This window comes from Tautonia rosea (genome assembly GCF_012958305.1).
GTDB classification, from domain to species: Bacteria; Planctomycetota; Planctomycetia; order Isosphaerales; family Isosphaeraceae; genus Tautonia; species Tautonia rosea.
The window spans coordinates 1-46,552 of sequence record NZ_JABBYO010000027.1; the positions used below are offsets into that span (position 1 = coordinate 1).

43 protein-coding genes are annotated in these 46,552 nt (G+C 62.4%); 8 read left to right on the forward strand and 35 right to left on the reverse strand.

The genetic code is table 11. From position 1 onward, the window contains the following. Positions 1-282 precede the first annotated feature (282 nt). The 8 genes from mobF to HG800_RS25850 form a co-directional block, all read right to left on the reverse strand. Entirely contained in the window at positions 283-2,904 is a 2,622-nt protein-coding gene (gene mobF / locus HG800_RS25815) for a MobF family relaxase (RefSeq protein ID WP_169981087.1), read from the reverse strand. Positions 2,905-2,971: 67 nt separating this feature from the next. Further along, positions 2,972-3,289 (reverse strand): plasmid mobilization protein, encoded by a 318-nt coding sequence (locus HG800_RS25820; RefSeq protein ID WP_169981089.1) that lies wholly within the window; start codon positions 3,287-3,289, stop codon positions 2,972-2,974. Beyond that, positions 3,286-5,310 (reverse strand): type IV secretory system conjugative DNA transfer family protein, encoded by a 2,025-nt coding sequence (locus HG800_RS25825; RefSeq protein WP_169981099.1) that lies wholly within the window; start codon positions 5,308-5,310, stop codon positions 3,286-3,288. The genes HG800_RS25820 and HG800_RS25825 overlap by 4 nt, the downstream gene beginning before the upstream one ends. A 102-nt stretch (positions 5,311-5,412) precedes the next feature. After that, positions 5,413-6,675, reverse strand: coding sequence for a hypothetical protein (locus HG800_RS25830; protein WP_169981101.1), 1,263 nt, complete (start codon positions 6,673-6,675; stop codon positions 5,413-5,415). Between the two features lie 184 nt (positions 6,676-6,859). Next, positions 6,860-7,627 carry a hypothetical protein gene (locus tag HG800_RS25835; RefSeq protein WP_169981103.1) on the reverse strand — a complete coding sequence of 256 codons (768 nt, stop codon included), beginning with the start codon at positions 7,625-7,627 and terminating at the stop codon, positions 6,860-6,862. 150 nt (positions 7,628-7,777) lie between these two features. Further along, positions 7,778-7,954, reverse strand: a complete 177-nt coding sequence (locus HG800_RS25840; RefSeq protein WP_169981105.1) for a hypothetical protein — start codon at positions 7,952-7,954, stop codon at positions 7,778-7,780. Between the two features lie 213 nt (positions 7,955-8,167). Then, complete coding sequence (locus tag HG800_RS25845) at positions 8,168-9,301, reverse strand: hypothetical protein (RefSeq protein WP_169981107.1); 1,134 nt, start codon at positions 9,299-9,301, stop codon at positions 8,168-8,170. A gap of 8 nt (positions 9,302-9,309) precedes the next feature. After that, entirely contained in the window at positions 9,310-10,113 is an 804-nt protein-coding gene (locus tag HG800_RS25850; protein WP_169981109.1) for a hypothetical protein, read from the reverse strand. A gap of 430 nt (positions 10,114-10,543) precedes the next feature. On the opposite strand from HG800_RS25850, the gene HG800_RS25855 reads away from it, so the two are divergent. Next, positions 10,544-11,593, forward strand: a complete 1,050-nt coding sequence (locus tag HG800_RS25855; protein ID WP_169981111.1) for a DUF932 domain-containing protein — start codon at positions 10,544-10,546, stop codon at positions 11,591-11,593. A gap of 259 nt (positions 11,594-11,852) precedes the next feature. On the opposite strand, the gene HG800_RS25860 is transcribed toward HG800_RS25855, so the two are convergent. The 3 genes from HG800_RS25860 to HG800_RS25870 form a co-directional block, all read right to left on the reverse strand. Continuing rightward, the gene (locus HG800_RS25860; RefSeq protein ID WP_169981113.1) at positions 11,853-12,137 is read right to left on the reverse strand and encodes a hypothetical protein; all 285 of its coding nucleotides are present in this window, start codon (positions 12,135-12,137) and stop codon (positions 11,853-11,855) included. Between the two features lie 326 nt (positions 12,138-12,463). Beyond that, positions 12,464-13,021 (reverse strand): hypothetical protein, encoded by a 558-nt coding sequence (locus HG800_RS25865; protein ID WP_169981115.1) that lies wholly within the window; start codon positions 13,019-13,021, stop codon positions 12,464-12,466. Further along, on the reverse strand, positions 13,014-13,946 hold the full coding sequence (locus HG800_RS25870) for a ParA family protein (protein ID WP_169981117.1): 933 nt from the start codon (positions 13,944-13,946) through the stop codon (positions 13,014-13,016). Before HG800_RS25870 ends, HG800_RS25865 begins: the two co-directional genes overlap by 8 nt. Positions 13,947-14,617: 671 nt before the next feature. Here HG800_RS25870 and HG800_RS25875 point away from each other — a divergent pair. After that, positions 14,618-16,090: a hypothetical protein gene (locus HG800_RS25875; RefSeq protein WP_169981119.1), complete on the forward strand. Its 1,473-nt coding sequence runs from the start codon at positions 14,618-14,620 to the stop codon at positions 16,088-16,090. A gap of 52 nt (positions 16,091-16,142) precedes the next feature. After that, positions 16,143-16,580 carry a hypothetical protein gene (locus HG800_RS25880; RefSeq protein ID WP_169981121.1) on the forward strand — a complete coding sequence of 146 codons (438 nt, stop codon included), beginning with the start codon at positions 16,143-16,145 and terminating at the stop codon, positions 16,578-16,580. Positions 16,581-16,668: 88 nt separating this feature from the next. Here HG800_RS25880 and HG800_RS25885 read toward each other — a convergent pair whose 3' ends face one another. The 4 genes from HG800_RS25885 to HG800_RS25900 form a co-directional block, all read right to left on the reverse strand. Next, positions 16,669-17,868: a hypothetical protein gene (locus HG800_RS25885; RefSeq protein ID WP_169981123.1), complete on the reverse strand. Its 1,200-nt coding sequence runs from the start codon at positions 17,866-17,868 to the stop codon at positions 16,669-16,671. An 18-nt stretch (positions 17,869-17,886) separates the two neighbouring features. Then, positions 17,887-21,624, reverse strand: coding sequence for a hypothetical protein (locus tag HG800_RS25890; RefSeq protein WP_169981125.1), 3,738 nt, complete (start codon positions 21,622-21,624; stop codon positions 17,887-17,889). A 330-nt stretch (positions 21,625-21,954) separates the two neighbouring features. Further along, on the reverse strand, positions 21,955-22,914 hold the full coding sequence (locus HG800_RS25895) for a tyrosine-type recombinase/integrase (RefSeq protein WP_169981127.1): 960 nt from the start codon (positions 22,912-22,914) through the stop codon (positions 21,955-21,957). Further along, positions 22,911-23,357, reverse strand: coding sequence for a hypothetical protein (locus HG800_RS25900; protein WP_169981129.1), 447 nt, complete (start codon positions 23,355-23,357; stop codon positions 22,911-22,913). The genes HG800_RS25895 and HG800_RS25900 overlap by 4 nt, the downstream gene beginning before the upstream one ends. 159 nt (positions 23,358-23,516) lie before the next feature. Between HG800_RS25900 and HG800_RS25905 the strand changes: the two genes are divergently transcribed. After that, entirely contained in the window at positions 23,517-24,005 is a 489-nt protein-coding gene (locus tag HG800_RS25905; RefSeq protein ID WP_169981131.1) for a hypothetical protein, read from the forward strand. Between the two features lie 23 nt (positions 24,006-24,028). Here the strand turns inward: HG800_RS25905 and HG800_RS25910 are convergent, their stop codons facing one another. The 6 genes from HG800_RS25910 to HG800_RS27795 form a co-directional block, all read right to left on the reverse strand. Continuing rightward, complete coding sequence (locus tag HG800_RS25910) at positions 24,029-24,634, reverse strand: IS630 family transposase (RefSeq protein ID WP_169981133.1); 606 nt, start codon at positions 24,632-24,634, stop codon at positions 24,029-24,031. Further along, positions 24,631-25,044: an IS630 transposase-related protein gene (locus tag HG800_RS25915; protein WP_169981135.1), complete on the reverse strand. Its 414-nt coding sequence runs from the start codon at positions 25,042-25,044 to the stop codon at positions 24,631-24,633. Before HG800_RS25915 ends, HG800_RS25910 begins: the two co-directional genes overlap by 4 nt. Positions 25,045-25,230: 186 nt before the next feature. Beyond that, positions 25,231-25,758 (reverse strand): hypothetical protein, encoded by a 528-nt coding sequence (locus tag HG800_RS25920; protein WP_169981137.1) that lies wholly within the window; start codon positions 25,756-25,758, stop codon positions 25,231-25,233. A gap of 162 nt (positions 25,759-25,920) precedes the next feature. After that, positions 25,921-26,901 (reverse strand): reprolysin-like metallopeptidase, encoded by a 981-nt coding sequence (locus tag HG800_RS28555; protein WP_169981139.1) that lies wholly within the window; start codon positions 26,899-26,901, stop codon positions 25,921-25,923. 111 nt (positions 26,902-27,012) lie between these two features. Next, positions 27,013-27,891: an SGNH/GDSL hydrolase family protein gene (locus HG800_RS25930; RefSeq protein ID WP_169981141.1), complete on the reverse strand. Its 879-nt coding sequence runs from the start codon at positions 27,889-27,891 to the stop codon at positions 27,013-27,015. A 387-nt stretch (positions 27,892-28,278) separates the two neighbouring features. Then, positions 28,279-28,506: a PDDEXK nuclease domain-containing protein gene (locus tag HG800_RS27795; protein WP_261345991.1), complete on the reverse strand. Its 228-nt coding sequence runs from the start codon at positions 28,504-28,506 to the stop codon at positions 28,279-28,281. A 355-nt stretch (positions 28,507-28,861) separates the two neighbouring features. Between HG800_RS27795 and HG800_RS25940 the strand changes: the two genes are divergently transcribed. Beyond that, positions 28,862-30,112, forward strand: a complete 1,251-nt coding sequence (locus HG800_RS25940; protein ID WP_169981143.1) for an IS256 family transposase — start codon at positions 28,862-28,864, stop codon at positions 30,110-30,112. On the opposite strand, the gene HG800_RS25945 is transcribed toward HG800_RS25940, so the two are convergent. The 7 genes from HG800_RS25945 to HG800_RS25975 all read right to left on the reverse strand — a co-directional run bounded on the left by HG800_RS25945 (position 30,057) and on the right by HG800_RS25975 (position 36,676). Next, complete coding sequence (locus HG800_RS25945) at positions 30,057-30,416, reverse strand: 4Fe-4S dicluster domain-containing protein (protein WP_169981145.1); 360 nt, start codon at positions 30,414-30,416, stop codon at positions 30,057-30,059. The two genes, HG800_RS25940 and HG800_RS25945, sit on opposite strands and share 56 nt — an antisense overlap. A 522-nt stretch (positions 30,417-30,938) precedes the next feature. Next, positions 30,939-32,123 (reverse strand): WD40 repeat domain-containing protein, encoded by a 1,185-nt coding sequence (locus tag HG800_RS25950; protein WP_169981147.1) that lies wholly within the window; start codon positions 32,121-32,123, stop codon positions 30,939-30,941. Positions 32,124-32,548: 425 nt separating this feature from the next. After that, positions 32,549-32,728 carry a hypothetical protein gene (locus tag HG800_RS25955; RefSeq protein WP_169981076.1) on the reverse strand — a complete coding sequence of 60 codons (180 nt, stop codon included), beginning with the start codon at positions 32,726-32,728 and terminating at the stop codon, positions 32,549-32,551. 113 nt (positions 32,729-32,841) lie between these two features. Next, positions 32,842-33,651: a hypothetical protein gene (locus HG800_RS25960; RefSeq protein WP_169981149.1), complete on the reverse strand. Its 810-nt coding sequence runs from the start codon at positions 33,649-33,651 to the stop codon at positions 32,842-32,844. Between the two features lie 110 nt (positions 33,652-33,761). Further along, complete coding sequence (locus HG800_RS25965; RefSeq protein ID WP_169981151.1) at positions 33,762-34,031, reverse strand: hypothetical protein; 270 nt, start codon at positions 34,029-34,031, stop codon at positions 33,762-33,764. A 173-nt stretch (positions 34,032-34,204) separates the two neighbouring features. After that, positions 34,205-34,750 carry a hypothetical protein gene (locus tag HG800_RS25970; protein WP_169981152.1) on the reverse strand — a complete coding sequence of 182 codons (546 nt, stop codon included), beginning with the start codon at positions 34,748-34,750 and terminating at the stop codon, positions 34,205-34,207. A gap of 606 nt (positions 34,751-35,356) precedes the next feature. Then, positions 35,357-36,676, reverse strand: a complete 1,320-nt coding sequence (locus HG800_RS25975; protein WP_169981153.1) for an IS256 family transposase — start codon at positions 36,674-36,676, stop codon at positions 35,357-35,359. A gap of 140 nt (positions 36,677-36,816) precedes the next feature. Here HG800_RS25975 and HG800_RS25980 point away from each other — a divergent pair, with 140 nt between their 5' ends. Continuing rightward, positions 36,817-36,996: a hypothetical protein gene (locus tag HG800_RS25980; RefSeq protein ID WP_169981154.1), complete on the forward strand. Its 180-nt coding sequence runs from the start codon at positions 36,817-36,819 to the stop codon at positions 36,994-36,996. Between the two features lie 131 nt (positions 36,997-37,127). Here HG800_RS25980 and HG800_RS25985 read toward each other — a convergent pair whose 3' ends face one another. The 7 genes from HG800_RS25985 to HG800_RS26010 form a co-directional block, all read right to left on the reverse strand. After that, positions 37,128-39,272 carry a hypothetical protein gene (locus HG800_RS25985; protein ID WP_169981155.1) on the reverse strand — a complete coding sequence of 715 codons (2,145 nt, stop codon included), beginning with the start codon at positions 39,270-39,272 and terminating at the stop codon, positions 37,128-37,130. Between the two features lie 465 nt (positions 39,273-39,737). Next, on the reverse strand, positions 39,738-41,501 hold the full coding sequence (locus tag HG800_RS25990; protein WP_169981156.1) for a hypothetical protein: 1,764 nt from the start codon (positions 41,499-41,501) through the stop codon (positions 39,738-39,740). A gap of 59 nt (positions 41,502-41,560) precedes the next feature. After that, on the reverse strand, positions 41,561-41,761 hold the full coding sequence (locus HG800_RS27800; RefSeq protein ID WP_206352469.1) for a transposase domain-containing protein: 201 nt from the start codon (positions 41,759-41,761) through the stop codon (positions 41,561-41,563). Beyond that, positions 41,758-43,092 carry an IS66 family transposase gene (tnpC, locus tag HG800_RS25995; RefSeq protein ID WP_206352470.1) on the reverse strand — a complete coding sequence of 445 codons (1,335 nt, stop codon included), beginning with the start codon at positions 43,090-43,092 and terminating at the stop codon, positions 41,758-41,760. The genes HG800_RS27800 and tnpC overlap by 4 nt, the downstream gene beginning before the upstream one ends. Before the next feature lie 70 nt (positions 43,093-43,162). After that, entirely contained in the window at positions 43,163-43,522 is a 360-nt protein-coding gene (gene tnpB / locus HG800_RS26000) for an IS66 family insertion sequence element accessory protein TnpB (RefSeq protein ID WP_169981157.1), read from the reverse strand. Next, positions 43,516-43,914 carry an IS66 family insertion sequence element accessory protein TnpA gene (tnpA, locus tag HG800_RS26005; RefSeq protein WP_169981158.1) on the reverse strand — a complete coding sequence of 133 codons (399 nt, stop codon included), beginning with the start codon at positions 43,912-43,914 and terminating at the stop codon, positions 43,516-43,518. The genes tnpB and tnpA overlap by 7 nt, the downstream gene beginning before the upstream one ends. Further along, on the reverse strand, positions 43,877-44,239 hold the full coding sequence (locus tag HG800_RS26010; protein ID WP_169981159.1) for a hypothetical protein: 363 nt from the start codon (positions 44,237-44,239) through the stop codon (positions 43,877-43,879). Before HG800_RS26010 ends, tnpA begins: the two co-directional genes overlap by 38 nt. A 54-nt stretch (positions 44,240-44,293) precedes the next feature. On the opposite strand from HG800_RS26010, the gene HG800_RS26015 reads away from it, so the two are divergent. Together HG800_RS26015 and HG800_RS26020 are read left to right on the forward strand one after the other, a co-directional pair. Continuing rightward, positions 44,294-44,614, forward strand: coding sequence for a hypothetical protein (locus HG800_RS26015; RefSeq protein ID WP_169981160.1), 321 nt, complete (start codon positions 44,294-44,296; stop codon positions 44,612-44,614). Between the two features lie 372 nt (positions 44,615-44,986). Beyond that, the gene (locus HG800_RS26020) at positions 44,987-46,381 is read left to right on the forward strand and encodes a radical SAM/SPASM domain-containing protein (protein WP_169981161.1); all 1,395 of its coding nucleotides are present in this window, start codon (positions 44,987-44,989) and stop codon (positions 46,379-46,381) included. Positions 46,382-46,552 lie beyond the last annotated feature (171 nt).

Genomic DNA, 46,552 nt, shown 5'->3' on the forward strand with positions numbered 1-46,552 from the left:
TGGTATTATGGGATCTTCCCGGGCTGACTCAAGGGTCACTTCCCAGCCGACATCCTCGCGTCTTGCCCTGTTCTCGGTTTGTAAGCGTCAAACCGATCATGTGGTTGGTTTGACGCTTACAACAGGTGAACTGTCAGCGGGGGCTCTTCCTCACCTACACCGCCCCCGGCGGCTCTACCTGCCGAAGGATTAGGTGGTCGACCCGACCGAGTCGATCCGGCAAAAACTTTTTTGCACATATAATAAGTTATTAAATTTTTTGCCATCAATTATCAGTATCAATCATACAACCAGCGTCAGCTCTGGCCCGACGGCCGCCTCCCTTCGGCCCCGTGTCCTGTGCTCCCCGGCGGTCCCGACGTCGCTGGCCAGGGTCTTGGGCCGGGACCGCTCGACCCTGCGTCCGAGGCGATCGAGGTTCTCCCCGGCGTCGAGCTTCGAGGCGAAGAACCGTACCTCGTAGCGGGCCCGGCTGGCCTGGACGTAGCTGAGTTCCCGGTCCTGCATCGGGCCCCCGGCCAGGACGAAGGCCCGGTCGACGGTGACGCCCTGGGCCCGGTGGGTGGTCATGGCGTAGCCGGGCAGCAGCGAGGGATACGTGTCGGCGTGGACGACGACCGTCTCGCCCCGGTCAAGCCGCACCGCGAGCGAACGGCCGCGGATCCGCTCGATCGTCCCGAGGTCCCCGTTGGAGACGCCGATCCGTTTGGAATTGGCGGAGAAGAGCACCCGGTCGCCCTGGTGGAGCGTCGTCCCCGGGTCGAGCGTGACGGTGCGGCTGCGGTGGATGAGCCCCCGCGCCATCCGCTCCTCGCGGCAGAGGTCGTTGAGCCGCGCGACGTCGGCGCGGGTCGCGGCGAAGATGAGCGCCCTCTCGGGCTCGCCGGCGTGCTCGCCCCAGCGGGCGACCAGCTCCCGCATGGCGGAGATGCGGTCCTCGGCGACGTGGACCCAGCCCTTCTCGTCGTACGCCTGGAGGGCTTTGCTCCCCTCGCCCCGGCCGATCTGCCGGATGGCCTCGACCTTCCAGGGGCTCACCGCCCCGGTGATCTCCTCGCGCTGGCGGATGATGCCCGTGAGCTCCGCGCCGCCGAAGCGGTCCAGCAGGCCCCGGAGCGGGCCGCCGGCGTCGACGGCCTGGAGCTGCTTGGCGTCGCCGACGAGGACCACGCGGCACTCGCGCTCCCGGGCGGCCTCCAGCAGCCGGGCCGCGTCTCTTGTCCCCAGCATCCCGGCCTCGTCGACGACCAGCACCGAGCGGCGGGGCAGCGCCGCGTCGGCCTTCTCCCGGTCGCCGCCTTCGAGGTCCCGGAGCAGCCCGTAGACCGTCCGGCTCCGGATGCCCGACTCCTCTTCGAGGCCCCGGGCCGCCTTGCCCGCGACGCACGCGCCGGAAACCTGAATCCCGTCGCGCTCGAAGGCCTCGCGCAGCGCCCCGAGGAAGAAGGTCTTGCCCGTCCCGGGGTCGCCCGAGACCAGTTGCAGGTCGGATGGCTCGCGCGTGGTCTTCAGGAGCGCGATCTTCTGCTCGGCCGTGAGCGTGGGGCGGCCGGCCAGGGTGGCCTCCAGGGACGCGTCCGAGGCCCTGACCTCGCATCGATCGCGGATGATGCCCGCGTCCTCCAGGAGCTTCGCCTCCAGCTCCAGCATCGTGACGGTCGTGTAGGCGGATTCGGACTCGGCGTCGGGGCCAGTACCGGTACCGGGCTCCCGCTCGGTGAGGCGGACGACCTCGGGGTGGTGCTCCAGGGCCCTGTCCACGGCCTCCAGCACCGCGTCCGCGCCCTGGCCCCGGCCCTGTACGGCCTCGGCGACGTGCTGCACGAGGTCCCGGCGGGTAAAGACGCTCTCGGAGGCGGTGACGGCGCGGAGCGCCTCGTCGATGGCGCCCGTCATGATCGCCTCGGGGTCGCGGCCGTGCTCGACGGGGTGGCCGGTCAGCGCCCGGGCGGCCTGCGGCGTGAAGCCGTGCGCGCGGGCGACCTCCTGCCACTCGGCGAGCAATTCCCCGCGGGGCCGGATCTCCTTGCGGCCCCGGGAGTTGATGACCGCCTCCTCGGCGTCGGCGGCGCCGGAGCCGCCGTAGCGGGCCATGTAGGCGAGCACGTCCTGGCGGCGCTTGGACCAGTGATCGCACAGCTCCCTCGGCACGCCCGGCAGCTCGAACCAGCTCTTCGGGATGGTGACCGGCTCGCCCAGGACCTCGGCCGTCTCGGTCGCCCGTTGGGAGCGGATCCCGAGCTCCTGCCCCAGCAGGTGCGAGAGCTCGGCGCGGTAGAGCGCCCCGGCGGTGCGCTGGTGCTGGTAGAAGGGGAGGCTCTCGACGGTGCCGGTCGTGCCGTCGGCCCGGACGCCGACGTTGGCGACCACGACGTGGGAATGGAGTTTCGGGTCATTCGCCCTGCTGGTGCCGTGCTCGAACACGGCGCAGGCCAGCGTCACCGCCTCCCGCTCGGTGCCCCCCTTGCCGCGGCGGCAGACGGCCGCCTCGGACTCCAGGTAATTCATCGCCCGCCGCACGGCGTCGAAGTGGCACCGCTGGATCTCCGCCCGCACGTCGGAAGGGGCCGCGGCCCAGAGGGCGTCGACGTCCTTGGGGGGCGAGAAGGTCAGGTCCCAGCCCATCTGGCGGTGGCGCACCCGGATCTCGCCGGAGGCGTCCCGGTAGTTGACCCCGCTTTTGCCCGCGTTCTGGACGAGCTTCACGTGCCGGGACCGCGGCGAGTGGCCGTCCAGCAGGTTCTCCAGCGCCTCGCCGGAGACCCGGCCCCGCAGGCCGAGCGCGGGGGCGCCGCCGCCGATCCAGGTCCCTTCGGGCTCGCCGCCCCGGACGTAGTAGTCCGCCGAGGCGATCTCCAGGTAGTAGCTGGCGTGGCCCGGCGTGACCGGCGCGATGCTCAGCATGGCTCGTCCCTCCCCTGCTCTGCCGGCCTTGCGGCCATCACTGTTGCCGTTGCTTCCGCCATCGCCCCTATCCCCCCAAGAGCAGCGCCTCCCGCACGAACCGCTCGGCCTCGGGCTCGGGCACGTCGAGCGCGACCAGGATGGCCCGGGTCACGGTCGCCAGGTCGTCCCGCAGCCGGGCCTGGTCGTCGCGGATGGCCGCGACCTCCTCCTCGATGAACTGCTGCTGGCGGTTCTGCACGCGCTGGACGGTCGCCAGGCGGGCGAACTCCCCGGGCGAGAGCCCGACGGCGTTCGCGTGCCGCGTGAGCTCCCGGTACTCGTCCTCGGTGACGCGGAAGCTGACCGATCGGGACCGCAGCGTGGCGGTGCGTCTGACGCTCATGCGGGCCCCTCCCGCTCCCGCTCGCCGGGGCCGGCCCGGAGGCTGACGCGGCCGAGGGCCGCGATCCGGTCCCTAGCCCCGCCCCCTCGGGGGCGCGTCGGTCCGGCGGCGTCCCGACGCTCGATCTGCCGGATGACCTCGTCGAGCTGACCCACGAGGTCCGGCTCGTGATCCTGGTCTCGATCCTGCTCCTGATCCTGTCCCGGGCCGGGTCCGGGTTCGAGTCCCGGTTCGATCCCGAGCCGCTCGAAGTCTTCGGTTTCGAGCGGGCGGAGCCGCTGGTCGGCCGGGTCGCGGCGGACGAGCCCCGGCACGCCCGGGTCGGGCCGGGCCAGGCCCCGGAACACCTCGGCGCCCCGCAGCGGGGCGAACCAGGCGTCCTCGTCACTCATGTAGTAGCCGTGCAGCCCGGCCTCGACGCCGGTCTTGGGCAGCTCGCGGAAGGTGTTGGGCAGGACCCGCGTGCGCTTCTGGATCGACCGGCTTTCGCCGTTGGGGCCGGTCGACTCCTCGTACCACTCGACGTCGCCGATCGACTCGCTGGCGAACCGGGCCGTCTCCTTGCCGTCGATCCGCAGGAACGCCTTGTGGGCGCAGAGGCCGACCAGTTCGTGGGCCTCGTTCTCCTCGTAGACGGCGCAGAGCCCGCGCCAGTCCTGGAAGCCGAGGACCACGCAGGCCCCGGCCGAGCGGCCCATCGTCATCAGGTCCTCGATGCCCCGGAGCCGCCCCAGGGCCTTGAACTCGTCGAGGATGAACCAGGTGCGGTCGGCCATGCTGTCGAGCTGGGCGCGGTTGCCCTTCTCCAGCACGAGCTGGATCAGCCGCTGGACGATCACCTGGTTGATGGCCTTCAGCGCCTTGCCCGCCACCTGACTGCGGCCGACGACGAGGATCCCCTCGGAGGCGGCGAACTCGCCGAGGCTCAGGGCCCGGCCCTCCCGCTCGGCGTGGTGCCAGAGCGAGGCGACGATGCGGTACTGGCCGACGCCGTTGGCCAGCGTGCTCATCACGTCGTTGGCGGTCTTCTCGTTGGCGAAGTAGCGGGCGAACGTCTCGCGCCCCTCCTCGGTGCGGCCGAGCACGGCGCGGATCCGCTCGGGGCTCAGCAGCGTGTGGCAGACGTCGCGCAGCGTCCAGGCCCCCGGCGTGTGCTCGATGAAGGAGACGATCACCGCCTCGCAGAGCACCTTCTTGGCCTCGTCGAAGTACGGCTGGCTGGCCTTGGGGTTGGCCGGGAAGAGGACCTCGACCAGCTCGGCGGCCAGGGCCCGGTCGGTGATGTCGTCGGCGAGCTTCCAGGCGTAGCCGCGGGCGTCCAGGGGGTTGAGGGTGCGGATCGGGCAGGAGAGCCCGAGGCCTTCGAGCTGCGGCAGCGCGTCGAGCTTCGAGTCGAAGACGACGGCGCGGTGGCCGAGCCCGGCGCCGATCGCCGGGAAGGCCCGCTGCATCAGGAGCTGGATCGAGACGCTCTTGCCGCTGCCGGGCGAGCCGATGAAGCAGAAGTGGGCGTTGGCCCGGTGGCTGGGGAGCATGACGCCCCCGAACGGCAGCCCGGCGTCGCCGCGCGGCAGCTTGCGGGCGGCGTCCCGCCGCATGCGGGCCAGCGACTTGACCTCCGCCCCGCGCACGTGGTCCGAGGGCGGGCCCTCGTAGTGGCGGCGGACGAGCCAGGCGACGCAGAGCATGGCGCCCGTCGCGAGGCCGAGCGCCGTGAGCGTGCCGCGGGAAAGGCCGGCCCCGTAGCCGCCCAGGGCCGCCAGGGGGATCAGGGCGTGCAGGCCGACCCAGGAGGCGACGAACGAGACCGCCTCGTCGAGCCGGACGTCCTCGTTCCGAGACGCCAGGAGGTTGCCCGCGTCGAAATTCGCCTTGGACGCGAGCCAGAGGGCGATGCCAACGCCGACGGCGGCCGCCAGGACCGGGTGCAGGGGGAGGCCGCGCGCGGAGTGATACGCCGCGGCGCCGGTGGCGATCGGGACGAGGCCCTCCAGGATGACCCGTGTGGCGAGCACGCTCATAGCGCTGGCGTTCCGTGGTGAAAATCGGTTAAACGTACACGCGATCTTTTACGGGTTTCCCTCAGGGAGCGCCAGACCTCTCGGCCCGATTTTTCCGCTTTTTTACCGTGGGGTTACGCCGCGATCGGCCAGCATCGGGGCGAACAGCGTTTCGGCCTCGCGGCGGCACCGCGCCAGGTCCCCGGCGATGCGATCCAGCCGCCCCGGGAGGGTCGAATGGCGGGCGACGAAGCCGGCGATGAGCCGGCGTGCCTCCCCCGTGGCGGCCTCGTCGGCGGCCGGGTGGCCGTCCGTGCGGGCGATCTGCGCGAGGCGCCCCATGAGCCGCTTCAGCTCGCCGGCGCTCCTCGGTTCGTACACCGCGTCCTCGTCGACGGCGAAGAGCGTGGCGAAGGTCGGCTCGAGGTCCTCCCCGACAACGCGCCCCTCCAGGAAGCGGGGCGGGATCTCCGGCAGCAGCGCGTCGAGTCGCTCGTGGTGCGTCCTGACGTGCTCGAAGGCCGCCTCCAGCGCGGCCTGGTCGTCGAGCGCCCGGCAGGCGTCGGCCAGGGTGAACGGGCCCTCGCGGCGCAGCACGCGGCCGGCCTGCCATTCGGCCTGCTGGGCGATCGGCGCGACTCCCTGGCCCCCGGTCGTGATGTCGTAGAAGGTCTGCTCCAGGTGCGGGGCGGTGAGCTGCGCGACCCGGCGGCGCAACGCGAAGGGCAGCCGGGCGTCGCCCTCAAGCTCCCCCAGCTCGACCGCGAAGTCGATCATCCGGGTTTGGAAGGGCCCCATCTCCTGCTCCAGCGCCCGCGCGACGCGGGCCTGGGCGGCGAAGGCGTCGACGATGCGCTCCTGCTGCTCGGCCGAGAGCGTGACCTCCTGGAGGCCCAGCTCCCCGTATTCGAGGGCCGTCTCGAGGTCGTCGACGATCTCCGCCAGCGGCTCCTCCCCACGGGCATCGGCTCCGATCCGCGCGGCATCGTTCGCCGTCGGCTGCGTCCGGGACCCGGCGCGGGGGAGCATCCAGGCCAGCGTCCCGACGGCGACGGCCGCCAGCAGGACGCGGGCCCCGGGGCCGAAGTGGAGCGGGCCGGGCGCGGGGACGGCCTCCGGATTGGGATTCGGGCTCGGGCCGTACCAGCGGCCCTCGGCGGGGTCCCAGGCGTAGGCGAGGGTCTCGCCCCGGTGGCGGAGGATGACCCGCCCGTCGGGCGTCCGGGAGAGGGTCGCCCGGTCGGCGCCGGTGCCGAGGTGGCAATCCTTGATCTCGATCCCGGCCGGCAGCCGGGTGCCGCCGACGTCGATCGCGCCGTGCTCGCCGAGCACGAGGTCGCCGAGCCGCACGGTGCGGCCCAGCGGCGTCATGGGATGATGGCTCATGGTGCGTGTCCCCGGTCGGTGGGTGTGGGTGTGGGTGTTGGTGGCGTCGTCGTGCTGGTGGTGGTGGTCGCGGAGAAGACCCAGCCCCCTGCCGCTCCCGGGTCGGCATCAATGTCGGCCGGCCGTGCCAGGACGGGCGGCTCGGGGGCGATGCGTCGGCGGGCGATGACGCCCAGCCCGAGGGTCAGGACGATGCGGGCCTCGGGCTCGGGGGGCCCGATGGCGACGATGCGGGGCCCGTCGTGCCGCCCTCCCGGCCCTCGGCCCCGGGGCGCGGGTGCTTGCGGGGCCGGCCTCGGGGCCGCTTCGGCGGCTGCGGCGGTTGCTGCTGGGCCGTCGGCGTGGCGGGATCGGCGGATCCCGGTGCGTCGTCGCCCGGGGCCGAGGCGTCTCGGGACTTTTTTGGGGGCCGCCCCCGCTTCCGCTTCGGCGGCATTGGCGGCGCCTCCGGCTCGGACTTGGGTTCGGGATCGTCTTCGAGCGTCAGCCCGAGGTCGTCGTCGGGATCGGCGTCCGGGTCGGAGGCCGGCCAGTCGATCTCGTCGAAGAGGGTCGCGATCTCGGGATCGGTATCGGGCTGCATGCGGCGCGGGGCGGCGAGCGCGGCCCGGCCGTTCCCCTTGCCATTTCCGTTGCCATTGCCGTTGACGGATCCGTTCAGCGCATGGCGCGGCCGGACTCGGCCCAGGGCCTCGGCCAGCAGGTCCGCCTCCCCGGCGGGCATGTCACCCTCCTCCCAGCGGAGCGAGGCCGACTCGGCGACGGCGGCCCTGAGCCGCGTGCCGAGGGCCACGTCGGCGGGCTCTCCGCTCTCGATCAGCTTCGAGGCGAGCTCCAGGGCGGCCCGGGCCTCGCCCGCCTCGGAGATCCGGATGGCCAGGTGGGCGCGGCGGCCGGCGCTCATGACGAGCCAGCCCATGACGGCGTTGATCACGCGGTTGAGGATCCCCATGGATCTCGCCTCCTGTCGGCCTCGGTGTTCGTCTCGATGGATTCCGGTCGTTGTCCTCCCCCGGTCCCGGCGAAGTGATGGGCGCGGCGGGGAGCCCCCGGGGCAAGCGGCCCCGGGGGCCTCGTCGGTCGGTTGTCATGGCGGCGGCGATCAGCCGAACCGCTTCGACCAGTCGGTCTGGGCGGCGCCGTAAGTCTGGTAGGGCCACGCGCCGATGGGCTGCGGTTGGCACGCCTGGCGTTGCTGCTCCTCGCGGCGTTGCTGATCCTCGCGCTCGCGTCGTTCGCGTTCTTCGCGATCGCGCCGCTCCTGCTCGTTGTCGTTCATCCGGCCTGCTCCTCGCGGGTCGTGTCGTGTTGGGTACGGGGAGACGCGGGTTGGCGGGTGACCGTCGAGCACGAGGGAGGTGGTGCTCCGGTCTCGCGGTCGTCGAGAGACGGGTATCTGACCAAATTGGTCAGCTCCAATTAAAAATACTGACCAAATTGGTCAAGATCAAGGTGCCCGGGATTTTCCCGCGGATTTCCTCGGGGCGGGGCGTCAGACGGACAGTTGCAAGGACGGGAATGTTTTCGAGGTCAGCAGCGTCCTCGGCTTGCCGCTGAGCGTCCGCACCCGGAAGGCGCCGTCCTTGTAGTCGGCCCGCTTCACGCAGCCGAGGGCGACGGCCTCGCCGTCGTAGATCAGGTCCGCGCCGCACGACTTGGCGATGCGGTAGACCTCGTCGGCCGCCCGGGCGTTCTCCTCGTAGGACCCGAGGCTCCCCGCCTCGTGCAGCCGGGAGAGCAGGCCACGCAGGGCCTCGACGACCGGGCGATGCAGCGCGTCGAGCTGGGCCGAGAGGGCGGCGACGGCCTCGCCGGCGGGCATCCCCTCGCGCAGCGCCCTGCCGAATTCCGCGGGCAGCGGGGCCGCGGCACGCTCGATGTCGCGGCCGATCGCCTCCAGCGATTCAGCCACGCCGGATCGGTCGGGGAGCGTCGCTCCGTCGAGGGTGTCACCGAGATGTGCTTTCTTGTCTGCGTACTCCACCAGGCGTGAGATCTCAGAATCGGAGATCCGAGTCAAATCTCCGCGCCGTTTTCCCGGCGGCTCCCACGCGGGAGGTCCATCCTGTCGGTCCCAGAGGGGCCCCAGCGGTCCGCCGGGACCGGGGTCGAGGGCGGTGATCTCCGGCCCGAGCTCGGACGCCGCGTCGAGGTCACGCCCCAGTCCACGCGCGACGCGATCCTCGTCCGAGGCCGCGGCTTGCCCTTCCCTGGCGGCCAGCTCCGCCGCGAATGAGGCGCTCCGCGCGGCGAATTCGGCCATGCCCCGCATCCGCTCGAGGTTCATGTCCTCGTGCGCCTGGACGACGTCGGAGAGGCGGGCGACGGCGGCGTTCTCGGCCTGGTAGGGCACCGTTTCCATCGGCGCGCCCGGCTCGATGGCGTCGAGGAGCGTCTTCAGGTAGCCGAGCGCGCGCGCCAGACGGGCCCGCGACGGGCGGTCGTCCCGGAGGCAATACTCCCGGCCGATGCGCAGCGCGAGCGTCATGCCCCGCGTGACGTCCGGGTGGTCCACGAGCCGACGCACGCGGAGGCCGGTGCGGACCGTCAAGGCGACGATCGCCAGGGGACAACGCTCGCCGATCCGGCGGATCAGCTCGGTTTGCTGCGATGCCAGCGTTCGCATTGGGGACATTACTCGGTGGTTTCTGCGCCGGGATTCGATCGGTCGAGGTGGTCCGTGTACGCCCGGATCATCTGCCGAGCAATGGAACGTGCCCTCTCGAGCTCGTCCTCCGAAGCCGGGCGGAGTTCGCAGTGGAGGCCGCGATGGCGACCTTCCCGGACCGGTTCGTCATTCGAGATTTTCCCCAGGTATGACCAATCAGCCCTGGTGATTCCGAGCCTCGGCCGGGCCTCCTGTTCCCCGTCGAAATGATCTTTGAGCGCGTCGCGGACTTCGTAGAGGTGGACGAGGGCGTTCGGCGGATCGTCGACCGATCGGGTGAGGCTCGCCAGGAGCTTCGAGAGGGTCGGGTCCCCAGCGTGTCTCACGCACTGTTCGCGAAACTGCCTCCGGGCGTCCAGCCGTTCCGCCCGCGAGTCGCAGGTGATCTGCCCCTCGGCGTTCGTGACCCGGAAGTCGATCGGATGGACCGAGGTAATCGCGATGATCGACTCGGCCAACACCCAAACATCCTTCCGTCCGTCCGGATGATGCCGCGTCATCCCGAGTCTGGTCCTCTCGTGCGGCCGGCACGTCATGACTTGCTGCGCGTCGAAGACGCGCCCGATCGCTTGCTCGATCTCGGGTCGCAACGCCTGGCCGACGTGGGGGTCGGGCAGGTCGATGGTGGCGACGATCGAGCCGTCGTCGATCGTCAGGGTGTAGCCCGCCCCTCGCAGCGAGACGGGTCCCTCAAAATAGTCGCCGGGCGTGTAGCTCCCCTCCAGGACCAGTCTTGTCTCGTTGTCCGACTCCCTCCCTGCCGCATTCATCGAAGTGGCCTCCCGCTCGACATCCCGACCCACTTGGTCCGGATGTTCAGTGATCCCAGAATGGGCAAGCGGGGTCAACTTTCGCCCCGCATCGTCCCCCCTGCCCCGATCGATTGTGCTCCGCCGCACGCTGCGCTAGAACTCCGCTCGAACAGACGATTGCGGTAGAGGGGATTGCCCCGGTTGCTGGCCGGCGTGGGCGACGATGACGTCCCCGCGATGGCGAGTGGCCGATGGGCGCACACGGTTTTCATTTTCGCAGATTTTTCAGGTTTTCTCGGCCTTTCGGGGCCCCGGGACTCTCCGCGCCGGGGATCGATCCCGCCCGCAGATTCGCGCGGGTGGTGCAATCGCTGCCCGGCTCGGGGAGACCCAAGCCGACGCGTTTCTTGATGTCAATTGCGTTGGACCCGAAGGGACCGCATCGACGATGGCCACGAACCTGACCCATGCCCACGGGCAGCTCTTCCGCCGCAACCCCGACGAGGTCTTCCCGTCACTCCAGGCGCTCTGGGCGCACTGCGACGGCGAGAAGGCGCGATCGCGGGACGTGTGGAGGCCGCCCTCGGCCCTGAATCCCGTCGCGAACGGGAGCCTCCGGCTCGACGTCGGCGAAAACGAAGGCGACGAGCACGGCCTGGCGCTCAACGACTGGAGCTTCTCGCAGCTCTGCGCCCTGGCGGGCGTCTCGAAGGACACGGTCAACCGGCTCTCGCCCGAGACGGCCGGCCGCGTGCTCCGGGAGACGCTCCCGGCGGGCAACAAGCCGCTCCAGCTCTACGCCGAGGGTGACCGGATCCGGTCGATCCACGGCACCGCGTACACCCGGCTCCACAACGCGGACCTCGTGACGATGCTCCGCGAATTCGCCGTCGACTTCGAGCCCCCGCCCCGCGGCATCACCGGCGGGACGGGGCTCTACTGCGGGGAGCAGGACCTCTTCTGTTTCCTGATCGACCCGACCGGCTGGGCGGAGATTGGGGGCGAGGCGTTCGCCCCCGGCTTCTTCGCCTGGAACAGCGAGGTCGGCAAGCGTTCGGTGGGGGTCGCGACGTTCTGGTTCCAGGCCGTGTGCCAAAACCACATCGTCTGGGACGCCACCGAGGTCGTCGAGTTCGCCCGCAAGCACACGGGCAAGGTGGGCGAGGCGCTCTCGGACATCCGCCGGATCATCGAGCGGTTGGTCGAGACGCGCGACGCGCGCCGGGACGGCTTCGTCTCGGTGATGCGCACCGCCATGGAGACCACGTTGGGGAATGACGCCGAGGAGGTGCTCAAGGCGCTGGCCCGAAACGGCATTCCCAAGGGGCTCGCCAAGGAGGCCATCGCCCGCGCCGAGTCCCGCGGCCGGTTCACGATCTTCGCCCTGGTCGACGCGCTGACCCGGATGAGCGGGGAGCTCGTCAACGCGGGGGAGCGGGCCGACGCGGACCAGCGGGCCTCGTCCCTGCTGGCGCTGGCGGCCGCATCGTCGTCGTAATTCGCCCGTGAGGCGCGATCGGCCCGACGGACAGGGTTACCCCCGTCCCGAAGGTCGATCGCGCCGCTGGGGGCCATCATGGCGACCAGGCGGGCTCTGCCGGCCGGGTCGCCGCCGCCGATGCGAGGGGTTTTTCCGAAGGAGCATGGCGCCCACCTCCCCTCGCATTTGCTGCACGCAATCAACCAAATTCAAAGCACCATTATCGCGATAACGCGATATTCCCAAGACGCGATAACGCGAGAACGGAAATCCCGCCTCAGGCCGCGTCGTCCGCGGCCCGGGGCTCTTCCGGATGCTCGCCCCCTGCCCCGTCGGCCAAGGGCCCGCGGAGCGAGACCACCACGCCGCGCAGCGCGTCGTCGAGGATGGCGTTGACCAGGCCCGAGCGGTCGGTGCCGCGCATCGCGGCCAGGACGGTCAGGCGCAGGTCGTTCTCCGGGGAGAGGAGCAGGGAGCACTTGACCTTCTCGGCCCCTTTGCCGCGCTGAGCCTTGGCGGCCCTGCCCTTCTTCGCCTTGGAGCTTCCCGGGTCATTCTGCATCGGCCACCTCGGTCGTCTGTCCGCCCTGTTCCGAATCCCACCGCTGCTCTTTTCGGCAGGGCGACGCGTCCGACTTTGCCCCCGGGAGCATTTGCTCCTGCGCGACCGCGGTCCGGGGCCCCTGCCCTGCCCCGGTCGGACGGGCCTGGAACACGCGGTCAGGGTGCGGTGACGCGGCAGTCTTACCTCCTGTTCCGCCGTTATCGCGAGAACGCGATCGCCATAAATCCCTGGAAATGCTCGACTTGCCGTCTTAGGATTCTCGCGTTATCGCGATAACGCGAGAATCCTAGAACGCGAGAACGCGATATCGCGATGTCGGCCAGTCAGTCCCGGTGCCGGGTGTTGCGGACGGCGGAGTCGAAGAGCCGGGCAAGGTTCTCCTCGAAGTTGGCGATCTCGGTCGGCTCGCTGTTGCGGGGCCGCTTGGAGAACTGGGCGCGGCGGCACTGCTTGGCCAGCTCCTCCCGGACGTTGAAGAGCAGGGTCACCGAGGCGCGCATGACGTTGCTGACCTTCACGCGCACGCCCAGCTCGTCGGAGATCTCCTCGATCAGCCGGTCCAGCTCGCGCTCCTCCTCGCGGGTGAGCAGCATGCGCTTCTCGCGCGTCAGGTCGCGCTTCTTGGCCGTCCGGGGCGCGGGCTGCGCCTCGGCGCCGGCGGGCGGCGGCGCGGGGAATGAGACCGGGGCAGGGGGGGCCTCGACGGCCTCGGCTCGGGGGCCGGGGACGGGCGCCTCCTCCTCCCGCTCCGCCGGGATCTCGACGACGGCGAGCCCCGGCGCGGCGTCGGGGCGGTCGCGGTGCCTGGTCAGGACGTCCCGCGCCAGGGCTTCCTGGACGGGGCTGTAGGGTCGTTCGTTGGGCGCGATTCGCTTAGGCATTGGCGGCCGCCTCCTCGTCGTCGAAGTCGGCCCCATCGTCCAACTCTTCGGGATCATTCAGGTTTGCCAGGGTGATCCCGTTGACGCGCGCCTCGACCTCGGCGGCCACCTTGCGATACTGGCCGGCGAGCTTGTGCGTCGGGCTGGTCTCGAAGAGGGTCTTGCCCACCTTCTGGGCCTCGTGCACGACGACCGAGCGGCTGATGTCGGTGGCGAACTTGGCGGGGGAGCCGTCGGAGAACCGGAACGTCTTGTCGACGTAGCTGATCAGCGCGGTGGCGAGCCGGGTCTTCCGCCCGTCGACGCCCGAGAGGATGACCCCGAGGATCTCCAGCTCGGCGTTGCCGTTCTGCTGCGCGTCGCGGATGTCGACCAGCGCGTCGTTGAGGCCGGTGATCGCCAGCGGGTCGGGCATCGCGGCCAGGATGAACCAGCGGGCGGCCTTGTAGGCGGCGATCGTGGGCGTGTTCGCGTTGGGGGCCGTGTCGAGGAAGATGTAGTCGTAGACCCCCTCCAGGCTCTTCAGGGGCTTGATCAGCACGTCCTGCTCGACGATGAACTTCGAGCGCTGCAGGAGCGCCTGGTCGGTGGTCTCCAGTTTCCGGCTGGCCGGGATGATGTCGACGTTCTTCGGCAGCTCCAGGTCCTCATCGCCGTCGGTGATGACGACGTCCAGCGGCTGCTCCTCGCCGATCAGCACCTCGAAGCTCCCGAGGAAGCTGTTGCTCGGCACCCCCAGGTGGCGGGTCGCCCCCTGGTTCATGTCCAGATCGATGATCAGGCATTTCTTGCCCAATTCGCCCAGCGCCGCGGCGATGTGCACGGCGTTGGTCGTCTTGGCGACCCCGCCCTTCTGGTTCCCGACGGCGATGATCTGCGTGTTCCTCCGCGCCTCCTGCGGCGATTTGCCCTCCTGCGACTCCATGCTGGCCTCCCTCTCGAAAAAAAATTGACGTCCCAAGTCCCGTCGTGTTCTCGCGATAACGCGAGAAGCCGTTATCGCGAGAACACCGGGATCGGCCGTAGAGTGCCAGCCCTAAGTCGTTGCCGCAAGGGCTCTTTTCGAGTTATTCGCGCGTTATCGCGATAACGCGTTATCGCGATATTCCGGGCCGCGTTATCGCGATAACGCCATAACATCAAGCCCTTAGATCGCTTGCGGCGCGATCTCGACCGTTGCGTCGGCGAAAACGACGCGCTTATACTCACCCTGCAAAACTTTAACCGGCTTGTAGCTAGGGCGATCCGCACCCGGGAATGGGGGCGGGGCCGTCCGGCATTTTGTTTGTATTCGGAGGGCAGGGGAGCCTATGTAGCGAGGAGAAAGAGCCAGACCCCCAGAAACCAAAACAGCGACCGCAAGGGTCGCTGCTATTGGGTCCGCCGATGGGCCGCCTGAGAACAGGGGAACATCGGGGCAGGAGTTGCGTGTGGTAACTCAACTCTAGCCCCACCCCGTCCCCCCTGTCAACGGCCCATCTCGCGCGGAGACGGGGATCGTGCGCCCTGAGATCCGGAGCACATGACGACGCCCACTGCCCTCTGCGGGGAACGCGGACGCCCGAGGTTCGTCCGCACGCAGGGGGACGCAGCGCAATGGGATCACACGATCGGAATGGGAATGAGGACGGGACGCGGGCCAGGCCCGCGGGGGGATATGTCCTAATCGCGGCCGGGGGGCTCTTCGCCCTCTGGTGGCTGAGGAAGTTCGGGGTCATCCGGGGGCTCGACTTCCGGGTGTTCTTCGCGCTGTTGGAGATGCGGGAACGGCGCTGCGGGCTGCCGAAGGGGCGGGACCCGGAGTTCGGGCTCGCGGAACTCGCGCGGCTCTGCGGCGGCGCGGCCGAGCCGGAGCTGCGGCGGTCCCTGCGGCGGCTCCGCCGCGCGGGGCTGGTGCGGCGCTTCACGCGCTCGGCGCTGGTGCTCGCCAAGCATCCCTCGGAGTTGACGCTCGACGAGGCGACGCGGGAACTGCTCGACGAGAAGCTGCTCCTGCTCCGCTCCCCGAGGCGGCTCGTGCCGCTGCCGCGCCGCATGACGCGGCTCCTGGCCTCCGGGGCCTGCTATACGTTCGCCGGGGTCATCCTCGGCACCGCCATCGCCACGCTCTTCTGCCGCAAGGGCCAGGTCAGCTCCCGAGGCGCGTACAAGGCGAGCTGGCTGGCCGAGGCGTTCGGGATCTCCGAGCGCACCGTCTACCGCCACCGCACCTACCTCGCCGAGCAGCTCGGCTGGATCCGGATCATCGACTCGCACCAGCTCCGGCAGAACGCCCGGGGGCTCCTGGTCGAGGTCGACCTCGACTGGGACGGCGCCGTCTCGACCGGTGCAAGCGTCGGGGCAGAGGAGCCGGAGAGCCCGATTTGTCAGGCCCCCCCGGCCGAAATCGGGGCCCGTTTGTCAGGCCCAAGGGATCTGGACAAGGAACCTTTCCAAGAGGAATTAAACACCAAACCCGCCCCGGGCGGCGGGCACGGATCCGGAGTTGGGGTTTATCAACCGAAAATTCAGGACGGGAACCCGGACACGGCCGGGGCGCGTCCCAGCCTGAAACGGGTGACGGCCGAGGACCTCAAGGACCCCGGACGGCTCGCCGCGCTGCGGGAGCAGGCCATCGGGGAGGGGCTCATCACCGGGTCCGAGCACGACCGGCTCCAGTTCTTCGCCGCGGCGGAGCGCGCCCGGTCGGTCGGCTCGAAGAACCCGCCGGGGCTCTTCGTCCGCATCGTCCGCTCGGGCCTCTGGCGGTTCCTGTCCCAGGACGACGAGGACGCCGCGAGGCGGAAGATCCGCAACCTGCTCTACCCGGAAGGTCGGCCCGATCGGATCGGGCCGCACGGGCCAACCTCGGGACTCGTCGCCGGTATCGGCCGGGAGGGCCGGATCGAGCCCAGACGCGAGGGTCCCTCGGAGGACGCGCTCGTCGTCCGGGCGGTGACCAACGCGCTGAGGCGGGCCGGGTTCAAGGGAGATCCGTTCTACGCGCTCAAGCGGCAGCAGCCGGAGTGGACGCGGGACCGGTGGGACCGGGCCGCGGCCGAGCTGGGGGCGGCGCCGATGGCGCGCTGAGCGTCCGGCCGGGTGGTGCGCCCGCAGCGGAAATGTGCCAGCCTCGGGCCCGATGGTCCGGCAGCTCTTCGACAATCTGGAGATCGACTGGGGGCGGCTTAAGGGGCCCGCGATCGCGCGGGACGCCGCGAAAGATGCGGAGAATTGCGACGAGGCAGGGGAGGAGTCTCTCCCCGAGCCGACGCTCCGCGACATCCGCATGGAGGATCTGAGGAATACGAAGCGGCTCTTGGTGCTCTACGACCAGGCGGTGAAGACGGGGCTCATCGACGACAGTGAGCAGATGCGGCTCGCATTCGCGAGCCTGGTCGAACACGCCCTGGACTGGGGGACGACCAATCCCTGCGGACTGTTCGTCTATCTGCTGAAGAACGGCCGGTTTGACGCGATCACGCTGCGTGATGAGAACCGGGCCGCTGCGCGGTTGAAGGAGCATCGGCGGAGTGGCTTGCGGCCAATCGTACGCCTCCGAGAGGAGGCGAGGAAATGACTCCTTCGGCGTGCCAAAACCGTTCGACAAGCACCATGATCCGGTGACTATTCAGAAATCGGGCTGATCGCGGTCGGTGGGTTCTCGATTATGCTTTGGGTTTCGGCTGGGGACCTTCGACCCATCTCAATTCGAAGTCGATGTGGAACTCCTCCGGTTTCATGCCATCGTGATCCTGGCAGACATTCCAGACGTTGGAGCCGGTCTGGATGCCCAGGATCGACCCGTCGGTGAAGTGGAGGTGGATGACCTCGCTCAAGTGGGTGTCTTCCGATCGCTCACCGTAGCCGAACTCGACCTTCTCGATGGTCTTCCCGACGGCCTGGGTGATCCGGCAGATGGAGTAGTTCGGCCGCGAAGGCTCGGCGATCGCGGGCAGGTGATTCAGCGACTCCTGGCGTTGGAGTGATGTCTTGCCGTCCAAGTCAAACAAGGTCTCCAGGTCGTCCAGGAGCTCTTTCAGGCCGGTGACGGTCGTCTCGAGGTCTCCTTCGAAGGTCTCGAACGCCGGGAAACGGACGGCCGCTCCCCGGACTCCGTGGGCGGCCTCTCCTCGCTGGACGCTGATGCCCTTGAATGCGTTCCAGAGGGGCGATGTGTCCGGAAGCGTTACGACCTTCTTCAGGGCCTTCACGGTCCGATCCGAGCTGAAGTTTGCCGTGATGCCCCTGTGTGCGGCGATCCGGGCAATGCACTCCTTGCTGAGCCCATCGATCAGGTAGCCATAGAGATCCTTGTGGGCGTCCTGGTATCGGTGGTTGTTCTGGGCCATGGGGAACGACGGGACGGCTTCGACGTCGACCGCGAAGAGGGGGACTCCCACTGCCTCCGTCGCCAGGGCGTTGATGGTCCGGACGACCTCCCGGAGGTGAAAACGCGGGCCGTTGTCGACGTCCCAGGACCCTTCGATATAGCGGCGAATCCAGAGATCGAAACGCCTGTCCTCGTCCGTGGTCCACGTGGGATTATCGAGGTGGAAGCCGGCCCATCGCCTCGCGTGCCCCTGGGACTTCTCCAGGAGATCGGGGAGGTACACCATGAGGGCAAGGTTCCCGTCGCTCAGCGTGCGGAACCCGAACCTCACGTCGATCCACTCCTCTCGCTGCGCCGAATCATCGTCGATCGATTCGGCGAAATGGTCGCAGAGGCGGATGCTCCCCTCGAAGTTGTCGGTCTCGACCTCGTACTTGTCCGGATTGTTGCGATAGACGGCCAGGACATCCTGGGAAAAGTAGCCGAGGATATGGTCGATTGACCGAATTTTTTGATTGAAAGAATTACTTTTCATGATTTTATTAATGTAAATTTATATGTGCTTTGAAATAAACTTGCCGATTTCGGACGCCGGGACATCACGGAGTTGCTCCATGGGCACGATCGGAACGGGCGAGGCGTGCAGGAAGGGGGTGAATAGCTCGCGGTCGATGACGATCATCGACCCGACCCGCCAATTCCCGGTGCGCTCGATTCCGAAGGACCGAAGAACCTCGTCCAGATTGTCGCGGATCCAGTCGACACGCCTCTGGTGCTTGGCGACGATCGATGGTTTTCCTCCCGAGCCCTTGAAGAAGTTCGTCAGCTCGTTGCTCATCTCGAACGGAGTCCGCGCACCTTCGAGATCCTTGCATTCCACGACGTGGACACGCCGCTTGCTTTGATCGATGACGAATACGTCGACGTCGCCGAGCTTCTCAAGTTGTCCTCGCAAAGCTGGGATCTTTTTCAGGCGCCGCCGGACCATGAGTTTCTGGTCCAGCGCGAGAAGATCGGCCACCGCGTCGTTGAATATCTCTCCCTGTTCGTTCAGGAGTCTGCTCGCGAACTGCTTCATCTCGAGGCTTTTGGCCCTGAGTCGCCCCGATGTGCAGAGTCCAAACAGATTCTGATGGGAGGCGTAGATCTGGCGCGGACCCCAGAGGATTTCGGGGCCGCCCTTCGTGTCCCTCAGCAAGAAGGGACGGCGGATGTACGACAAGGCGCGATTGTATCGCCAGGGGTATACGTCCTCCCTTTGATACGGCTTCTGGGGGCAGAGGAAATCGGGGCGAGGATTGAGCGTGAGCATGTCGAGCATCTGGCTTGTCAACTCACCTGGCCATTCTAACTCGGCCCGCAACCGATCGAGCAGGTCTCCCAGTGGCAGTCGACAAACGACTGGGTCGAGGGAACGGCTGATCGTCAGGATTTCGCTGCAGAATTGGCTGAACTCGGTGAGCGTGAACCCGAACTCCGCTCGCGACGCCTTGTCGAACTCCGTGAATGGGGCCGGATCCGATCTGTTCGGATTCGAATCCGGCTGCCTCCAGTAGCGATGGTGGGATCTGATTGCTCGTCCGATCTCCCCCCTCGCCTGTACCGGCAGGAATGATCGACGAGCCTTGTCGTATTGATCGCGACCAATGCCGAGGCGACCGGATGAGAGCATGCTGATCTCGACCTTGGCCAGGTTGTACTGCACCAGATCGCTGAACTGCCCGAAATCGACGATCTCGCTCGCGAGGGCGAGGAGCCTGTCGTAGATCTCGAGGCTCATCGGTCGATTCCCCTTGGGCGGCTGGGCCGTAACGAACTCGATAAGGAACCTGGCCGAGACCGAGGCCTTGAATCTCTCTGGCAGTTCTTTGCTCAGCATTGATGACATCTCGACCACATCACTGAAGCAGGCGAGGCGGGTCGGGATGGTCATCCTCGTGGATTCGACCTCATAGACGAGCGTCTCGTGGAAGGAGACCAGCCATTCGAGCAGGCCGGTAGGATCGAGGGAGGAGACGAGGTCGGAAAAGGCCTTGTAGAAGTAGGAGACGCACTCCTTGAAAGTGCCATTGATCTGGAAATCGGGTATGGGGCCGAGCGTGAGCCCTTTGACCTCGCTCAAATGAGTCCCGAGTTCGTCCCAGAGGTTATTCTCGTCCGCCGATTGTACGGCTCGATATGGCGGGAGCCCCGACAGATCCAGGCTCGGTGTTACGGAAGAGCGCAGAAGGAGGATCATCTTCTTCTGCCCGAGGGGAGCATGCCGCTCGACGTACTGGGAGATGACCTGGTCGGAAAGGCGAGGGCGATCTTGGTGAGGCAGGAGCTGCCGTATGCCCTCCAACACGTGAATCATCAACGCCCGCTCGCCTGAGTTGTCGGCTCGATTCAAGTAGCGTCCGATCGTGCGGTTGACCGAAACCATGACCGACGTGGCTGCCTGATCAATGGTTACTGAGGCAACGGGGCCGTCTCTCTCCACGTTGTCGTCGGGGCCATCCATGAAATCGCCATCGAACGTGAGTTCGACTATGACGGGGGATAATGTGACGATCGCCTGCACGTCGTCGGAGAGGCTCGGCGTCATCTGCCAAAGCCAGTAGGCGACCGCGCTCGCGAAGACGAAGGGGATGTTCCCATCCCCGACGAGTGAGGCGTCATCCTCGTAAGGTGGGCCTATGATCCAGATGGGGTGGGTATAGCCCTCCACGAGGATGGCCGGCCTTCGAGTCCGAGTGCCGAGGATGCGACGGCTGATATAGAGGGGGACGCCGCTCGTGCCGTGCAGCGCCGCGACCTCGGTATAGCGGCCTGGATCGAACGACACGGCTGCGTGCCAGTCGAATTTGCGGGCCACTTCGCAGCGGAGATGCCCGCCCATGTCCGTCGAGATGTTGAGGAGATCGGGCCTGCGGTCGTCGCCCAGGTAGAAGCAATGGTCATTCTCGCGATAGAGCGCGAACCTGTCGAGTTCGCTGAAGCAGATGACCTTCGATCGGTCGAGCAGTCGATCAACCGCCCGGGCGTACTTCAGCAGAAGGAGCGGATTGCGGCCCTCTAGCATGGTGATCGTTTCGAGGTTCGCCACCGCCATGTAGAGGCGAAGGGACTCGTAACCATCGGGGTGATCGAGGCCCGTGACGAATCCACGGCCGACCCCCTCGGTGAGGAAGAGGGATAAGACTTCGCTCGGGGGCTGGTCTAGTGATCGGAGATGTTCTCGGACTCGTCGGATTCGTCCGAGGACCTGGTCTCGGACGGTGCCGATCGGCCATTCGCCAAAGGGTTCCGCCGGATCGTACGCGTCCAAGAAATCCGTCACGAGGATGACGTGAAGGAGTTTGTCCGAGTCGAGGGAAAAGAACCCTTCACGGACGCAGGACGCTGCGAGAGCGTCCGGCATGGGTGAGGGAATCGGTCGATGGCCCAGGGATTCGAGCGATTCCCGGGCACTTCCCCACACGGACTCGTGAAAGTATTCGGCGAGGGCGGGGCGGACGCCGAGCGCGTGTGCCAGCCGAATCAGGGCCGTCCAGGATGCCGACAAGAGCGACCCAGGTAGAGCGATGATCCAACGGTCGGGTGTGCGAACGATGGGCGTGGTGGAGAGCAGGCCGCTCGATGGTTGGAACTGGGAGGCATCGTACGCCCCGAAGTCGGTGGTGAGGATTGCCAGAGCAGTCGGATCCACGCGGAGGCGGCCGAAAACGCGGCTAAGGTGAGTATGATTGAAAGAGACGGCGTCTTTGAGGATGGCGAGTTTCTGCGACGCCGGGATGACCAACGGATCCATGTGCCGGGCGACTGGACTCAGGCCTCGAGGGATTCCGATTCGTCTGGCGATCTCGTTGCTCAGGGCCAACACACCTAAGATGATGGATCGCCCCTGGACGATGAAATCCTCCGAAGGGAACGCCTGGGGTGCCAGAAACAAGCCACGAGCGATGTGGCGAAAGATAAATGCAGCGTCTTCGATGACGCCGGGAAAGACGACGAAGTTCCCGCCGTGAAAGGCGACGGCCTCGGTGAATGGATTGGGAAAAGGGTCCTCCATCGGGGCCACGGAACCCAGAGGGGGCGAGTTGCAGATAGCTCGGAAGCGGCTCCCGCTAATGTTCGGCTTGCTCATCTCTAACGGAAGCGACGCGATCGCGTGGGCGAGGGCTTCGAGCCGCAGTGCTTGGTCAGCATTCTCCGGCATCAGCTGCAATCCGGCAGCCGATGTCAAGAGGTCGCACGGGGCATACGGCCTCAACGACTCGCTGAGATTGACGATGGGATGACCGGCCATGTCTCGAAGATCCACCAGACTGTTCAGTGTTCGTTGGTATACCAAGTGTGCTTGGTTGGTGGATAGGATGTAAGATCACCTCGACATGGTGGGATGGCCAGCAGACTGGCCATGAATCGGCAGACCGTGGGGGGCATGAAGACTTGGCTATTCGACTTCCGGTCGTCGATGGGAGCCTCAATCTCGTACTCGCCCTGGAGCCGTGAGCAATAGTCGAGAGGGTCGATTCGGTCCTCGCAATATGCTGGTGATGAATGTGCGTTCGTCATGGGGCTTCGGTCTGTAGAATTTGGAATGGAATTCGATTCGAGTTAAATAAAAAGTTAAAGATCATATCACGATTTTCTCTATTTCGTCGAGCGTGATCTGATCGCTCGTCCTGTCGTACAATTTGGTGGTTTTCGGGCTCTCGTGGGCGGCGATCTGCTGGGCCTTCTCGATGGTGCCGCCGGCCTCGAGGTAGGCCGTGATGCCGGTCGCCCGGAATGTGTGGTTGCAGATCCGGGCCGGGAGACCCGCGGCCAGGGCCCGACGCTTCACCATGTCGAGGGCATTGTTGCGGCGGAGCGGCTTCGGCGTGAGCGTTTTACTCCGACCCCGGACCGTGCGGAAGATGGGCCCCTTCGAATCCCCGGCGATGCCCGCGGCTTCGATGTAGGCGTCGAGGTACGCCTCCGTGTTGTGGTGCGCGGGCACCTCGTGGAACTTCCCGCCTTTCTCGTGGAGGCGGAGCCACCAGCGTTTGCCGTTCTGGTAGTAGTCCTCGACCTTCATTCCGAGCACGGCGGAGACGCGGGCGAACGAGTAGACCATCGTCGCGATGAGGGCCCGGTCGCGGAGCCCGATAATGGTGGTCGTGTCGATGCTGTCGAGGAGCTTGCGGGCGTCCTCGGCCGAGAGTACGGGCGTCTTCCCGCGTTTGACGACGTGCTTGGGGCCGCGGACCGATGCGGCCGGGTTCGTGGGCACGACCTGTCCGGTCACGAGCCAGTCGAAGAGCATGCGGACGGCCGCGAGATGCTGCTTGACCGAAGGGGCCGCGTGCGTGGCCTGGAGCTGCTCGACGTAGGCCGCGACGGCGATGGGCTCGATGCCCTTGAGCGACAGGTGCCGCTCCTCGCACCAGCGGAGGAAGTGGGCAACCGCGCGGGCGTAGGCAGCGCGGGTGTTCGGGTTGCGGATGTTCGCGGTGAAGAACTCGAAGAAGCGGCGCGTGGCCCCGTCTCCGGCCTCGGCGATGAGGCCGGGGAGGACTGGTCCGCTCGTTATGACCGATATCTCTCTGCTCATTCGGAATCCGTTCCGGGTCTTGACGCCGGGGGTAATCGCTCGGTCAATTCCTCGAGTGTCGTCCAGTGGTTGAAGACCTGTTCTTTGGAGACGTTCGGCCGCTTCTCAGTGACATCGTAGCCGAAGCAGTGCTTCTCGTCGGGAGTGAGGCCGAAGAGGAAGCGATTGGTGTTCAATTCCGGCTCGTTCTCCTGGGGATGCGGCTCGCGGCGGACCCACTCGATGGCAATCGCCTGCTGGCCCTTTCGGAAGGTGCTCGGGTAGGTGTCGAGCGCGACGCCGCTCGCCGCGAGGTAGAAGGTCTCGGCGTGGCTGCCGAGGTGGCGGGCGATCAGGCTGGCGTCTTCGGGGGACAGCTCGCGGACCTCGCCGATGCCCACGTCGTCACGTAGCAGGCGAAAGCTGTCTGCATCCGCCACGATGGGACGCGGTTTTAACGCCATGATTGCATGCTCCTGATCCTGGTCCTTTTATAGGTCATAACGCCCTTTATGACCTATAAAGGATAGACCACAAGGGGCAGGGGGGCAAGCCGTTCATTGGGAGAACGCGGCTACCCTCTGGATGCTGCCACGCTATCCTGTCGGCGAGGGCTTCATCTCATGAGGACGACAACGATGGACGAATCGGTGCAGTCTGAGGTCGCCATTGCCGTGGCCCGCTTCGATCTCCGATCGCGGACGGTCGAGCCTTTCGGGGTCTTTTTGTCCCTGGCCGTGTTCTCGGATGCCCTGGAGGCGCACTGTCGGGGTCGGGATCATCGGCCGACCGGCCCGATATCCGTCGACCAGGACCTCTGCGGATCCGTGTATGCCGCGGGTGCCGACGGCAGGGTCGTCGCGGAATTCCACCTCATCGCCAATGACGGGTCACGTTACGGGGAGGCCGGGGGCGTGGCGGGCTTCGCGCTCGCGTGCGACGGCGACGGATCGGTCTACGACGTCTATCCCTGCGGGATCTACGCCTCGGAGGCCGAGATCCGGGACCTCGACGCGTTCGAGCGCCGAGTGATCAAGGGGATCGGGGACCGCCCCTCGCGCTGGCTGATCGTTCCCTTTCCCGCGGGTTCGGGGGATCGCCGGGCTCGTTGAGGGGCGGTGACGCCGCCTGGGCGTTAGTCCGGTTTTCCTTTGGGTGTGCCGGTTGACGTCGTCGGTCGGTAGCCGCAATGGCCGAACCAGCCGGCGATGTCGCCTGGCCGGACGGCGCGGAGGGCCCCGCCCATCGCCTCGATCAGGGCGTCGACGGTCCGCGCCTTCGCCTTGCGCAGCCACGCCTTGAGCTTGGAGAACATCGGCTCGATCGGGTTCAGATCCGGGCTGTAGGGGGGCAGGTAGCGGACCTCCGCCCCGGCCGCCTCGATCCGCCGCCGGACCTCGGCCGTCTTGTGGCTGCTGAGGTTGTCCATCACCACGATGTCGCCGGGCCGCAGCGTCGGCACCAGGCACCGCGTCACGTACGCCGCGAAGCAGGCCGCGTCGGTCGCCCCGTCGAAGGCCAGGCAGGCCAGCTCCGGGACGCCGCCGAGCCGCACGGCGGCCGTCAGGGTGACCACCTTCCAGTGGCCATGCGGCACCGGGCCGTCGACCCGCACCCCGCTGGGGGCCCGGCCGTAGGTCCGGTCCATCGCCGTCGAGGCCCCGCTCTCGTCGACGAAGACCAGCCGGGCCGGGTCGATCGCCGCGAACTCCTCCCGCCAGGCGGCCCGCTCGGCCTTCAACTCGGGCCGGTCCTGCTCGGCCGCCCGCCGCGACTTTTTTTACGCGTGATCCCCAGCCGTCGCAGGGCCCGATACACCGCCGCGGGGCTGCACGCGACGCCGGCGGCCCGGGCCAACTCCTCCAGCGTGGCGTCGTCGTCGTCCCGGACCGCCTGGCGGAGCCGGGCCGCGGCCTCCGCGTCGAAGACCGCCTCGCGGCCCCCGCCGTGCGGCTTCGGTGCGATCGAGCCGGTGTCGCGGCGCTGCCGCAGCACCTTGCGGATCCAGCCCTCGCTGACCGAGAAGCGGGCGGCGATCTCGGCGCGGGTGCCGTCGCGGGCGTCGCAGGCGGCGACGACCCGCTCGCGTAGGTCCGTCGAGTAGGCTCTCATCCTCCGTGTCCTCCTGACACGAAGGTTTAACCGTGTCAACCGGTATGGTCAAAGGAAAACCGGACTAGTTATTCTTTGATCGTCTCGTCTGCGTCTTCCAGTGGATCCTGGCCTGCTCCCAGGGCCTCGTGCTTTTTCAGCAATCTGGTCGTGTCATCTGGCAGCGAGAAGAAGGTCATCATGAAGCTGGCCGGGCTTATGCCCGGTCAGCCCCGAGATTCCTGATCACCAGGAAACCAAGGTCTTCCAATCCGAGCACTTCCATCCTGTGAATGTGCGACTGCAAAGGCGTGCCCGGAGTCTCCTCTCCTGGAAATTCAGGTTGAGCTCCAGCTTGAGAAGCGATCCTGTGGGGTCGTAAAACGTCGCGTCAGCGTTGTCTCTGTCGAGATTGTACGTCCCATTAATGGCTCCAGCCACAGCTCCTTCCGTGGAACTGCTCTCGATCGGATCGCGGAGGTAGAACACCCCAACGACGTTTACCGCTCCGATGGTAAAGGCGTACGGGATCGGGAGGGTACCCCGAGGGATATCACGAAATGCGGGATTCTGTGCTTGGTTCTGCAGGAAACGCTCGAGGGCCTGCTCCTCCTCCCGTGTCGCTTCTTGGTTGCTGTAGCCATAACCACTGGCCCCTTGGCCCTCCTGTTGTGCCGCATGAGCGTTTCCGCCCAACACGACGGCTCCGGCAGTCACAGCCCCAGTAGTGGCCGCCATGTGCATGGCTTTCCGACGGTTGAAGTCGTCCATCATATCCCTCAGTTGCGTTGTGAGAAGGAGTGAGCCTCTTGCGGACGCCGCTCTCGGAAGTTGAAGCCGGCCACCGGCCACGTCCGAGCTTTACGCTCTTCATCCTTCCGCCTTGGGTAATTGAAGAAGACCCAATCTGATGTGACCCGCTCCGATGAACAGAAATCAGTGCCGACCTTCTCTGATTAGCACATGCGCAGTCTCTGTTATAACGAGATAGTGGAGTTGCATTATAAAAATTGAACTCGTAGAAGGAGTCACCGAGTATAGGTTGCCCAGAGGACCTGGTAACCGCACGGTACTGACTTGTTCGACAGCATAGTGGGTAGTCCATTTCCCAATATCGGTTTCCAGGGTCAATGATGCGACTAAGCTGTCCGGGATGAAGTTGGTTGATCCGTTATCGAACACACGAGGTTTGCTTGCTGTAAGAGTGATTCGTTCAAATGGGAAACTGTGCTTCGCGGTTAGGACGACATTCCTCGTTTTGTCCAATTTGTCCATTTGCGAAATTTCTACGGTGCCCAGAGCTTTGTCGATTACGATATTACTGTTGCAATGCTCTTCCGGCATGCCACCCGAAATATTCAGCACAATTCTACGTAAGTCTCCCTTTATTTCCGTAAGTTGAGCTACTACCTCTTGGTGATACGGCGACGAAACCGCCGACGGACGACTGCAAATGTCGTTGTATAAGCGTCCTTCGGTGGGTCCAGTCCGTTTATCCATTACGTTGCCGGTGTTCACGGGTGAGCGAGCAGGACATCGGCTGTCAGTGTATTCATCAGGATTTCCGAACATGTGGCCGGCTTCGTGAGCTACAGTGTTGCCGTCGTCTTGGTCGTCCCAATTATTCATGTTCGACGTCCTCGGCCCTCTATGAACGTTAACTATGTGATGCTCGCCAGATTCCACCCATGCGACGTCCACCTGAATTTTGTTTAAATTCGGAGGACAAGTATGCTTCTGACTCCATTTTGCAATTATACCGTTTCTCCATGTTTGCTTTAATTGATTAAGTGCTTCGTTACTAATTGGGTACTGAGGGACGAGCCGGATCCTTAAGGTAACTCGCTCGTCGGTACGATTGTATGCCGCAGTCCAACCAAATATGCACTCGTTGACCGAAAAACTTACGTCGGACATGATTCAACCTTTCATGCACAGTGGCACTTCCTTCGTCTGTGACGGAAGGCACCTCAGCTTGAGGTTCGTCTGGTACTGGCCACACAGCGGCGCTTCCCCAAGATTTCAGATTCAGAGGCTAGCTCGACAAGATGATGTATAGATAAAATTATTCAAGTGGTAGTGAAAACGTTCAGCGATCCGCTTGAAGCCCAAGTTGGTGGGATGAAGTTCATTAGACCAATGTTCAGTGGATAAGTTCAAAACATCACGCAAGTTTACATATTTCAACAAACTTTTATTGTGTTGTTGTTCTAGTTCTTGAAGCATTTCATTAAAAATATCGATAAGACGAATAATAATATCTTGGCGCAAGTGTTCTGGGACGTTTTTTCTTTCGAATGCAGGTCTTAGCCAGGGGCCAGCGAAGGGGTGATTCTGATTTGGTCCGACGGCTCTTCCGTCGGGACGTGCATAGGCATAGCCGTGGACCAGGATCGGTACTGAGGTGGATACCGATCGCACTGCGTTAATGAGAGTTTGGTAATGTTGCTTAGACTTGACCGAGATGCAATCTTGGACTAACTCGTCGTTGAGCCCCGTGGCGGTTAGTAGTTTCTCTAGGTGAACACCATCCTGGCCGGAGAAATCGTTGCCACCACCTGAAAACAAAAAAACATCAGGTGAAAGAATTTCGATAAATTTAACAACGCTCTGGATTTGGTTTGAATGAACCATGTTGCTGAGGGTGTCACCTGCAAACCCCATGCGGAATATGCTGTAGCGACCACCACCGCCCAAGTGGTCGAGAAGATCTCGTCCGCCACCCTCAAGGAATCGCGCGGTAAAGTCGTAGTCAAACCAAGAATCGCCTTCCGCGACTATTATTGGAGCTAACGGATACCTAACCAAGCGGTCTACAAAGTATTTAATATTGCGAATCGTTGTAATGGCTGGACACTCAGTCCAGAGTCTCACTAATGCCGACTTGATCTTTTCGAAGTCTCTCATGGCTATGTGATATTTTCAGTTTAGGTGATTGTTCTGGTCTAATTCGTGTGCTTGCTTCGATCGGATGTACTGTCGGCACCTCCTTCGCCGCAGAGATTGGGGGGTTGCTGGGATTGCTCGGGGAGGAGAGGACACCGGTTTTGGAACACGCCAAGCGGTTGTCTTAATGCACCCGGCTTTCTGCTCAGCGTGCAGAGTGTTTCATGGTTTAGCCTGTGTTTGGTAAGTTTTTGCCCTCATTACACCATGCGACTTTGCTAAGGTGACGGCACAAAAAAACCCCATCATGCATAGTGACGCATGTTGGGGCCTTCACGACCGGATTCACGACTACCCATCTTGAGTAGTTCGTATACTGGTCAGTTTCAGCCTGGCCCAAGCGCCTTGTCAAGCAATAACCGGGAAATTTTTTGAATGCATCATGCCTTGCATGGACTGAGTGTTAACCAGGTTCCGAAGTTTGCGGTGGTAGAAATCCTTACGATCGATGACCAGCCGCTTCTGGCGGGTGACGAAGCCGCTCCCGAATTCGAGGATGAATCCCTCCAGTTCTTGGAGGATCGCCCCCTCGAGGTCGGGCTCGCTATAGATATCCTTCAGGCCGATGAAGTCCAGGAACTAGGGATAGCGGAAGACGAGTTCGGGGGTGGGTCTTCCTCGTCCGGAGCGTTTCCAATTCCTGCCCGTCCTGGCGTGCCCTGTCCCCGATTCCGTCGTCATCTCGATTACCATCGGCCGTCTTCGGTGGTCCATCAAGGCATCCGACTTAGTCATCGGCCCGGCGGCGGCGCAGACGCTCCTTCTGCTCGGCCGTCATCGCCCGGGTGATCTCGGCGTTGAGCCGGGTGAATTGCTCGGAGGGGGTATAACCAGAAGTCGTTGACAGGAGGTTGAAGGGCGGCGGGGTATCCTGGTGATGCAATCGTTAAAGAGCACACCGATGGCCCACGAGGCCGAGGAGTACCCCGCCATGAGCGAGTCTACCACCGAGCCCCCCATCGTGCCGCTGCCCACGGGCCAGGACATGCTGACCGACCTGCTCCGGGATGGGGCCAGGCGGCTGCTGGCCGAGGCCATCGAGGCCGAGGTCGCCGCCTGGATCGACGCCCACTCCCACCTCAGGGACGCCTCGGGCCGTCAGCAGGTCGTCCGCAACGGCCACCTGCCCGGGCGGGCGATCCAGACCGGCATCGGCGAGATCGAGGTCCGCCAGCCGAGGGTCCACGACCGCAGGCCGCCGGGCCAGCGGGAGAAGTTCACGCCCGCCGTCTTGCCCCCCTATCTGAGGCGGACCAGGAACCTGGAGGAGTTGATCCCCTGGCTGTACCTGAAGGGTATCAGCACTGGCGACTTCGCCGAGGCCCTCGGGGCGATCCTCGGCCCGGACGCCCCGAACCTCTTGGCGACGACCATCACCCGCCTGAAGGCCGCCTGGGAGGCCGACCACGAGGCATGGTCGAAGCGATCGATGGAGGGCAAGCACTTCGTCTACGTCTGGGCCGACGGCGTGCACTTCACCATCCGCCTGGAGGGGGGCCGCCAGTGCATCCTCGTCCTGATGGGGGCGACCGCCGACGGCAAGAAGGAGCTGATCGCCATCGCCGACGGCTACCGGGAGAGCGAGCAGTCGTGGAAGGAGCTGCTGCTGGACTGCAAGGCCCGGGGCCTGGAGGTCGAGCCGAGCCTGGCGATCGGCGACGGGGCCCTGGGCTTCTGGAAGGCGATGCGTCAGGTCTGGGACACGACGAAGCAGCAGCGATGCTGGGTGCACAAGACGGCCAACGTGCTGGACAAGCTGCCCAGGGGCTCGCAGCCGAAGGCCAAGCGGATGCTCCACGACATCTACCAGGCCGAGGGCCGGGAGGGTGCGGAGAAGGCGTTCGACCTGTTCGTGGCGACCTACGAGGCGAAGTACCCCAAGGCGACGGGTTGCCTGGCCAAGGACCGGGGGACGCTGCTGACGTTCTACGACTTCCCGGCGGAGCACTGGGTCCACATCCGCACGACGAACCCGATCGAGTCGGTATTCTCAACGGTCCGGCTGCGTCACGCCAAGACGAAGGGGAGCGGGAGCCGGACGGCATGCCTGACGATGGTCTACAAGCTGATGGAATCGGCATCGAAGAAGTGGCGTGCGTTGAACGGTTCGACACTCCTTCCCGAGGTCATCCAGGGCACCGTCTTCGTGGACGGCGTGAAGCAGGAGAAGCCCGCCGCCTGAGAGCCACCATCAACGACATTTGACAATATCCCTGCTCGGAGCCCTCCGGGACGGACCGGTCCTCGTAGATGGCCTCGACCGGGCATGCCGTCTCGCACTCCCCGCAGTCGATGCATTCGTCCGGGTTGATCATGAGCATCCCGGGGCGGGGCCGGGAGTCCCCGTCGTCAGTGCCGGCGCGGAGGAAGCCGACGCCCCGGCCGAACAGGGCGCCCGGCACGAAGTAGAAGCAGTCGGCCGGGCACTCGGCCAGGCAGTCCTGGTTCAGCGTCCCGATGCAGCTCTCGGTGGCCACGTAGGCCATGCTCGCTCCCCCTCGATGGTCGGGTTCGGTCCGGGGAATTCTATCCGCCCTGCCCCGATCCGATTGTCGCGACGGCGTCGCGATTTTCCCCGTGGGCCGTGGTCCTCGTCGTCTACGCCCGATCCCGAGGGATCGCGGCAGGTTCGGGCGACGATCGGGTTTTCTCGTTTACGGGTTGTAGACGCGGCAAGTCTCGGGGATGTCGGGAGATTCGTCGGATTTCGGGCGGCGGCGTCCGCACCGTGGTGCATGGGGTGTGCGGGGAGCGCTGTGATTCGACGGTTAGCGTGCTTTATAGTCCGTTTCGTGAGGTGACCCCAAGTGTGGTGGTGTCGCTTGATGCCGACCTCTTCCCTTCGATGTTTGCACCATGCGAAAAACCTTCGGGCAGGATGCCCGATCTTACTGGCACGATGCCGCCACAATGTTCAACTCACTGGACCGCCAATTCCAATTACCGTTGAACCAAGACAAACATGCGCGATCACGCACGCGGATTAAGCGGGCACTCCTTGGAACTGCTCACATCCGCCGCAGCTTCAGAACCCTCGATGTCCCGTCATCACTTGCTGTCACTACGAGGATCGGGCCAAAGCGGCTTTGATTGAGCATTGCGGAATTGACGGCAGCTGTGTGCCCATCAAATGTATGAGTCAGCTCAAGGCTGGGCCACTTCCAAAAGTACACTAGACCATCTTCAGACGCTGTTACCACACAACAAAGCAGGTCTGTCTCTAGCGCGTCAATAGACCGAACAGAGCTCCCGTGGCAACCTTTACTCTCCCAGGCATTATCCGGAAACCTGTACGCAGAAATCGTATGGTCGCCATTTGCAGACAGTACTGCTGAGCTACTAAAGGCCACCGCCCGAATCCTTACGTTTCTCCAAGCAGTACTTAGTCGAGAAGTTTCTTTGAGAGTCTCGAGGTTACGCAAGAGAACCCAGCCGTTAGGACCACCCGTTGCAAGCAGACCCCCTAAAACAGACACGTCGACTGCAACCGCGCTGTTGGCCCACGTCTCAACACTACGAAGCACTTCCCCAGTCGTAAGATTCCACACTTCAATGCGAGGAGAGCGAGAGTTGTTCCGATATAGTGCAAGAACAGCCGCGTCAAATCCGGCACTTGTGGACGATAGCCTAAAGAAGGCGACGTCGTTTATCGCCACCGGGTCACTTGTCACGTCAAACTCGCGTATGAGTTTCCGGCCCCAAAGATCCCACAGCGATAGCGAATTCGCGACTAATGCATGAGGCGATGACAATGCAACGCTGCCGTTAGTCCAGAAACGAGCATGGGGCTGACTGTGGTGAAGAACTTCATGCTCGCTACCGTCATCTACGGCCCAGAAGCGGATGGTCTTGTCTATGCCTGCAGATACAGCTAAGTCATCCGTCAAAAACGTGGCTCCCGTAACTGCGCCTGAGTGCCCATCAAATCGGGCAGTCTCTAAGATATCGAAGTCAGCCCATTCACGATACGTGAGCGGCGGGGCAACGTCATTTGATAGGTCAACAAAGAGGGAGTACTCGATGGCGGCCCTTCCCTCAACCTTTTCGTTTGACTTAAAGCCCACGCTGTGAAGTGAAACAACGTAGGATTGGTCTTTCCTAATTCGAAATGGCGGGTCTATTTGGCGGTCGAGTTCCGTACAGTCGAGGACAGGTATTGGTCCAATTTCGATCTTGTCGTCAGGGTCGTCCACTCGGTAGATCTTCAAAGTTGTGTTGTGTGCCCGACCTTCGCACCCGGTGGTTGTTTCGACCTTGTAACGAGTCAGCTTACCAGGCAATGGGGCCGTTACTTCCCGACTCTTGTGAAACTCTCCGTCGGGTTCTGCGCTTACGGCGAAATCGGTATTGATCCACGGCATAGTTGACTCTCTAATCGGTACTCCGACACATCGCGTGGCGTTGCCGTGCGAGTCCGGCCCTGGCAAACAAACGGTCGTCGCCAAAAATGTGCGAATTGTGACGGGCAGTCAATTGGAAATGGGCGCGTAAGCGGGGCTCTCCCGCGATCTTGGTGAACTCGGCTCGGTCCTCCCAACCGGCGGTCAGCGGGCCCCTCGATCAGGCGGTGTGGACGACCCGCGCCGGGGTATGGTCAAGAGTTGTGGACGGAGGCCGTTCAGGCGGCGGGCTTCTCCCTGATGCCGTCGATGAAAACCGTCCTCTTCACGACCTCGGCTTCGATGGCCTGGGCCAAGAGGGTGCGAGCACCCTGGCGGAGGAGGTCGGTCAGCGGATCGGCTGACCCGGCGTCGAACCCGATGATAGACTGATTCACGGCGGCGTACTCCTCGGCCACTTCGGCCGGTTGGTGGTCTGGCGATTCACCAAGGGTACGCCGCCCTCCTCATCTGTCCATCATCATCTGTCCATCAACGACTTTCGGTTATAGCTCGCTGCTGGGCGGGCGAGTCACTCGCAGCCACACTCCTTCGGGGCACTCGCCGGTATAGCTGTAGGGATGGGGATGATAATATTGTCCGCACACGCCAGCTCGAATTCGTTTCCCTGCCAACTTGCGTAAATGCATGCATTCGTAATTTTGACGTAGCTTCCACCGTAGCAGGCTTTAGCCTTGAATTTTGCGCCGAAGACGTTGCCGCTAATGTCGGCGTCCCCAATGCCGCAAACTGGCAATTCATCGACGGTCACGTCGATAGTGGTGGACCCGGTCTCATTAATGATGGTTCTGCCCCAGCACTTGAGCTTGGCTCGACCCTCCACCCTTAGCGTGATTTTCCTGGAGCCAGGGTCGAAACTACCCGAGAGCCTGAGGTAACTGCCACTCGTGCTGCACGGACCCATCGGTTCGATGGCGTTGGTGAGAGAACTACCGTAGGAGAGTTCAACAAAGGGCAGGTCGATGTTGATAGGAATGCGAACGAGGTAAGCAGGCAAGTCGCAGACAGTTCCTACCCTCACACCTTCCCCGATTATGTAGATGACAAAGTGACGGTCACAAAGGGACAGAAGGCCCTTAACGCCCAGGACTTTGACATGACCTTCTAATTGAAAGCGTTCCTGACCTGGAAGGGTTCTAGAAAGAGAATCCATGAGTTCAATTTGTGGCAGGCCAAGTTCCGAGACGGCTTTAGGCTTCGATTGGACCGGCCCGCTGCTCGGTACAAAGTCGATTGGTGAGACCAATAGCGGGATAGTCAGTTGGTCGGTGGCGAGCGCAATGAATCCAAGCGGACTGTTGTTGGATGTGTTCTCAGACATTGGAGCCTCCGGAGTCGAGTAGGTGTGCCTCGGTTGCCGACCGACGTCAACGCATCGCATTGTACGTATGCAATTCTTCCTGGCCGCCGTCATTTGGGCCGAACTCTGTGCTATAGCCAAAACCCGGCGACACTCAGCCGCAGGATGCTGTAGCGACCTCCCTCGCCCAAATGGGCAAGGAGATCACGTCCCCCGGCGTCGAGGAATCGAGCCGTGAAGTCGTAGTCGAGCCACGATTCACCCTCTGCGACGAGGACAGGGGCGAGAGGGTACTTCACTAGTCTGTTCAGAAAGTACTTGACGTTGTGGATTACGAACCAGTGAGGACTCTCCGTGAGCATTTTGAAAAGCCTTGAAGAGATCCGAGCAATGGCACTCATCGAAAGTTCCTCCTCAATTCTGGGGCATCCAGTGAGGTAACTTCTGATGCAGAGCGTACGTTGGTCCAATCCTGGCGAAGCCGTTGTGTGCCATAATACTGTGAATCATGACAAGTGCGTATATATCAGACATGGAACCCAATGGGTCAAGTAACTACTCCGCCTCACGTTGGTCAAGTAATAGGCTGCCCTCCTTCACACGTTGGCTTGGAGTCGTCTTTCTCGGAAAGGTCTCTGCGAGGCCATGCTAGATGAACATGGGTGTCATGCCCAACATTACCTGGCCCGAGGACCTCAGTTGCCCCCAAGGTTCTTCCTATTTGCATGAAAGTTTGATAATCAGGATTGTTGCTGTTAACCTGCCGTCCGTTAATCTGGTCAACGTCGAACGCCACGCCCGCGTAGTGGCGCGAGTTCGCGCTGTGGGAACCACCAGCGATCTCACTCACGCGAAACCTGTAGGTTCCGGCCAGCCCTAGCATCCCAGTGAGCATATCGACATCGAGGTCAACTGCTCCTCCCGGTGCGTTGCCGTAGTTGCTCCTCTGTGCTCGTCGTCCCTCAGCCGTGTCTACGATGTTCTTCCGAGCTGTGGCACTATCATTGACACCGCTGACATGGGAGGTAGAGAGTGTAATATTCGCATGATCTCGAATCTGCCTGGCGAGATCCTGTGAGGTTCGATCTTGCTGTGGTTCCTGTTCGGCAATGTCCGCCATGGCTGTACTCTCCTCCATTGCTCTTTACACCGGCAATGGTGAGTGAATCGCACCCATTCATTGGACAGTCCAGACGCCTCGGTCCGTTTTGCCTCCGTTTCCGCCGCTCAACCTTGTTCGTAGGCCTTAACGAGATCATTGCTGGTGATGGCCATTCGAGTGGACTCCTAAATATATTGAACTTATGTGGACGCAAATATTTTGGCTATAAGTCCGTGCCGCGAACAAAAAACCATCTATGCAGGGTGACGCATAGACAGGGACTTCTTGACCGATCTGGGCCACCCATCGCGAGCAAACCTTCTATACGATCAAGTTCTCTTGGGAGTGCCGCCACGTCAAGTGTGTGTCATTGCTTTTTTGGCACAATTTTTGAGACTCCTCGCTGATCTCCACCTCGGATTGAGGACGCTGGTACTTGGACTTACGGCGATCAGCCGTGAATCCCCTGAGAATGGCCTGCCCGGGCTACCCGACCCATACCCCAAAGGGCAGGGTGCCGCGCTGAGCAAAGCCCCAGCCCCTAGCCGCGCGAAGCGCGCGGCCAGCGCGTGATGATGTCCCGCCGGTAGTGGGAAGTGGTGGCGGTCCGGCTGCGATTCGAGGTTATCCGGCGACCGCCTGCTGGACAAGCGATCGATCCTTTGCGGGTTCTTCCAAGGCGGCCTTCAGCATCCAGATATGCTCATAGCCAATGATCCGGCGGAAGCCCTTCGACGCCGCGTCGAACGCCGCCGCCGTCCAACGCAACGCCATCGAGCCGCTCTGCCAGTTCCTCACCCGACGCATCCGGTCTCGGGCCGCCGAATGGCCGTTGTCGATCAGGTTCGTCGTTCCCAGGCAGCGGCGGAGCAGGCTCGGCAGACCCAGACGGTTGATTGTGAACATCTCCTCAAGCCCTTCTCGCAATGAGCCCGCCGCGTCGGGCCACTGATGCTCCAGCCACGAGGCGTACTGCTCGAGCTTCGCCATCCCCTCCTTGGCATCGAGCTTGAACGCCGCCCGGAGCGTCGCCTTGGCTTGCTCGTGCTGGTCCTTGGGCAGGTGGCCCGTCACGTTGCGGAGCTTGTGGTTGCGGCACCGCTGGACCGGCTGATCGGCGCCGAAGACGCGGTCGATCGCCGCCCGCAACGCCTTGGCCCCGTCGATGATGAACAGCCGCCGCCGCTCGGGATCGAGGCCACGTCGCACCAAGTCCTCCAGCAGGGCCGTGGCCACCGCGGAGTTCTCGGTCGCCCCCTCCCGCAGCCCCAGGACGTGCTTGTGGCTGTCGGCGTCCACGCCCACGGCGCAGATGACGTGATACGGCCCGAGCTGGATGCCGTCGATCCAGACGGCCAGGATGTCCGGGCCCGAGAGGTCACGCTCGGCCAGTCCCTTGAGCAGCCGCTCGCCGGCCTCGATCGCCTCGCGGGAGACCTCGCTCTTGGAGACGCCGACGGTCTCGGCCATCTCGGGCAGGACGTGCTCGTAACGCCGGGTCGAGACGCCGGCGATGAGGATCTCCAGCATCCGGTCGGCCAGCCGGCCGTCCTTGCGCATGGCCTCGTAGGCCGGGACCTCGACCTCGCCCGGCTCGCCAGACTGCGGGGCCCGCTTGCGGAGCCGCGGCTTGGTGACGCGGAGCTGCCGCTCCTTGAGGGCGACACGCCCGGCCTGGGAGCCATGGTAGACGACGTCGCGGTCGGCCCTCTTGCCCTGCTGCTTGGGGCCGGCGACACCGGCGGCGCTCATCAAGAGGACCGCCTCGATGGTGGCCCGGCCCATGACGTCGATCAGGTCGTCGACGGCGGCCTCGGCATGCTCGATCAGGTCGAGCATCGGCAACAGGAGCTGGCCGTCCTGGGCGAGGACCTGGGCCAGCTTCCGGGGATCGAGCGGGGCCCGGCTGTCGGGCCGGTCGACGACATGGTAGCGTTGGGACATCGGTGGTGGCTCCTGTGCGAGGGTTCCGAGACACCCGATGATACGGCATCATCGAGCGCCGGAGCCGCCACCGATCTCTTCTACTTCCCACTACCGGCGGGACATCATCCCAGCGCCCAGCGCGAAGCCCCTCCTCCGAGTTGGCCCTCCGCCCCGCCTTCCTTCCGGTGCGGGTCGTGCCGGACTCCCTGGAGCCGGCCGCCGAGTCGACCTCCATCGAGATCGTGCTGCCCGCCGGGCCGACCATCCGAGTCGGACGCGGCTTCGATCCGATAACGCTCGATGCCGTGCTCGCCGTGCTGGAGGCCCGCCGATGCTGAGCTTGCCTCCTTCGGTTCGCAGTAAGCGTCAAGCAGACCACGTTTTCCGCTTGACACTTTCTGGCGGTATGACTCACTTCCGCACGAAGGACCCGCTCCGGTCAAATGGTTGTGCACATTGCCAGCGACCGTCAGTTCCTTACTCGAATGGTCTTGATAGTTCCACCACTGGAGACGGACCCTTGGCGCAGAATAGCTTTGTTGTTCGACTCCGAAATCTCACTCTGATCTGCTGTAAGAATCCAACCGACATAGTACGTCCCAGCAGAAACTGAGGGAATCGTGGCATCGAGATTTCCGTGCCAGTAATCTCCGTCGAATGTGTCCCAACGGAACCAGGTAATTTCGTGGTCGCTACTCGTGATATTATCGTTTGATGAAAGATAAAAAGAGATTTTCATGTTAGTCGCATCGATATTTCCTCTGTTTTCTATATGTACATTTCTAAACGTGACTTGGTCGCCGGCTCGAACAGTGTCAGAAGAAATGCTCGTCATTACCTGATCGGAATTAGTTCCTGGATTTGGGTGCGCTTGAGACCACGTCGCCATGTCCGTGAATTCAGCGATGTCCCATGTCCCTGCTCCGATGTTGCTATTGACCCATTCCAACATGGCACGAATGCCAAAAAAATCATCTGAGCGTGAGTACCACCAGGACAAATAGTTTGGAGTGTAGTCACCTTGATCCATTACAGCGACATATCGATTCTCGTGGTCCAACGAGAGTGCGTGGCCGAGTTCGTGAGTTGCAATGACGCGAAAGTAAGTTTCCGTGCCCGAATAGGCTGGATTTATCAGGACGTCAGCCTCTTTGATTCGCCCATTCGTCGTTGTGTACCACTGGTAGCATATTCCTCCAGCGGGACGCGTTGTCCAGCTATCATACCCAGCGTCTTCCATTTGAGAATCCGTTAACACGCCACAGTCAAAGCGTCCATTGTCGGCGACGGGCAGACGATTGCGGATTGGGTTACTGCTTCCATCGATTTTATACTTGAGAAGGTAGTCGGGTGGTGTCACGCGACGGTTCCAATTGTTGTGGCAGTTCATTAGCCATTCCCAGTTATCGTCGTCAGGAATGTAATGGTAGTACGACTGGAACGATGACACATAACCCGCGTACTTCCACAGAATGCGTTCCGGCAGTTGCAAATTGGCGTCGGGCTGAACGGGCTCTGGCGCGATGTCCTTGGGGCATTCTCCCGCGACGGTCGATCGCAGGTATTCAGTAAACGTGTCCAGGGACATTGCAGCTTTGTTCTTCAAATCTCCCGCCTGCACTCTTTGGTAGCCACCGGGCAACATCCCGGCCGTGGGATTTGATGCCGGTCGCAGAGAGGTTGGTGGTGATGATGCAATGTAGTGCAGATGGTCAAATTGAGGATTCGGACGCGTGAGCAGTTTACCATCGCGAATTCCTACGATTACGCGGCCCGCTTTGTCTGCTAAAATGTTCTCCTCACTGATGACCTGAATCGCGTGCACAAGATCGTGTCGGCCGTTGAGCTTGCGTGCAAACACAAGATATCGTTGCCCGGGTCGTAGCTTGTACGAATGCGTCGAATTCATGCCTTCGTCAGCCAATTCACCACCAACATTGCGAATCGTGATGTCCTCTAACTCTGGTTGCCCTTTTATGACCTGATCGATGGTGCAAACGTAGTCGGTAACCAATATCCGTTTAGTCGGAGGTGCGTGGGTGACACCATTGATCATCTTGACAACGGCAACAAAGTCGCATCCCCGCACTGCGAATCGATAATCCGGAGACCACCATTCTCCGAAGAGTACTTTGCCATCCGCCGCCTTATCATCAGCATGCGCGTCCGATTCATCGGACGCATCGTGTGCGGTTTGCTCGACAGGAATTTCGTTCTGTCCCCCCGCATCGTACACGATCACCATGTCAACAGCTTCTGCAGCGTCAAACGATGTCGACTCGACAAAGGGCGTCACAACGTTTGCGGGGGTACCGGTAGGCTCAATGTGCCAGAGCCTGTACTGCGGTGGCCATACTCGAATCGGCAGTTGTTGAAAGAAGACCTCATACCCGGCGGTTGCGTGTTCTCCTTCGGCGTAGATTGTGACACGACCAAGAGACTGACTCGCGCGGAATTCAGCTTCAGCGCACACCTTGGCAGTTACACTACCTTGGGCGTAGATTTTAGCTGCCGACGGCTTGGAGTTTGCGGCGGCTTCACTTTGAGCGTTAACATCGCAGGCTGGCACAAAGGCCGCGAAAGCAGCGAGAATTGCGGCAATTCGATTTGTCACGGCGAGTCTCCAGTTGTTGTTCAAGTGCGAAGTGACCGTCTTGCGGACAAAAGCTATCGGGGATCGGAATCTATGAGGATGAAGCTAAACCTGCTCCGAGCGTTGTAGACGCAGACGACTCGATTATTACGGCTATCCTTTCCAACCTGGATGGCTTCACCCGTCAGAGAATCGCAGTAGGGCGTTTGCTGAGTAGCGACAATGACCGCGTTGGACACATCTCTATCAAAGGTCAGTTCAATACGCCCGACGGCAACGTCACTGACGGACCAATCAGCGGTCCCGCTAATCGCATTACCGTCATCATCAACAAGCCCGTATGATGTTGCCATTTTTCTCCCTTTCCTAATTCTGGCATCAGTGCGAAGGCTGAAAGCCGGGATATGGACGGTATTTCTACCGTCATCGGAAAAACAGCACATTACATTTGCTTGTGTTGCAATATGTCCGTGCTGCAAACGCAGATTATTCTTCGACGTGAAATAACTTTGCAAGCTCTCGTTGCTCGAAAAACTCCTCTCGCTCAAGGAGCCGTAAAGTCTTAGACGCCTCCGACTGTGAAATCGCATCTGCAATTGCTTCATTGAGCAATATTGCAATGTCTCTCAGTAATTGATCGTCCTCAGCAATCTTGCTGGGAAGTTCTTCGTTGAGCTTGTTTCGAAGCCACTCAGTAAGATCGGAGCCAAGCTGAGTAACAGCCAGATCCCTGAGCTGAAAACCTCTAAACTCGATCTTTGGCTGCTGGTAAGTATGGGAAAACGCGAGAGAAAAACTACCGCTCCCGTCCAATCTGTTTTGTTGGAAAATGTTAGTCTCTCCATCGAAAGCGAAATAACCAACTGCATCTGTGACAACTACTTGAATTGATGGTGAGAGAATAATCCTAATTGCTCCCGGCACAATTGAACCGTTTCCTTGGTTATCTTCCGTCTTCAATCTTAATTGTAAATTTTTAATAAAGTATACTGTGTTTCCAATACTTCCAAGTTCGACGAGGGGAATCGTCGTAGAAAAGTCCTTGTTGTTTAATGCATCGGCGATCAGCTGGGGATTGATTTCGTCGTAGTGAATCAAATTGTAAGGCCGGCTTGGACCTTCCGCGTAGAGCAACTCGCAGTCCGAAACGAGCCAGTCCCATAAGGGCGATTCAGCGTCCTGCATTAAATCTTCATCGATAAAGTCGAGGATGTTGTTGCTACGAAGAGCGAGTCCACTTTCGACTTCTCGCAATGAATTTATTTTGTCTTCCGCAATTCTCTCATATTCGGGAATTTTTTCGTTAATTTTCCCTTGAAGTTGATTCTCGATCAGGTTGTCGATGTCCTCTCTGAGGAAAGGCCATTGCGGAAGCCCCCAATACTCATCCACTTGAACTCGCGCCGAGATGTTTACCTCAACCCGATTGGGATGAACACGAATCCGTACGGTCAAGTATACTTTCCCTGCGGCTTCGACAGTGGCGCTATATTTTTGCCCTAAACATTTGTCGTAATTTTTCTGATTGACATGTGCATGCCAGTCGATCGTCATGCTTCCCTGCCCAACGCTGTTCTGCCAGTCCACAAGGATAATTAGCGTATCGTATTGAGGGCGAATATCAGCTTTGTGATACTTGCGGTATCCGTGCTTTCGCCTCGTGCCATCAACCGGACACCTTTTCTTCCCAGGCGTTTCGTCTTTAAACACGTGGGATCCCTCAAGATGCGCACGCATCTCGTTTTTCAGCGCCTCCTCTGCTGGATATTGTCTCTCCCATCCCATTGGGACCAGAGCTTCGCGGTCTTCCTCCTCGAGTTCAACGAGAACCTCGCCTCGGACGGGCTCGTCCGGGTCAAATCCTGAGATCTCACCTTCCACAACATAGCGGCGCAAAAATCGAACTAAGTAATCGCAGCTCTGAGTATAGTTAACGCAATCTTTTATGTTTGCGTCGATTTGAAGAGAATCGGACGGTTTGTTTTCTCTCCACAACGAGATTTTTGTAGGATGGAATCGATTTTTTTCACAATTGGTTTCAGTTTGCACTTCGATCTTTTTGATCCTGGCTCGTCTTGGAGCAAGGTATGTTGCCTTCTCAATCACGAATAGACCATTGCCATCAGCGACCTCATCGAACGGGAAATTGAACGATTGTATGGCCTGAATCTCCGTGAAGTCTTGCAGCTCTACAGTGACCGTCTTTTGAACGACGTTCGCGCAGGGTAGAGGCGGCTGACAGCCGCTCACCCCGCACGTTATCGCCGGACCCGGGTCGAGTCCAGACCCTGCTCGCCTGGGCCGGCCTGTCAGGACGCGACCTTGCGTCGCGTGTTCGGATGGGCTGCGAACCACGCGTCGGGCAAGAGTTCCACCAAGCGGTCCGCCGGATGGATCGGCAGCCGCTCCATCACATCCTTGAGGTAGGCGAAGGGATCACCATCGAGCTGCTTGCAACTCCCTACGAAACTGTAGAGGATCGCCGCTGTCCGGCCACCCCGATCACTCACAACAAATAAATATTCTTCCGGCCAATCGCCTGGGCACGCAGCGTCCGCTCGGCGAGGTTGTTGTCGATGCTCAGCTCGCCGTCGCGGGTGTAGGTCTGCAAGTCCGGCCACTGGTTCCGGGCATAGGCGATCGCCTTCCCGAGCGGGCTCTTTGGCAGCACCTGCCGGGACTGCTCGTCCAACCAGGCTTCGAACGCCGCCAGCAGCGGCACCGCGTCCCGCTCACGAATCGCCTGTCGCTCGTCGGCCGGCAACGCCCGACAGCCCGTCTCGATCCGGTACAGCTGCCGGATCCGGGCCAGTGCCTCGTGGGCCAGGACCGGGGCCGTGGTCCGGCACTCATAGAACTTGCGACGCGCGTGGGCCCAGCAGGCGACCCGGATCACGTCCGGCCCGGCACAGAGCCGGTCGTAGCCGGTGAACGCGTCAGCCTGGAGGTAGCCCCGGAAGTTCGACAGGAATCGCTCGGGGCCGTCCCGGGTGTGGCGGGGCGTGAAGTCATAGGTGCAGAACGGGTTCCGGTCGTCCCCGATGTAGACCCAGAACCGCCCCGTCCGCGTCGCGGGCAGCGTCGGGTCCCAGACCGGCACGGTGGTGTCGTCGGTCCAGATGATCTTCGAGGACTGGACCCGCTCGATCATCAGCTCGTAGAGGGGCGTGAGCCGCTCGGCCGCCCGGGCCATCCAGCCGCAGAGCGTGGCTCGCGAGAGGGTGACGCCATGTCGGGCCAGGATGTCCTCCTGGCGGTACAGCGGCGTATGGTCGCCGTACTTGCTGGTGATCACCTGGGCCAGCAGGCCCGCCCCGGGCAGCCCTTTGTCGATCGGCTGGGGCGGCTGGGCCGCGATCGCCACGTGCTCCTGACACGAGGAGCAGGCGTACTTGGGGCGGACGAACTGGCGGATGAACAGCGAGGCCGGGACGTAGTCGAGCTGTTCGCTCACCTCTTCGCCGAAGGGCATCCGCCGTTGGCCGCAGCCGGGACAGGCCCGTTCTTCGTCGGAGAGTTCCAGGACGACACGCTCGCGAGGGAGGTGTTCGGGGAGTCGTTGCCGACCTCGACGTCGCCACGTCCGAGTGGGCTTCTCCTCGATTGGTGGCGAAGGGTCGTCCGGCTGGGCTGATTCGTCGTCGGGCTCGTCGAAGAGTCGGAGCTGATCGGGGTCGACCCGCTCGGTACGTGGTCCGTAGAGCTGCCGCAGCAGACGCTGCATCGCGTGTTCGAGCTGCTCGACTCGACGGTGTGCGTCTCGGAGCGACTCCGCCTGTTGACGAATCATCTCGTGGCACAACGCCAGGTCATCAGGGAGTGGAGTCGCGGCGTCGTTCATACAAGAATTCTATCCACAAACATGCGTCTGGGGAGATGCCAACGCCCGAAAACGGCCTGCGTTTTCGGGATCAGATCGCCTCCCGTGTATAGCGTGGCCGTCGCGTGACGGAGCTGAGGTCGACTCCCTGCAACAGCATGAGCAGGTCCCCCGCCTTGACCGTGACGCTGGTCGTTTCGGCCTCGTTTGGACTGGGGAATCGGAAGGTCCCTTTCTCCAGCCGCCGGTACCAGATCGCGAAGCCATCCCCCGCCCAATAGAGGATCTTCAAGCGATCTCCCCTGCGATTGCGGAAGACGAAGAGATGACCGGTGAATGGGTCCTCCTCGAGGACATCTCGGACGAGCTGACAGAGGCCGTCGAATCCCTTGCGCATGTCAGCCGCATCCTTGGCCAAGAGGATGCGAACCGAAGGAGGCAAGCTCAGCATCGGCGGGCCTCCAGCACGGTGAGGACGGCATCGAGTGTCGTGGGATCGAAGCCGCGTCCGACTCGGACGGTCGACCTGTCAGCCAGGACGATCTCGATCGGTGTTGGGTCCTGGGACGATCCGGAGTCGTCAGGCACGACCTGGACCGGCAGGAACGCCGAGGAGAGGACCAGGTCCGTACTGGGACCGCTCCGCTTGGTCATGGAGCGTTGAACACCCTGGCGATCGCGTCGCCGGAGCTCATGCTGCCACCAGCGGAAGGTCCATGCCTTCAGATCATGGTGTTGGCAGTAGGCCGCGATGGAGAGCCCAGAGCGTTGCTGCTCTTCGATGGTCTCCCGCCAGAAGCGCTCTTTATGCGGATCGCGAGGCTTGCCGCGTCGAATGGCCATGGTCGTTCCTCGGGGAGAGTGGCTGGTCTCCCCACGATGCTACCAGGCCCTGCAAGATGGACTTCGTAAGACGCACACGGTCCATCTGCAGCGTGACCTTGATCGACCTCAGGTCGAGCTCGTTGTTCCACCGGGCACGGTAGAGCGAAGCCAGCTCCTCCGCGCTCGCCTGCTCGGGGTCGAGGATGGTCGTCACGACGACCGACCGGGTCCGGAACCCCAGCTGCTCCACGCGGAAGCGGACCTTGCGGACGGTGATCGAGTCGGGCAGCGCGTTGTAGGTCTCCCGGTCCACCGAGCGGATCGACGTCGCCTTCTTCCACACGACGAGGTGGTCATCCTTGCCCAGGCGGGTCCCCTTGCGGAAGTCGACCCGGCGGTGCGCCTACAGGCGGATGACGGTGTCGACCCCGCGCTGCTTCAGCAGATGCATGCCGACCCAGCCCGACATCAGGCGGTCGCCCCGCAGGACAGCGAGATGATCGCCCCGGTGCGGGCCGGGGCGAAGCTCGACCCGGGGACCTGGTTGAAGGCCGGCGGGTACTCCGAGCAGTTGGCCGGCGTGTCGGGCATCGAGACGGTCGACCCGAGCGTCGAGGTCCTGGCCGACGCGGCGGGCCACCGCGGCGCGACACGACTGGTCGGCGTTGAGCACCTGGTCGAGGAAGACCCAGAGGGTGACCAGGGGGGTGTAGTGTAGATGCGGTCCTTCCAGCCGGAGGGGATCTCGCGGAGAGCCTCCTCGAGCCCCGCCGTCGAGCGGACATCGGCGAAGGGGAGGCCGTCCTGCTGGCGAAGACGTTCTTGCGCGTGGCGACGCATCGCTCCGGCTCCGATTGGGCGAGTTGGGTACGCCCTCATCAGAGCAGGACGGCCGACATCCTCCTATCCCGTTCTTGTGCAATCGATTGCGGAAATCTAAGTGCCATTCGTGCGGCGAACCTTAACACCGGCAACTCGAAAACTCGAAGTGGATCTTGTTTTTCTCTTGACTCTCACGGAACAAGTTGATCCACTAAGATCCAGGGGTTGCTCAAGGTGGGCAATTACCGCTGGTCCTGATGGCCGCTTCATGCTCCACGAGCATAGAGCGGCTTTTTTTATTGGAAACAAAACAATGAATGGCCAACTCAAATCAAATCGGTATATCCATAAAGTTCACGATAAAAATACTCAATCTTATGTTTATGCTAACCTTATGCACAACGAGATATTTGATGTCCCTACTGAATTCGACCCGTTTTTTACACAGGCTCTTGAGACGCCCAATCACCCAAACGTCGAAGATAACCCGCTTGCAATTGTCGCCAAAAACATTCTTATTCGCAAACGCTTTTTACTTCCAGTGGATTATGATGAGCTTGAAAGTCTGAAAGCGACTTACAACCACAACAAACACAATTCAACTTACGCAAATTATGCTATTGTTCTAACTCATTCTTGCAATCTACGTTGCGTGTATTGCAATCAAATGCATGCTGGGTCCAAATGGCAAGACAATGAAATCCAAACAATAAAGCGACTACTTGAGCGGGCTGTCGCTTCCTTGCGGTTTCTGGACTTAACGTGGTGGGGCGGTGAGCCACTTCTTAAAATTTCGCTAATACAACATCTATCCAGCTATGCTATTCAATTGTGCGACCACTATGGGGTAAACTATGGTGCGAATATCTCAACGAATGGGGTTCTTCTTAGTCCTGACAATTGCCGCACGCTCAAACAATGCAAAGTCAATCGCATTCAAATTACTATCGACGGGCCACAAGAGATTCATGACAAGCAAAGATTAGCGACAAACGGCAGCGGAACGTACAAGCAGGTACTAACTGGTATAGAAAATTTGGTCAACTCATATAATGTTATCAAAAAATTTGTTATGATACGCATGAATTTGTCAGTCGACACTCCTACCTCCTTGGCGGCCTGGCAGCCGCTGTTGGACGACCTCAGCTCATATAAAGAATTTATAAAACTTGCCTTTACTCCAGTAGTCAGCACGTTTAGATTTTCCCAATCAAACGTCGTTGATAGCAACGAGTTTATCGCAAGATTTTCCGACGCAATTGCTACTGCAAAGGAGATGGGTTTTTATCTTGCCGAAAGCGGCGGTCTGTTAAGAGAGCCGGGGAAACTGTATTGCACCGCCGTGACCAGTCGCAACTATTTCATACTTCCAGGTTTGCGATTAACAAAATGCACCCATCGATTCAATGATCCAGCTGAAGACTGTGGCCGTCTTAATCACGATGGATCCATGTCAGTGTACGAGCGAGCCAACGAATGGAATTCGTTTTCTCCTTTCGAATGTACCGCATGTCGTGAATGCACTGTACTCCCTGCGTGCATGGGTGGTTGCCAGGCAATCGACTTTGACGATCCATCTGGCTTGCGTTGTCATATCAAGCACGCCATTCATCATATGATTTTGCAGTCGCCTGATCGCAAAAAGATTGCCGGGCAGAACTAAAAGGCAAGGGTATCCAAGAGTGAGAGCAAATAGGCATGTTCCGTTCAGAGTATATTAAGGCTCTATGAGCCAATTTCCCATCAAGACAACTCATAAGCCGAATGTACTTAATTATTTTCATTATTCCCGGCACACGGTCGTAGGGTTCAGAGGACTGACTCATGAACGGTA

What these genes read in the sequence shown, in the direction of transcription:
- mobF (WP_169981087.1), bottom strand. Translation starts at nt 2,904, where the DNA reads ATGCTGAGCATCGCGCCGGTCACGCCGGGCCACGCCAGCTACTACCTG.
- HG800_RS25890 (WP_169981125.1), bottom strand. Translation starts at nt 21,624, where the DNA reads ATGGCCGGTCATCCCATCGTCAATCTCAGCGAGTCGTTGAGGCCGTAT.
- HG800_RS25835 (WP_169981103.1), bottom strand. Translation starts at nt 7,627, where the DNA reads ATGGGGATCCTCAACCGCGTGATCAACGCCGTCATGGGCTGGCTCGTC.
- HG800_RS25895 (WP_169981127.1), bottom strand. Translation starts at nt 22,914, where the DNA reads ATGAGCAGAGAGATATCGGTCATAACGAGCGGACCAGTCCTCCCCGGC.
- HG800_RS25840 (WP_169981105.1), bottom strand. Translation starts at nt 7,954, where the DNA reads ATGAACGACAACGAGCAGGAGCGGCGCGATCGCGAAGAACGCGAACGA.
- HG800_RS25970 (WP_169981152.1), bottom strand. Translation starts at nt 34,750, where the DNA reads ATGGCGGACATTGCCGAACAGGAACCACAGCAAGATCGAACCTCACAG.
- HG800_RS25850 (WP_169981109.1), bottom strand. Translation starts at nt 10,113, where the DNA reads ATGAATGCGGCAGGGAGGGAGTCGGACAACGAGACAAGACTGGTCCTG.
- HG800_RS25940 (WP_169981143.1), top strand. Translation starts at nt 28,862, where the DNA reads ATGAGCGAGTCTACCACCGAGCCCCCCATCGTGCCGCTGCCCACGGGC.
- HG800_RS25830 (WP_169981101.1), bottom strand. Translation starts at nt 6,675, where the DNA reads ATGAGCCATCATCCCATGACGCCGCTGGGCCGCACCGTGCGGCTCGGC.
- HG800_RS25900 (WP_169981129.1), bottom strand. Translation starts at nt 23,357, where the DNA reads ATGGCGTTAAAACCGCGTCCCATCGTGGCGGATGCAGACAGCTTTCGC.
- HG800_RS25870 (WP_169981117.1), bottom strand. Translation starts at nt 13,946, where the DNA reads ATGGAGTCGCAGGAGGGCAAATCGCCGCAGGAGGCGCGGAGGAACACG.
- HG800_RS25825 (WP_169981099.1), bottom strand. Translation starts at nt 5,310, where the DNA reads ATGAGCGTGCTCGCCACACGGGTCATCCTGGAGGGCCTCGTCCCGATC.
- tnpA (WP_169981158.1), bottom strand. Translation starts at nt 43,914, where the DNA reads ATGGCCATTCGACGCGGCAAGCCTCGCGATCCGCATAAAGAGCGCTTC.
- HG800_RS25930 (WP_169981141.1), bottom strand. Translation starts at nt 27,891, where the DNA reads ATGAGAGACTTCGAAAAGATCAAGTCGGCATTAGTGAGACTCTGGACT.
- HG800_RS25945 (WP_169981145.1), bottom strand. Translation starts at nt 30,416, where the DNA reads ATGGCCTACGTGGCCACCGAGAGCTGCATCGGGACGCTGAACCAGGAC.
- HG800_RS25920 (WP_169981137.1), bottom strand. Translation starts at nt 25,758, where the DNA reads ATGATGGACGACTTCAACCGTCGGAAAGCCATGCACATGGCGGCCACT.
- HG800_RS25880 (WP_169981121.1), top strand. Translation starts at nt 16,143, where the DNA reads ATGGTCCGGCAGCTCTTCGACAATCTGGAGATCGACTGGGGGCGGCTT.
- HG800_RS25905 (WP_169981131.1), top strand. Translation starts at nt 23,517, where the DNA reads ATGAGGACGACAACGATGGACGAATCGGTGCAGTCTGAGGTCGCCATT.
- HG800_RS25865 (WP_169981115.1), bottom strand. Translation starts at nt 13,021, where the DNA reads ATGCCTAAGCGAATCGCGCCCAACGAACGACCCTACAGCCCCGTCCAG.
- tnpC (WP_206352470.1), bottom strand. Translation starts at nt 43,092, where the DNA reads ATGAACGACGCCGCGACTCCACTCCCTGATGACCTGGCGTTGTGCCAC.
- HG800_RS25860 (WP_169981113.1), bottom strand. Translation starts at nt 12,137, where the DNA reads ATGCAGAATGACCCGGGAAGCTCCAAGGCGAAGAAGGGCAGGGCCGCC.
- HG800_RS25875 (WP_169981119.1), top strand. Translation starts at nt 14,618, where the DNA reads ATGGGATCACACGATCGGAATGGGAATGAGGACGGGACGCGGGCCAGG.
- HG800_RS25820 (WP_169981089.1), bottom strand. Translation starts at nt 3,289, where the DNA reads ATGAGCGTCAGACGCACCGCCACGCTGCGGTCCCGATCGGTCAGCTTC.
- tnpB (WP_169981157.1), bottom strand. Translation starts at nt 43,522, where the DNA reads ATGCTGAGCTTGCCTCCTTCGGTTCGCATCCTCTTGGCCAAGGATGCG.
- HG800_RS25885 (WP_169981123.1), bottom strand. Translation starts at nt 17,868, where the DNA reads ATGAAAAGTAATTCTTTCAATCAAAAAATTCGGTCAATCGACCATATC.
- HG800_RS25965 (WP_169981151.1), bottom strand. Translation starts at nt 34,031, where the DNA reads ATGAGTGCCATTGCTCGGATCTCTTCAAGGCTTTTCAAAATGCTCACG.
- HG800_RS25975 (WP_169981153.1), bottom strand. Translation starts at nt 36,676, where the DNA reads ATGTCCCAACGCTACCATGTCGTCGACCGGCCCGACAGCCGGGCCCCG.
- HG800_RS28555 (WP_169981139.1), bottom strand. Translation starts at nt 26,901, where the DNA reads ATGTCCGACGTAAGTTTTTCGGTCAACGAGTGCATATTTGGTTGGACT.
- HG800_RS26020 (WP_169981161.1), top strand. Translation starts at nt 44,987, where the DNA reads ATGCTCCACGAGCATAGAGCGGCTTTTTTTATTGGAAACAAAACAATG.
- HG800_RS25855 (WP_169981111.1), top strand. Translation starts at nt 10,544, where the DNA reads ATGGCCACGAACCTGACCCATGCCCACGGGCAGCTCTTCCGCCGCAAC.
- HG800_RS25960 (WP_169981149.1), bottom strand. Translation starts at nt 33,651, where the DNA reads ATGTCTGAGAACACATCCAACAACAGTCCGCTTGGATTCATTGCGCTC.
- HG800_RS25845 (WP_169981107.1), bottom strand. Translation starts at nt 9,301, where the DNA reads ATGCGAACGCTGGCATCGCAGCAAACCGAGCTGATCCGCCGGATCGGC.